The organism is Vibrio cyclitrophicus (genome assembly GCF_024347435.1).
Classification (GTDB): Bacteria; Pseudomonadota; Gammaproteobacteria; order Enterobacterales; family Vibrionaceae; genus Vibrio; species Vibrio cyclitrophicus.
Genome location: NZ_AP025481.1, coordinates 461,370 through 519,040 on the forward strand (window position 1 = coordinate 461,370; position 57,671 = coordinate 519,040).

48 protein-coding genes, 5 pseudogenes and 1 riboswitch (2 of these 54 cut by a window edge) are annotated in these 57,671 nt (G+C 43.2%); of the genes and pseudogenes, 30 read left to right on the forward strand and 23 right to left on the reverse strand.

Going from position 1 to position 57,671, the window contains the following annotated elements:
• The 4 genes from OCW38_RS17085 to OCW38_RS17100 all read left to right on the forward strand — a co-directional run.
• A protein-coding gene (locus tag OCW38_RS17085) for a microcin C ABC transporter permease YejB (RefSeq protein ID WP_261896340.1) crosses the window boundary here: on the forward strand, positions 1–645 show its 3' portion. 444 nt of this gene lie to the left of the window's left edge; only the last 645 of its 1,089 coding nucleotides appear in the window; its start codon lies off the left edge, out of view; it ends in the stop codon at positions 643–645.
• Between the two features lie 31 nt (positions 646–676).
• Positions 677–1,699, forward strand: a complete 1,023-nt coding sequence (locus OCW38_RS17090; protein WP_010429111.1) for an ABC transporter permease — start codon at positions 677–679, stop codon at positions 1,697–1,699.
• Between the two features lie 9 nt (positions 1,700–1,708).
• Positions 1,709–3,358: a microcin C ABC transporter ATP-binding protein YejF gene (gene yejF / locus OCW38_RS17095; protein ID WP_016766769.1), complete on the forward strand. Its 1,650-nt coding sequence runs from the start codon at positions 1,709–1,711 to the stop codon at positions 3,356–3,358.
• A gap of 119 nt (positions 3,359–3,477) precedes the next feature.
• Positions 3,478–4,056, forward strand: a complete 579-nt coding sequence (locus OCW38_RS17100) for an RNA-binding S4 domain-containing protein (RefSeq protein WP_016766770.1) — start codon at positions 3,478–3,480, stop codon at positions 4,054–4,056.
• Between the two features lie 157 nt (positions 4,057–4,213).
• Here the strand turns inward: OCW38_RS17100 and OCW38_RS17105 are convergent, their stop codons facing one another.
• The 8 genes and pseudogenes from OCW38_RS17105 to OCW38_RS17140 form a co-directional block, all read right to left on the reverse strand.
• Positions 4,214–4,657: a F0F1 ATP synthase subunit epsilon gene (locus OCW38_RS17105; protein WP_010429133.1), complete on the reverse strand. Its 444-nt coding sequence runs from the start codon at positions 4,655–4,657 to the stop codon at positions 4,214–4,216.
• Between the two features lie 15 nt (positions 4,658–4,672).
• Positions 4,673–6,058, reverse strand: coding sequence for a F0F1 ATP synthase subunit beta (gene atpD / locus OCW38_RS17110; RefSeq protein WP_016766771.1), 1,386 nt, complete (start codon positions 6,056–6,058; stop codon positions 4,673–4,675).
• 42 nt (positions 6,059–6,100) lie between these two features.
• Positions 6,101–6,971, reverse strand: a pseudogene (gene atpG, locus OCW38_RS17115) (F0F1 ATP synthase subunit gamma).
• Positions 6,972–7,018: 47 nt separating this feature from the next.
• Positions 7,019–8,560 carry a F0F1 ATP synthase subunit alpha gene (gene atpA, locus OCW38_RS17120; RefSeq protein ID WP_016766773.1) on the reverse strand — a complete coding sequence of 514 codons (1,542 nt, stop codon included), beginning with the start codon at positions 8,558–8,560 and terminating at the stop codon, positions 7,019–7,021.
• A 9-nt stretch (positions 8,561–8,569) separates the two neighbouring features.
• Complete coding sequence (locus OCW38_RS17125; RefSeq protein WP_009844933.1) at positions 8,570–9,121, reverse strand: F0F1 ATP synthase subunit delta; 552 nt, start codon at positions 9,119–9,121, stop codon at positions 8,570–8,572.
• A gap of 11 nt (positions 9,122–9,132) precedes the next feature.
• Positions 9,133–9,603: a F0F1 ATP synthase subunit B gene (locus OCW38_RS17130; protein WP_016766774.1), complete on the reverse strand. Its 471-nt coding sequence runs from the start codon at positions 9,601–9,603 to the stop codon at positions 9,133–9,135.
• 55 nt (positions 9,604–9,658) lie between these two features.
• The gene (gene atpE / locus OCW38_RS17135) at positions 9,659–9,895 is read right to left on the reverse strand and encodes a F0F1 ATP synthase subunit C (protein ID WP_004730405.1); all 237 of its coding nucleotides are present in this window, start codon (positions 9,893–9,895) and stop codon (positions 9,659–9,661) included.
• A gap of 46 nt (positions 9,896–9,941) precedes the next feature.
• Positions 9,942–10,103: pseudogene (locus tag OCW38_RS17140) on the reverse strand (F0F1 ATP synthase subunit A); the annotation flags it as partial.
• 154 nt (positions 10,104–10,257) lie between these two features.
• On the opposite strand from OCW38_RS17140, the pseudogene OCW38_RS17145 reads away from it, so the two are divergent.
• The 4 genes and pseudogenes from OCW38_RS17145 to OCW38_RS17160 form a co-directional block, all read left to right on the forward strand.
• A pseudogene (locus OCW38_RS17145) lies at positions 10,258–11,169 on the forward strand (ISAs1 family transposase); the annotation flags it as partial.
• Between the two features lie 291 nt (positions 11,170–11,460).
• Positions 11,461–11,661 carry a hypothetical protein gene (locus tag OCW38_RS17150; protein ID WP_261894554.1) on the forward strand — a complete coding sequence of 67 codons (201 nt, stop codon included), beginning with the start codon at positions 11,461–11,463 and terminating at the stop codon, positions 11,659–11,661.
• Between the two features lie 56 nt (positions 11,662–11,717).
• Positions 11,718–12,986 (forward strand): group II intron reverse transcriptase/maturase, encoded by a 1,269-nt coding sequence (gene ltrA / locus OCW38_RS17155; protein ID WP_261894552.1) that lies wholly within the window; start codon positions 11,718–11,720, stop codon positions 12,984–12,986.
• Positions 12,987–13,065: 79 nt separating this feature from the next.
• Positions 13,066–13,281 (forward strand): annotated as a pseudogene (locus OCW38_RS17160) (transposase); the annotation flags it as partial.
• 8 nt (positions 13,282–13,289) lie between these two features.
• Here OCW38_RS17160 and atpB read toward each other — a convergent pair.
• The 3 genes and pseudogenes from atpB to OCW38_RS17175 form a co-directional block, all read right to left on the reverse strand.
• A pseudogene (gene atpB, locus OCW38_RS17165) lies at positions 13,290–13,922 on the reverse strand (F0F1 ATP synthase subunit A); the annotation flags it as partial.
• Between the two features lies 1 nt (position 13,923).
• Positions 13,924–14,325 carry a hypothetical protein gene (locus OCW38_RS17170; RefSeq protein ID WP_010429164.1) on the reverse strand — a complete coding sequence of 134 codons (402 nt, stop codon included), beginning with the start codon at positions 14,323–14,325 and terminating at the stop codon, positions 13,924–13,926.
• Positions 14,326–15,117: 792 nt separating this feature from the next.
• A complete protein-coding gene (locus tag OCW38_RS17175) occupies positions 15,118–15,999 on the reverse strand; it encodes a LysR family transcriptional regulator (RefSeq protein ID WP_016766776.1) in 882 nt (293 codons plus the stop codon).
• Between the two features lie 157 nt (positions 16,000–16,156).
• Between OCW38_RS17175 and OCW38_RS17180 the strand changes: the two genes are divergently transcribed.
• From OCW38_RS17180 to OCW38_RS17210, 7 genes are all read left to right on the forward strand, one after another.
• The gene (locus OCW38_RS17180) at positions 16,157–16,555 is read left to right on the forward strand and encodes a RidA family protein (protein ID WP_010429168.1); all 399 of its coding nucleotides are present in this window, start codon (positions 16,157–16,159) and stop codon (positions 16,553–16,555) included.
• Between the two features lie 199 nt (positions 16,556–16,754).
• The gene (locus OCW38_RS17185; protein ID WP_016766777.1) at positions 16,755–18,215 is read left to right on the forward strand and encodes an aldehyde dehydrogenase family protein; all 1,461 of its coding nucleotides are present in this window, start codon (positions 16,755–16,757) and stop codon (positions 18,213–18,215) included.
• A gap of 210 nt (positions 18,216–18,425) precedes the next feature.
• Positions 18,426–19,421 carry a membrane dipeptidase gene (locus OCW38_RS17190; protein ID WP_016766778.1) on the forward strand — a complete coding sequence of 332 codons (996 nt, stop codon included), beginning with the start codon at positions 18,426–18,428 and terminating at the stop codon, positions 19,419–19,421.
• A gap of 228 nt (positions 19,422–19,649) precedes the next feature.
• The gene (locus tag OCW38_RS17195) at positions 19,650–21,257 is read left to right on the forward strand and encodes a BCCT family transporter (RefSeq protein WP_016766779.1); all 1,608 of its coding nucleotides are present in this window, start codon (positions 19,650–19,652) and stop codon (positions 21,255–21,257) included.
• A gap of 278 nt (positions 21,258–21,535) precedes the next feature.
• Entirely contained in the window at positions 21,536–23,377 is a 1,842-nt protein-coding gene (locus OCW38_RS17200) for a hypothetical protein (protein WP_016766780.1), read from the forward strand.
• Positions 23,374–24,111, forward strand: coding sequence for a DUF3726 domain-containing protein (locus tag OCW38_RS17205; RefSeq protein ID WP_016766781.1), 738 nt, complete (start codon positions 23,374–23,376; stop codon positions 24,109–24,111). The genes OCW38_RS17200 and OCW38_RS17205 overlap by 4 nt, the downstream gene beginning before the upstream one ends.
• A gap of 385 nt (positions 24,112–24,496) precedes the next feature.
• Positions 24,497–25,789, forward strand: a complete 1,293-nt coding sequence (locus OCW38_RS17210) for an alpha/beta fold hydrolase (protein WP_016766782.1) — start codon at positions 24,497–24,499, stop codon at positions 25,787–25,789.
• Positions 25,790–25,941: 152 nt separating this feature from the next.
• Here the strand turns inward: OCW38_RS17210 and OCW38_RS17215 are convergent, their stop codons facing one another.
• The 7 genes from OCW38_RS17215 to OCW38_RS17245 form a co-directional block, all read right to left on the reverse strand.
• Entirely contained in the window at positions 25,942–26,124 is a 183-nt protein-coding gene (locus OCW38_RS17215; RefSeq protein WP_004730424.1) for a hypothetical protein, read from the reverse strand.
• Positions 26,125–26,331: 207 nt separating this feature from the next.
• A complete protein-coding gene (locus OCW38_RS17220; RefSeq protein WP_004730426.1) occupies positions 26,332–26,559 on the reverse strand; it encodes a PAS factor family protein in 228 nt (75 codons plus the stop codon).
• 261 nt (positions 26,560–26,820) lie between these two features.
• The gene (locus tag OCW38_RS17225) at positions 26,821–28,977 is read right to left on the reverse strand and encodes a c-type cytochrome (protein ID WP_016766783.1); all 2,157 of its coding nucleotides are present in this window, start codon (positions 28,975–28,977) and stop codon (positions 26,821–26,823) included.
• Entirely contained in the window at positions 28,974–29,588 is a 615-nt protein-coding gene (locus OCW38_RS17230) for a cbb3-type cytochrome c oxidase subunit II (protein ID WP_016766784.1), read from the reverse strand. The genes OCW38_RS17225 and OCW38_RS17230 overlap by 4 nt, the downstream gene beginning before the upstream one ends.
• Positions 29,589–31,013, reverse strand: coding sequence for a cytochrome-c oxidase, cbb3-type subunit I (gene ccoN, locus OCW38_RS17235; protein WP_016766785.1), 1,425 nt, complete (start codon positions 31,011–31,013; stop codon positions 29,589–29,591).
• 65 nt (positions 31,014–31,078) lie between these two features.
• Positions 31,079–31,489, reverse strand: coding sequence for a c-type cytochrome (locus OCW38_RS17240; protein ID WP_016766786.1), 411 nt, complete (start codon positions 31,487–31,489; stop codon positions 31,079–31,081).
• Between the two features lie 476 nt (positions 31,490–31,965).
• Positions 31,966–33,219 carry a GGDEF domain-containing protein gene (locus OCW38_RS17245; protein ID WP_016766787.1) on the reverse strand — a complete coding sequence of 418 codons (1,254 nt, stop codon included), beginning with the start codon at positions 33,217–33,219 and terminating at the stop codon, positions 31,966–31,968.
• A 579-nt stretch (positions 33,220–33,798) separates the two neighbouring features.
• Here OCW38_RS17245 and OCW38_RS17250 point away from each other — a divergent pair.
• The 3 genes from OCW38_RS17250 to OCW38_RS17260 all read left to right on the forward strand — a co-directional run bounded on the left by OCW38_RS17250 (position 33,799) and on the right by OCW38_RS17260 (position 37,332).
• Positions 33,799–35,337 carry a bifunctional GNAT family N-acetyltransferase/carbon-nitrogen hydrolase family protein gene (locus OCW38_RS17250; protein ID WP_010429203.1) on the forward strand — a complete coding sequence of 513 codons (1,539 nt, stop codon included), beginning with the start codon at positions 33,799–33,801 and terminating at the stop codon, positions 35,335–35,337.
• Between the two features lie 503 nt (positions 35,338–35,840).
• The gene (locus OCW38_RS17255) at positions 35,841–36,296 is read left to right on the forward strand and encodes a hypothetical protein (RefSeq protein WP_010429206.1); all 456 of its coding nucleotides are present in this window, start codon (positions 35,841–35,843) and stop codon (positions 36,294–36,296) included.
• Between the two features lie 10 nt (positions 36,297–36,306).
• Positions 36,307–37,332 carry a diguanylate cyclase domain-containing protein gene (locus OCW38_RS17260; protein WP_010429209.1) on the forward strand — a complete coding sequence of 342 codons (1,026 nt, stop codon included), beginning with the start codon at positions 36,307–36,309 and terminating at the stop codon, positions 37,330–37,332.
• A gap of 375 nt (positions 37,333–37,707) precedes the next feature.
• Here the strand turns inward: OCW38_RS17260 and OCW38_RS17265 are convergent, their stop codons facing one another.
• A complete protein-coding gene (locus OCW38_RS17265; protein ID WP_029189267.1) occupies positions 37,708–40,140 on the reverse strand; it encodes a putative bifunctional diguanylate cyclase/phosphodiesterase in 2,433 nt (810 codons plus the stop codon).
• 3 nt (positions 40,141–40,143) lie between these two features.
• A complete protein-coding gene (locus OCW38_RS17270) occupies positions 40,144–41,175 on the reverse strand; it encodes an ABC transporter substrate-binding protein (RefSeq protein ID WP_016766789.1) in 1,032 nt (343 codons plus the stop codon).
• A gap of 646 nt (positions 41,176–41,821) precedes the next feature.
• Here OCW38_RS17270 and OCW38_RS17275 point away from each other — a divergent pair.
• The 5 genes from OCW38_RS17275 to OCW38_RS17295 all read left to right on the forward strand — a co-directional run bounded on the left by OCW38_RS17275 (position 41,822) and on the right by OCW38_RS17295 (position 44,625).
• Complete coding sequence (locus OCW38_RS17275) at positions 41,822–42,622, forward strand: PhzF family phenazine biosynthesis protein (RefSeq protein WP_016766790.1); 801 nt, start codon at positions 41,822–41,824, stop codon at positions 42,620–42,622.
• A gap of 120 nt (positions 42,623–42,742) precedes the next feature.
• On the forward strand, positions 42,743–43,246 hold the full coding sequence (locus tag OCW38_RS17280) for a YgjV family protein (RefSeq protein WP_010429221.1): 504 nt from the start codon (positions 42,743–42,745) through the stop codon (positions 43,244–43,246).
• Between the two features lie 90 nt (positions 43,247–43,336).
• On the forward strand, positions 43,337–43,651 hold the full coding sequence (locus OCW38_RS17285) for a cupin domain-containing protein (protein ID WP_016766791.1): 315 nt from the start codon (positions 43,337–43,339) through the stop codon (positions 43,649–43,651).
• Between the two features lie 91 nt (positions 43,652–43,742).
• Positions 43,743–44,222 (forward strand): GNAT family N-acetyltransferase, encoded by a 480-nt coding sequence (locus tag OCW38_RS17290; protein WP_010429227.1) that lies wholly within the window; start codon positions 43,743–43,745, stop codon positions 44,220–44,222.
• Positions 44,223–44,328: 106 nt separating this feature from the next.
• Positions 44,329–44,625, forward strand: a complete 297-nt coding sequence (locus OCW38_RS17295; protein WP_010429230.1) for a hypothetical protein — start codon at positions 44,329–44,331, stop codon at positions 44,623–44,625.
• Positions 44,626–44,726: 101 nt separating this feature from the next.
• Here OCW38_RS17295 and OCW38_RS17300 read toward each other — a convergent pair whose 3' ends face one another.
• A complete protein-coding gene (locus OCW38_RS17300; RefSeq protein WP_016786451.1) occupies positions 44,727–45,224 on the reverse strand; it encodes a fasciclin domain-containing protein in 498 nt (165 codons plus the stop codon).
• A 202-nt stretch (positions 45,225–45,426) separates the two neighbouring features.
• Here OCW38_RS17300 and OCW38_RS17305 point away from each other — a divergent pair, with 202 nt between their 5' ends.
• From OCW38_RS17305 to OCW38_RS17320, 4 genes are all read left to right on the forward strand, one after another.
• On the forward strand, positions 45,427–46,410 hold the full coding sequence (locus OCW38_RS17305; protein ID WP_261896341.1) for a DUF2860 domain-containing protein: 984 nt from the start codon (positions 45,427–45,429) through the stop codon (positions 46,408–46,410).
• Between the two features lie 162 nt (positions 46,411–46,572).
• Positions 46,573–47,067 (forward strand): GNAT family N-acetyltransferase, encoded by a 495-nt coding sequence (locus tag OCW38_RS17310; RefSeq protein ID WP_010429239.1) that lies wholly within the window; start codon positions 46,573–46,575, stop codon positions 47,065–47,067.
• A 90-nt stretch (positions 47,068–47,157) separates the two neighbouring features.
• Positions 47,158–47,257: riboswitch (purine riboswitch) on the forward strand.
• A gap of 88 nt (positions 47,258–47,345) precedes the next feature.
• Positions 47,346–48,344: an adenosine deaminase gene (locus tag OCW38_RS17315; protein WP_010429242.1), complete on the forward strand. Its 999-nt coding sequence runs from the start codon at positions 47,346–47,348 to the stop codon at positions 48,342–48,344.
• Positions 48,345–48,747: 403 nt separating this feature from the next.
• The gene (locus tag OCW38_RS17320) at positions 48,748–49,467 is read left to right on the forward strand and encodes a Crp/Fnr family transcriptional regulator (protein ID WP_010429245.1); all 720 of its coding nucleotides are present in this window, start codon (positions 48,748–48,750) and stop codon (positions 49,465–49,467) included.
• 413 nt (positions 49,468–49,880) lie between these two features.
• On the opposite strand, the gene OCW38_RS17325 is transcribed toward OCW38_RS17320, so the two are convergent.
• Positions 49,881–50,546, reverse strand: coding sequence for a DUF2057 family protein (locus OCW38_RS17325; protein WP_261896342.1), 666 nt, complete (start codon positions 50,544–50,546; stop codon positions 49,881–49,883).
• Positions 50,547–50,834: 288 nt separating this feature from the next.
• Positions 50,835–52,397 (reverse strand): arylsulfatase, encoded by a 1,563-nt coding sequence (locus OCW38_RS17330; protein ID WP_010429253.1) that lies wholly within the window; start codon positions 52,395–52,397, stop codon positions 50,835–50,837.
• Positions 52,398–52,742: 345 nt separating this feature from the next.
• Here OCW38_RS17330 and OCW38_RS17335 point away from each other — a divergent pair, with 345 nt between their 5' ends.
• The 3 genes from OCW38_RS17335 to OCW38_RS17345 form a co-directional block, all read left to right on the forward strand.
• Positions 52,743–54,290 carry an arylsulfatase gene (locus OCW38_RS17335; protein WP_261896343.1) on the forward strand — a complete coding sequence of 516 codons (1,548 nt, stop codon included), beginning with the start codon at positions 52,743–52,745 and terminating at the stop codon, positions 54,288–54,290.
• 197 nt (positions 54,291–54,487) lie between these two features.
• Complete coding sequence (locus OCW38_RS17340; RefSeq protein ID WP_016766797.1) at positions 54,488–56,884, forward strand: tetratricopeptide repeat protein; 2,397 nt, start codon at positions 54,488–54,490, stop codon at positions 56,882–56,884.
• Between the two features lie 166 nt (positions 56,885–57,050).
• Positions 57,051–57,671: the 5' portion of an AAA family ATPase gene (locus OCW38_RS17345; RefSeq protein ID WP_010429261.1), read on the forward strand. 363 nt of this gene lie beyond the right edge of the window; 621 of the gene's 984 nt are visible here — the first part of the coding sequence; the start codon lies at positions 57,051–57,053; the stop codon falls past the right edge of the window.

Below are 57,671 nucleotides of genomic sequence, written 5' to 3' on the forward strand. Positions count from 1 at the left end.
TCGATACCTTTAGGCATCATGAAGGCGATACATCACGGATCTCGCTTTGATATTTGGTCGAGTGCGGTGGTGATTGTCGGCTACGCGGTTCCGGGCTTCCTATTTGCGATCATTCTGATTATTTTGTTCGCCAGTGGTAACTACTTCAGTTGGTTCCCATTGCGAGGGTTAGTGTCGAGTAACTTCGACCAACTGAATTGGTATCAACAAATTGGCGATTACTTCTGGCATTTGGCTTTGCCTATTTTCGCTATGGTCATCGGCGGTTTCGCGACACTCAGTATGCTGACCAAAAACTCCTTCCTTGATGAAATCAACAAGCAATATGTGGTGACGGCGCGAGCAAAAGGTTTGGACGAGAGCAGTATTCTCTACAAGCACGTTTTCCGTAACGCTATGTTGATTATTATTGCGGGTTTCCCTAGTGCATTTATTAGTATTTTCTTCACGGGTTCTATGTTGATTGAAGTGATGTTTTCACTCGAAGGTATTGGCCTGCTTGGCTTTGAATCGACCATTCAGCGAGATTACCCGGTGGTGTTCAGTTCTCTCTATATCATGACCTTGCTTGGCTTGGTACTGAGCATTATCTCCGACCTGACTTATACCTGGGTTGATCCTCGAATTGATTTTGAAGCGCGTTAATGGCGAATGAATAACAAGGTATTGATAATAAATGTTTAACAACCCTTTAGCTGAAGCTCGTTGGTTACGTTTTAAAGCAAACAAGCGTGGTTTTATCTCCCTTTGGATATTTACCATTTTGTTTGGATTGAGCCTGTTCGCAGAGATCATTGCCAACGATAAACCACTTTTGGTTTCTTATGATAATCAGTGGTTTGTACCCGTTATCAATGAATATTCTGAGACTGAATTTGGTGGTGAATTCGAAACGGAAGCCGATTATAAAGACCCATATGTTATCGAACTCATTGAAGACAATGGATACATCGTGTGGCCAATTATTCCGTTTAGTTACGACACGATAAACTTCGACATTTCAGGTGCGGTGCCATCGGAACCTGATTCGGTGAACTGGTTAGGAACCGATGATAAAGGGCGGGATGTATTAGCTCGTATTATTTATGGGTTCCGTATCTCTGTTCTGTTTGGTTTTATTCTGACGATTGTATCGAGCGTGGTCGGCGTAGTCGTCGGTGCGACGCAAGGTTACTACGGTGGTTGGGTCGACTTGTTCGGGCAGCGTTTTATTGAAGTCTGGTCTGGTATGCCGACTCTGTTCTTACTGATTATCCTTTCTAGCTTTATCGAGCCTAATTTCTGGTGGCTGTTGGGTATTATGGTGCTCTTCAGTTGGATGAGTTTGGTTGGGATTGTTCGAGCCGAGTTTTTACGCTGTCGAAACTTTGATTATGTGCGTGCTGCGCAAGCCATGGGCGTTGATGATAAACGTATTATGCTTCGTCATATGTTGCCCAACGCAATGGTGGCTTCGTTAACTATGATGCCGTTCATTCTTTCAGGTTCGGTTACCACGTTAACCTCATTAGATTTCTTGGGTTTTGGTTTGCCTGCGGGCTCGCCTTCGTTGGGTGAGTTGTTAGCGCAAGGTAAAGCTAACTTACAAGCGCCTTGGCTTGGCATTTCTGCCTTTGTCGTACTTTCTTTGATGCTTACATTACTTGTCTTCGTTGGTGAAGCAGTACGTGATGCCTTCGATCCACATCAACAGAAGTAAGGATAAGTTATGACTTCAAATACAGTTCCTACTTCAGGGTCAACAATGGAGGCTGCTAATGCATCTCCAGTTCTGACCATAGATAAACTGTCTGTAGGTTTCGGGCGAAAAAACTCGATAGAACAAGTGACACAAGATGTCTCTTTAGAAATATACAAAGGTGAGACACTCGCGCTGGTGGGCGAGAGTGGTTCAGGTAAATCTGTTACAGCCAACTCGATTTTAAAACTGTTACCTAAAGGCTCATCGCACTACTTAAACGGTAAGATCAATTTCTCTGGCACCGATATTCTGAGTTGTTCTGAAAGACAATTGCGCGGGATTCGTGGTGGCCGCATTGGTATGATCTTTCAAGAACCTATGGTTTCGCTTAATCCGCTTCATAGAGTCGGTAAACAGCTGGTTGAAACTCTCTCTATTCACCGAGGAATGCGAACTAACAAAGCGCAAGCCTTGGCTATAGAGTGGCTTTCAAAGGTGGGTATTCGTTACCCCGAGCAAAAAATTTCAGCGTACCCACATGAGTTATCTGGTGGCGAACGTCAGCGTGTGATGATTGCGATGGCGCTGATTAATGAACCAGAGTTGCTTATCGCTGATGAGCCAACAACGGCATTAGATGTGTCGGTGCAAGCGCAAATTCTAGACCTTCTAAAAGACCTGCAACAAGAGCTTGGTATGGCGATGCTTTTTATCACTCATGACTTAAGTATTGTTCGTCAAATTGCCGACAGAGTCGCGGTAATGAAAGATGGTCGCTTAGTCGAAAGCAACGACTGTCATACTCTGTTTAATGCGCCAGCTCATCCTTACACCCAAAAGCTTATTAACTCTGATCCGAAAGGCTTGCCCGTTCCAGTTTCTCCGGAAAGTGAACCTCTGCTCGATGTTAATCAACTTCGTGTTTGGTTCCCGATTACGGGCGGTTTATTCAAGCGTACGATTTCACATGTTAAAGCTGTCACCGACATGGAATTCACCTTGAAAAAGGGGCACTCAATAGGCCTAGTAGGAGAGAGTGGCTCTGGCAAATCAACAACCGGTATGGCGATCCTCAAATTGGTTGAAAGTGAAGGCTCGATTACCTACGCTGACGAACAAATTCAAGGCTTAAACCGCCAGCAGATGCTACCGTTTCGAAGTCGTATGCAAGTCGTCTTTCAAGATCCGTTTTCTGCATTGAATCCTAGAATGTCGGTTGCGCAAGTGATTGGTGAAGGTCTATTGGTTCATCAACAACTGGATGACACTGAACTCGACCAACGTATCTGTGACGTAATGAAAGAGGTCGACTTAGACCCAGAAACTCGCCACCGTTACCCGAATGAGTTTTCTGGCGGGCAGAGGCAACGTATCGCCATTGCACGAGCTCTGATCCTTAAGCCAGAGTTTATCTTGCTAGATGAACCAACATCGTCATTAGACAGAACGGTACAAGCGCAAGTGTTAGATCTACTCAAGTCACTTCAAGAAAAGTACGGTCTGACCTATTTGTTTATCAGTCATGATTTGAATGTCGTGAAATCCTTGTGTCATTACACCATTGTAATGAAAGCTGGCGAGGTGATTGAGAAGGGTGACACTGAGACTTTGTTTGGTAATCCGCAACATGAATATACCAAGCAGCTTGTCAGCCTCTCCAATGTGGGTGGTTTGTAGCCAAGTCGGTGCGTAACGAGAACAAATGGGCGCTGGATGAATTCAACATGGTCATTTTGTTGTTTTACGATTACACTGCGCCCAATATTTCAGAAGTACATATTTAGGTAGAGGTCACCATGGACCAAGAACATTACGAAGACGCTGTCTACGAAGGCCAAGAGCTGGGCGAAGAAGGCGAAGAGATTGAAATTGAAGCAATTGGTATCGATGTTTCATCACAGCCAATCGAGCTCTACAAAGTGTTTAAAATAGCTAACCTAGTGAGTGGTGGCGGTGAAGCTAAACACATCATATCTGAAGGCTACGTAGCAGTAAATGGTGAGCTTGAAACTCGAAAACGCCGCAAAATGTACGATGGCGATTTCTTTGAATTCAATCAAGAATACTATGTAGTGGTGTGTGACCAGCCAGTACAGGAAGAATCAGACAAGCCGAAAAAGAAAGATGCGCCTAAAAAAGACAGCAAGGCGAAGAAAGGTCAGTCTAAAAAATCTCAGGCTAAAAAAGATCAGCCAAGCAAAGACTCAAAAAAGAAAGAGTCTAAGAAAAGCATGTCTGAAATGCTAAGTGCAAAGGCAGAACCTAAGAAAGAGAAAAAAGAAAAGAAGAAAGATAACAAAGCGAAAAAGAAAGCGGATACGCCTAAGCCACAACGTGACGACAAAAGCGGCCGTAACTCGATTGAATTCTTCTAAACTATAGCTCTAAACTACAGATCTAAAACTATTCTTTTGAAATTCGAGCAACGTTAAACTTCGGTTTTGCGTTAAGCAGATAGTAAAAGGCTCACTATTCAGTGAGCCTTTTTTGTATTTGTTTGCTAGCACAGCTAACGGCAAATAACGCTTCTTCTCAGTGACGAGTGCGAGAAGATGTCAATTCTGATGCACGAAGCTGAGCGACAGCTTTCGCCAGCTCCAGTTGAGCTTGTGCAAAGTTGATGTCGACATTGCCTTTGTTGATGTTCTCTAGGGCTGCGTATTTCGCTTCTTCCGCGCGAGCACGGTCAATGTCTTTACCATGCAAGGCCGTATCGGCTAACACGGTTACCACATCTGGTTGCACTTCGACCATACCACCAGAGATGTACAGTACTTGCTCCTCGGCTTTAAGGTCGGTAACGAACACAGACACGCCCGGTTTTATCTTACTCAGAAGAGGGGAGTGGCCTGGGCGAATCCCCAGTTCACCGTCTGCTCCAGAAATAGCTAGGGCATGTGCCGGCCCTGAAAACAGTGTACCTTCCGCACTTACGATATTAAGTTGAAATGTATTGCCTGTAACTCCAATAGCCATGATGCACCTACCTTTTTAGAGTGATTTTGCTTTGTTAAGCACTTCGTCGATAGAACCACAGTACAAGAATGCTTGTTCTGGAATATCGTCGTATTCGCCGCCTAGCAGGCCTTTAAAGCCTCTCAGTGTTTCACTTAGCGGTACAAATACACCTTTCTGACCAGTAAATACTTCTGCTACGTGGTAAGGCTGAGTTAAGAAACGTTCAATCTTACGAGCGCGAGATACGATCTGCTTATCTTCCGTTGAAAGTTCATCCATACCAAGAATCGCGATGATGTCTTTAAGCTCTTTATAACGTTGCAGCGTGGTTTGAACCGTTTGTGCAATGTCGTAGTGTTCTTGACCAACCACGAGAGGATCCAGTTGACGAGAGGTCGAATCCAACGGGTCAATCGCAGGGTATAGACCCAATGCAGCGATGTTACGAGACAGTACAACGGTCGCATCCAAGTGAGCAAAGGTTGTTGCTGGCGATGGGTCAGTCAAGTCATCCGCAGGTACGTATACCGCTTGAATAGACGTGATCGAACCTTGTCTGGTTGATGTGATACGTTCTTGAAGCACACCCATCTCTTCAGCCAGCGTTGGTTGGTAACCTACTGCTGATGGCATACGACCTAGCAGTGCTGATACTTCTGTGCCCGCAAGCGTGTAACGGTAGATGTTATCAATGAACAAGAGCACGTCACGACCTTCATCACGGAAGCGCTCAGCCATAGTCAGGCCTGTCAGTGCAACACGTAGACGGTTTCCCGGTGGCTCGTTCATCTGGCCGTAAACCATGGCAACTTTGTCTAGTACGCCAGCTTCTTTCATCTCGTAGTAGAAGTCATTACCTTCACGAGTACGTTCACCAACACCGGTAAATACAGAGAGACCTGAGTGGGCTTTAGCGATGTTGTTGATAAGCTCCATCATGTTGACGGTTTTACCTACGCCAGCGCCACCGAACAGACCAATTTTACCGCCCTTCGCGAACGGACAAATAAGGTCGATAACCTTAACGCCTGTTTCTAGAAGCTCAGTGCTGTTAGCTTGCTCTTCATAAGAGGGCGCTTCACGGTGAATTTCGTAGCTTTCTTTCTGGCCGATTTCACCACATTCATCAATAGGCTGACCAAGCACGTTCATGATACGGCCTAAGGTTTCTTCGCCCACAGGAACCGTGATCGGAGAGCCTGTGTTTTCAACAGTGAGGCCGCGGCGCAAGCCATCTGACGTACCCATTGCAATACAACGAACGATACTGCCACCCAGCTGTTGTTGAACTTCTAATACGAGCGAGCTTGCTTCTTCGCTCGTCACTTTCAATGCATCATAAACGCGTGGGCTGTTGCCGCCGCTGAACTCGACGTCTACCACCGCGCCGATAACTTTAACTATTTTTCCAACACTCATCTCTAAATCCTCAAATTCTATTCTGACCCGCTTTTCCTGCCTTTAGACAGCTTGAGCACCTGAGACTATTTCACTCAGTTCTTGGGTAATGGCAGCCTGTCGCGCTTTGTTGTAAACCAACTGCAAATCATCGATGAGTTGGCCTGCGTTATCGGTCGCCGCTTTCATGGCTACCATTCGGGCTGCTTGTTCACAGGCAATGCTCTCTACGATGCCTTGATAAACTTGTGATTCAATGTATCGATGTAACAGCTCAGAGAGGATGTCTCTTGGTGCTTGCTCATAGATATAGTCCCAACGACGCGTTTTTTTTCGTACCGCCATCGGCCTCAGAATCTGAGGGGTGGGGTAGCAACTGCAAAGTCGTTGGCTCTTGAACCATGGTGTTGATGAACTGGTTATAAACGAGATACAAACTGTCGATTTTTTCGTCGTCGTAATGCCCTAGCATCGCGTTAACCGTACCTAAGATGTCTTCTAATTTAGGTGCGTCACCAAGACCTGACGTTTGCGCGATAACATTGCCGCTGCGTTGGAAAAATGAGATAGCTTTTGAACCAATTAAGGTGGTCTCTACCTCAACACCTTTGGTACGCCACTGCTCCATTTCTTCTAGCACTTTCTTGAACAAGTTCGAGTTCAAGCCACCACATAAGCCCCGATCGGACGAAATAATGATGTAAGCAACACGTTTTGGTTCACGCTGTTGAAGATAGGGGTGCTGGTATTCCAGCGACCCTGATGCGACATGAGAGATAACTTTGCGCATGTTCTCGGCATATGGACGTGTTAGCGTCATATTGTCTTGAACTTTACGCATCTTACTTGCCGCAACCATCTCCATTGCACTGGTGATTTTCTGAGTGTTACTAACACTGCCTATCTTGGTGCGAATTTCTTTAGTATTTGCCATTATCTGCTCCTAATTTGTTTTGATTTCCAGCCAACAAACCGGAGCGTTTACCAAGCTTTCAACGCTACAAAGTCACCGAGAAGTTTTGCAAGTGCACTGTCGATCTCGTCGTTGTAGTCACCGTTGGCGTTGATGGTGTCGAACAACTCTGGGTTTTGACCTTTTGCGTAAGCAATTAACTCTTCTTCAAAACGCGCAACTTTGTGCAACTCTACGTCAGCCAAATAGCCTTTTTCTGCAGCGTAGATAACCGTTGCTTGCTCAGCGACAGACATTGGAGAGTATTGTTTTTGCTTCATCAGTTCGGTTACACGCTCACCATGATCAAGTTGCTTGCGCGTCATGTCGTCTAGGTCAGAAGAGAACTGAGCAAATGCGGCTAACTCACGGTATTGAGCTAACGATGTACGAATACCACCAGACAGTTTCTTGATGATCTTGCACTGTGCTGCACCACCCACACGAGATACCGAGATACCTGGGTCAACAGCAGGACGTAGACCTGAGTTGAATAGTTGGGTTTGTAGGAAAACCTGACCGTCGGTGATTGAGATTACGTTGGTTGGTACAAATGCAGATACGTCACCCGCTTGAGTTTCAATGATAGGAAGCGCGGTTAATGAACCTGTTTTGCCTTTCACTTCACCATTTGTGAACTTCTCTACATACTCTGCATTCACTCTTGCTGCGCGTTCTAGTAGGCGTGAGTGGAGGTAGAATACATCGCCAGGGAAGGCTTCACGACCCGGTGGGCGTTTAAGTAGCAATGAGATTTGACGGTAAGCGACGGCTTGTTTTGATAGGTCATCATAGATGATCAGTGCATCTTCACCGCGGTCACGGAAGTATTCGCCCATGGTACAACCCGCATAAGGTGCTAGGTATTGAAGCGCGGCTGATTCTGATGCTGATGCTACAACAACGATGGTGTTTTTAAGCGCATCGTGGTCTTCGAGTTTACGAACAACGTTTGCGATAGTGGATGCTTTCTGGCCAATAGCCACATACACACATTTGATGCCAGAATCTTTCTGATTGATGATCGCATCGATAGCTAACGCTGTTTTACCCGTCTGACGGTCACCGATGATCAGTTCACGTTGACCACGACCGATAGGCACCATGGTATCAACGGCTTTATAACCGGTTTGAATTGGCTGATCGACGGACTTACGCTCGATTACGCCGGGCGCAATTACTTCTACAGGGTCGAGTCGGTCACAACTCACTGGGCCTTTGCCATCGATTGGCTCACCGAGTGTGTTCACTACACGGCCAAGAAGCCCATTACCTACGGGTACTTCCAAGATACGACCTGTCCCTTTCACTTTCATACCTTCAGATAGGTCAGTGTAGGGACCCATAACCACAGCACCGACTGAGTGCGTGTCAAGGTTAAGAGCAAGAGCGTATTTGCCACCAGGAAGCTCGATCATCTCACCCTGCATGACATCCGCAAGGCCGTTAATGGTAATGATGCCGTCACGAACCGAGACGATAGTGCCTTCGTTGCGAGCTTCGGTGCTCACATTAAATTTCGAGATGCGATCTTTAATCAGGTCGCTGATTTCATTTGAATTTAATTGCATAATTGTTACCTATCTCGCGTGAAGTTGATGAGCTAATCGGTTAATTGATGTGTTCAAAGAACCATCGATGACGGTTTCACCCGCCTTGATTACGATCCCGCCAACCAGCGAGTCATCAATAACCTGTTCCATTTCAACCTGACGCTCTAATTTCTTCTCAAGTGCAGCTGTGAGTGATGTCACTTGATCTTGTGTAAGCAATTCTGAACTGGTGACAGTGACAGGGATTACACGTTCATGTTCGTCCTTTAGGTCGCTGAACAAGTTAAACAAGTCTCTGATCACTGCAAGACGGCCATTCTCAGCCAAGACTTTAATGAGATTAATGACGTGGTCATCAACGAGTCCTTGGCATACGTGAATGATGAGATTGACCAGTTCTTCAGATTGCTGTGTGTGAACACCTTCTGCTGATGAAATCTGCTTAGCGATCGTTTCTTCTTCCGCTACCGTCACAAGAATGGACAGCATTGAGTGCCACTCTTGTAACTTGTTTTCACCTAAAGCAAAGTCGAACGATGCTTTAGCGTAGGGATGAGCAATATTGGTGTAATCTGACATATTGCCTCCGTTTAGAGTTCGCTTATCATTTGATCAACTAACGCTCGGTTCGTTTCAGAATCTAGGTTCTTGCTAATCAATTTCTGTGCACTTTGAATAACAGCATCTGCCATATCCGCCTGAAGTTCACGGCGTAACTTTTGACGTTCGCCTTCTAGCTCAGCTCTACCTTGTTCTAAGATGCGTGCCTTTTCTTGCTCGGCTTCTTCGTGAGCTAAGCTGATGATTTCGTTACGGCGTTTTTTGCCTTGTTCAATCAGTTCAGTCACGTTTCTTTTTGCATCTTCGACGAGTTGTGCGCCATTCGATTTCGCTAGTTCTAGCTCTTTCGCAGCATTCTCTGAGTGGCGTAAACCATCAGCGATCTCTTTTTGGCGCTCGTCTAACATCGCGGTGAGAGGGGGCCATACATATTTCATGCACAGCCAAACAAAAATCACGAATGATATTGCTTGTCCAAACATGCTGGCATTTAAGTTCATACCTTCCTCGCTAAATCTTGATTATTTACAAATCGATCTTTTCAAAGCTATTTAATTAAGCCACGGCAAAGATGATGTATAGACCGATACCAACACCGATCATCGGTACAGCATCCACAAGGCCCATCATGATGAAGAATTGAGTACGAAGCATTGGAGTAAGATCCGGTTGACGAGCAACACCTTCAAGGTATTTACCTGCTAAGTTACCAATACCAGATGCCGCACCCGCTGCACCTAAACCGATCAGTAATGCACCTGCTACATATAAAACTGCGCTTACGATATCCATTTGTATCTCCGATAAATAATGTGTTAGTTAATTTTTTAGTTATTAATTAATGGTGTTCTTCTGTTGCCATTGCTAAATAAACAACGGTCAGTACCATAAATATAAATGCTTGTAAGAATACGATTAATATGTGGAATAACGCCCATGGAACACTCAATGCCCATTGCATCCACCATGGCATTAATGCAATAAGGATCAGGGCAAGATCATGAAAAACCCTTATGGAATAAGGGATGACTAGTAGTCATATTTTCACTAATTAGATACTGAAGTCACAATAATCTCAATACATCCAAGATCGATTTGATGATCAGATTTAGGTGTGATCATATACTGTTTTTTAACAGCAGATATTTAGCCTAATGAACGGATTAAGCCTTTTGGACCATATTTCAGTTATTCGAGACCCTCGCCAAGCTTGGAAAATAGAGCACACGCTAACCGACATTATCTTCTTAACAATTGCAGCAGTGATTGCTGGTGCTGAAGGTTGGGAGGATATTGAAGATTTTGGTGAAGATAACTTGGAATGGCTTAGACAGTATGGTGATTTCAAACAAGGCATACCAGTACACGATACCATTGCCCGAGTTATCAATCTTATTTCCGCCAAGCAACTGCAACGATGTTTTACTGCGTGGATGAAAGACTGTCATGAGGTGACTGAGGGTGAAGTGATTGCTATCGACGGCAAAACTCTCAGAGGCACATACAACAAAGACAAGCGTTGTGGTGCAATCCATATGGTTAGTGCGTTTAGTGCTGCAAATCAAGTTGTGTTAGGGCAGGTTAAAACAGCAGACAAAAGCAATGAAATCAAAGCGATCCCCGAACTGCTTGAAATGCTTTCCTTACGAGGTTGCTTAGTGACGATTGATGCTATGGGATGCCAGAAGGATATAGCTGAAAAGATAGTCGGCCAAGATGCAGATTACCTCTTAGCGGTAAAAGGTAATCAAAAACGATTGGAGCAAGCGATTAGCCAAGTCTTTAATTCTAGTATGCTTAATAGTTTTGAAGGTGATAAATACGTCACTCAAGAGAAAGGACATGGTCGTACAGAAACGCGTTTGAGTATGGTTGTTCACAATACAGATTTCTTAGGCGATATAGCGCTTGATTGGGCGGGACTCTCCACCATTGGTATGGTCGTTTCAATTCGTCAAGAAGGTGATAAGCCAGCAGAAACAATGCAAATCAAGCACTACATAAGCTCAGCAAAACTGACAGCTAAAGCTTTACTCGAGAGCACGCGAGCACATTGGAGCATTGAAAGTGTGCCGCAGGCACTGAAGTTAGCAGCATAAGGAGATGCTATGACTTAAGGCATAAGCTCAGGAAGAGATGGTGGTAGGCCCACCGAAGTCTGCTGTCGGAAGCTGGCTTCAAACCACTCCAAGTGGCTGTAGTTAAGAGCTATGGTCATGAGCGTTGGAGTCAAAGTGCGAACGAAAGTTCGGCAGGTACGATATAGAGAGACGAGTTAACCCGAACCCATGTGGACGCGTCGTAATCCAGAGACTGACATCAAAACCAAGGGCGTTTCTATCTCTTGGGATAAGTCTATGAGTAAACTCCGAATGCTGCATAGACGGTGTCCGGCGTATAGTGGGCGTGAATCTATATCAGGCTCTTTCTGGGAACTGCGGGAACCAGTCGTTGTGATGCTTAAGGAAGACATACAAGCCACTGAATTGGCGAGTATTAGAGTACCGATGCACAGCACTGGGACGGAGCTATCTGTAGTAGTGAGGAAACAGCTGTAATGGTTGTGGAGCGAAGGGGTAGCGTTAGGTCGTCGTTAAGTTCTGCCCAACTGACAATGCGTCAGGAGGAGGCAGAGGTTAAGACAAAACAATTCAACATTTCAAAATGGCAAGTAGTCAACGCATACAAGTTGGTGAAAGCAAATGCAGGCGCGGCAGGGGTTGATAATGAAACACTGGCCGACTTTGACAGGAACTTAAAAGGAAATCTCTATAAAATTTGGAACCGATTGGCATCGGGAACCTACTTCCCTCCGCCAGTACTGGCTGTAGCCATTCCAAAGAAAGCCGGAGGCGAGAGGATACTTGGTATACCAACCGTCAGTGACCGCATCGCACAGATGGTGGTCAAACTGACGTTTGAACCCCAAGTAGAACCGCACTTCTTGCCAGATTCGTATGGATACAGACCAAAGAAATCGGCTCTAGATGCTATAGGTGTAACTCGAAGACGGTGTTGGGACTATGACTGGTGCCTTGAGTTCGATATTAGGGCATTGTTTGATAAAATACCGCACGACCTACTGATGAAAGCAGTCGATAAACACTGCACAGAAAAGTGGGTAAGGTTATATATCAAACGTTGGTTAACAGCACCGATGAAAATGCCAGATGGAGAGTTGAAAGCAAGGGATATGGGAACACCTCAAGGAGGGGTAATCAGTCCTGTTCTCGCCAATCTCTTTTTACATTATGTCTTCGATAAATGGTTACACAAGCATTACCGCGGTATACCTTGGTGTCGATATGCGGATGATGGGCTGGTTCATTGCAAAAGCAAAGAAGAAGCCGAACACATGCTAGAGGTACTGAGAGAGCGCTTTGCTGAGTGTGGTCTAGAGTTGCATCCAGAAAAGACCAAAATAGTTTACTGCAAGGACGGAAGCCGAAAAGGCAACCATGAACACACAAGCTTCGACTTTCTTGGATATACATTCAGGCGTCGATTAGTGAAGAACACCAAGCGAAACAGTATGTTTGTAAGCTTCACGCCAGCGGTGAGTAAGGTTGCTTTGAAAGCGATGAGGCGGAGAATTAAAACGCTGAAGGTACGAAGCCGAACAGATCTCAACATCGCACAGATATCAGGTTGGTTAAATCCAATGATAAATGGCTGGATTGGGTACTATGGTAAGTACTATCGGTCGTCGCTATACCCAGTGTTTAGACACATCAACAAAGCTCTGATTAGGTGGGCGAGACGCAAATACAAAAATCTTCGTCGCCATAAGACTCGAGCAACGCTGTTCTTGGAAAGGATAGCTAAGCAGAATCCGTGGTTGTTTGCCCATTGGAGGCATGGAATGAGAGGATCGTTTGCCTAATGGAAGCGGTATGAACTGAGAGGTTCACGTACCGTTTTGCGAGAGGCTGCAGGGGTAGTTCCTGCGGTCTACTCACCATCAGATGCACTGGCGATTAGACGTAGGTTTTAAAGAAGATGAATGTCGGATTCGTCGAGAGCAAGCTGGTGAGAATTTAGCAGTTATAAGACATATAGCTTTAAATCTGCTGACGGAAGAAACCAGCTTCAAAGCAGGGATCAAAAGAAAGCAGAAAAAAGCAAACCGTAGCAATAGCTACCTTTCGCAAGTCCTTGCAGTACAAGGGGCTTCGTAATCTTGCCCTGCAATAAGGATGAATATCATCTCGCCTGCATACATGTTTCCGAATAATCGTAAGCCTAGTGATATTGGCTTTGAAATTAATGTTATTAATTCAAGAACTAAGTTAACAGGATATAAAAGAGGGTTATCAAATGGCTGAGTAGTGAGCTCTTTGATAAAGCCTTTCAAACCTTTATTTTTAAACGTATAAGTTAACAGTAGAATAAACACACCGAGTGCCATCGACATTGGGATATTTACATCCGCTGTCGGTAGATCTCTAAAGTGTTCTAAACCCATTACACGAGTTAACCCTGGTATTAAATCTATAGGTAAAAGGTCGACTGCATTCATTAACAACACCCAAACAAACGTGGTTAATGCCAGTGGCCCTATTAATTTATCCTCCGCTTGAAAAATTTCTTTGACGAGATTGTTAACAAAATCAAAGATAAACTCGATAAAACATTGAAAACGACCAGGTACACCGCTAGTGCCTCGCGTGACGACATATCTAAACGCGCCTATAAACAGTAAACCTGTGATCCAAGATACCAACATTGAGTCAATGTTGAATGCCCAGAAACCATCCCCTGTAGTTAAGAAGGTTAAGTGATGCTCTATATACTCATGAGCGGTAGTGACTTGATCCATACTACACGTACTCCGATCTATTAGAGGCGGTAATAAATGGTGTTAAGAAATATCCAACCATAGTTAAAATGTACGCATATAATATTACTGGGTTATCCAATTTGAAGAATTGGAACGCCAAGATAAACATTAAAAACGTATAGGTTATTTTTACGACACGACTCATTTGCATTAAGTCACGTAAACTATAATTAGGGTTCTTACGCACCTTTAGGCTTGCATATATAAATCCAAACAGCGGGGGTAGCATCGCGATGACGATCCCTAAAGCTGATGATTCCATATCTACTTTATTACCAAAAAACACTTCATATAAAACCACACCGATGGCTAATACTATTTGGCAGAGAACAACTCTTTTAGCGGCAACAAGGATGTCGCTACTTATCCCATTAAGCCTCATAATAAAACCTTATGTTAAACAGTGTAAGTAAATATAAAACACAGTTTAAATTTAACTTGTTACGACATTTCAGTTGTTGATAACACTTGACTTGCTTTAAAGAAAAACCCTTTCTGGTTTTATATCGCTTGAAGAAATTAAACGGATATAAACTAATTCGCTATCGTTTCGACAAAATATAAATTACGCCTAAAATTATGTGATCAAAACGACAAATATCGACATCAATAATTCCATTTTTGAAAGATGTATTTTTCATTTATGAAAGTAATAGTTCTATTAGTATATTCATGAAAATTTCAGATGCTTTATTTTCAATGGTAAGAGGGGGATTTTAGTAGAATTTAGAGAGTTATTTTGGCCGATTACGAGCTTATCAATTATTATTATTCAAACACTTAGCGTCATTTATGAGTTGATTATTGAGTGCCATTTTACAAGTGGATAAAGCCAGTTTTAGTCAGCGATGAAAGCCTTCGTGCATTGAGTGATTTATCTATACGGCGTTCTCTATCTAGAAGTGGTTATTTTTCAAAATAGTTTGTCACGACTTCATTCTTAACGTCTTTCAAACTATTCGAAACGGATAAATCGGCGTTTAAGATGAATATTATGGAAGAAATTCAGCTCCTCACATGGATGTAAGGAGCTGAAGATAGGGCAAAAATCTGAAGGTTAGGGCACTAAGCTCAAGATAGAAAGGTCAAAAGTCTGGAGATTCGAACTGGAATTTCTTGATGTGTTGCTCTATCAACCGATTTTTAAGCAAACAAATTCAATCATGTCCCTCTATTAGGCCTCATAACTTAGATATTGAATACATAAGTCATGAAAAGCTTGCGCTTGTGGCGAGATCGTACGATCAGACAATCTGAAAATACCGATTTGACGCTGTAAAGGCGGGTCAATCAATGGAATCCACACCAAGCGGGTTTCATTGGTCGGGAAAGCCAGTCTAGGCAGCGTGGTCACGCCTATTCCGAGCTCTAACACCGAAAACAGGGAAGTGATGTTCTCTACTGAATACAGGGCTTGTTCGCTGAGCATTCGCGCAGGTGTTGGGTCGAGCAGGGTACAAGTTCCGTTACGAATGAAGGGCTGTTTTAACAACGTTTGCCATTCGATTCCTTCCTGTTGAGAGGCAATAGGGTTGTCTTTGAGGCACACCACACCGATAGGATCGGAAAGTAAAGGCGTGAAATCGATGCTCTCTTCTTCTAAATGGGAGCTATTTCCTAAGGCAACGTCCACTTCTCCAGACAATAATCTCGCTTCCACACCTGCCGCATTATCATCAATCAAGCTGACTTCTACATTAGGGTACTGCTCACAAAAGGCCCCTAAAACGCTAGGTATTAATTTCGCCGCTACTGATGGCACGCTTGCTATTCTAACTCTTCCTTGTTGTCCTGCCGCGGCTGCGCGTAAGTCGTTGTCTAATGCTTTGTAAACATTAAGGAATTGAATGATTTTTGGCAGGCATATTTCGCCGAAAGGTGTCAGGGTTGATTTGTTGCCTGTTTCAAACAGTGGCTGACCGAGTATTTTTTCTAGCTCTTTTATCGATGTAGAAAGTGCCGCTTGCGAGCGATTTGCTCGGTGAGATGCCGCTCGAAATCCGCCTTCTTCGACCACTAAAACAAAATGTTTTAACTGTTGTAGCTTAATACTCATGGCACTGATCCTTCTCTAGCCCTTGCTATACCTTACTTTTCGCAAGGTGATAGATTTTATTTATCAAATGCACAAAATTTACCGTTAGATTTATCAGTCGTCAAGGTGCAGTATTTAACCATCTTGAAACATAGTTGTTACAAAGTTGGATGGAATCGTGAACGCACAAACTAAAAAACACCCAGTAAAAACCGAGCTTTTCGCTTCAAAAGCACCACTAGAGTGGGCAATCGTTAATAACGGCACTCTATACACAGCGCAGATTCCAATTGATGAAACTGGCGCAGTAGTAGACGGCGGTATCGAAGCGCAAACGCGTCAGACTTTTAACAACCTTGTTCATACGTTGGAGTGTGCAGGCGAATCTATGGATTCAGTGCTGCAAGTTCTGATTTACGTGACAGACCGTGAATATCTAAAAACGGTAAATAGCGTATACGGAGAATACTTCAATGCACCTTATCCAAACCGTGCTGCGGTTGTCGTAGCAGGGTTAGCAAGAGAAGAAATGTTGGTTGAATTCGTTGTTTATGCATCGGCGTCTCAACCTGAATAATCGGACTGTGAACTAAGGCTATTTGCAGGTCAAAACTCTTTTGAATTGAAGTGTTTTATTGATACAAGCGAACGGGTTCACTCTAGATACAAAATGTACGACTTATTTTAGCAATTAATTACCTGAATATTAACAGTTTATTAATTAACCAGATGGTTGCCAGACTCAACCGCAACCTAACCGTTACAAGGACAGAATGATGATTCAATTACAGAATGTTCAAGCAGAAAACGCACTTTACATTGGCGGCGAATGGCAAGCGGGTGTAAGCACCGTCGCGAACATTAACCCATCAGATATTTCTGAAAACATTGGTAACTTTGCACAAGCAAGCGCAGAGCAAGTGCAACAAGCGATTTCAGCGGCAAAACACGCTCAACCAGAGTGGGAAAAAACGCCAATTGAACGTAAACAAGCGGTACTACAAGCAATTGGTAATGAACTAATTGCGCGTTGTGATGAACTGGGTACGTTGCTTTCTCGTGAAGAGGGTAAACCTTTTGCTGAAGGTCGTGGCGAAATTTACCGTGCTGGTCAGTTCTTCCAATACTTCGCCGCAGAAGTACTTCGTCAAATTGGCGACAACGCTGAATCTGTGCGCCCTGGTGTTTCTGTTGAAGTGACTCGTGAAGCGGTAGGTGTTATCGGCATCATCTCTCCTTGGAACTTCCCGACAGCAACGGCTGCTTGGAAAATTGCTCCAGCACTGGCTTTCGGTAACAGCGTTATCTGGAAACCAGCAAACCTAACACCAGCAAGTGCGGTTGCGCTTACTGAGATCATCCACCGCCAAGGCATGCCAGCAGGCACGTTTAACCTTGTTCTAGGTAGTGGTTCGAAAGTAGGCGATGCACTGATCAACTCTAAAGAAGTGAACGGTGTGAGCTTTACTGGTTCTGTTGATACAGGTCGTAAGGTTGCGGCTGCTACAGCGCCAAACTTCGTTCGTTGCCAACTAGAAATGGGCAGTAAGAACGCACTTGTTATTGCTGACGATGCAGACATCCAAACTGCGGTTGACGCAACGATTGCAGGTTCGTTCTCGGGTGCTGGTCAAAAATGTACAGCATCTTCTCGTCTAGTGGTTATGGATAGCATTCACGACCAGTACGTTGAAGCACTGATTAAGCGTATGAGTGAGCTGAAAGTGGGTCACGCACTGGAAGAGGGCGTGTTCATGGGCCCTGTTGTGGACGGAAACCAACTTGAAGCAAACCTAGGTTGGGTTGAGAAAGCACGTCAAAGCGGCGGTGAGCTGGCATTTGGTGGCGAGCGCCTAAGCATGAAACACGAAGGTTTCTACATGTCTCCAACGCTGTTCTTGAATACTAAGAACGATTGGGAAGTGAACCAAGAAGAAGTGTTTGCACCCATGGCAAGCGTGATTCGTGTCGCCGACCTAGAAGAAGCTATCGCGACAACCAACGATACTCGCTTTGGTCTAACGGGCGGCATCATTACTCAAAGCCTACGTACTAGCGCAATGTTCAAGCAACAAGCGCAAACAGGTTGTGTGATGGTGAACCTACCAACAGCGGGCACAGATTACCACGTACCGTTTGGTGGTCGTAAAGAGTCTAGCTTCGGTCCTCGTGAGCAAGGTCAGTATGCGAAAGAGTTCTACACAGTAGTGAAGACAGCTTACCAGCGTCCTTACTAGCCAGCTTTCCATATAAGAATTGGATAGCTGAAGATATTAAGTCCCTAGCTATCCAGCTAACGAATTGGTCTGATTCACAGAGTCGGGCCAACATTCAAACCAAAGCAGCAAACGAACTTAGACAAGTGATTTAACCCATTTTTGAAAACATGTTATTTGAGTGTGTTTTCAAAACCGAGCTAGAACACTGAGCTTTCAATAGGAGTGGTTATGTACCAGCAACGGATTGTTATAGATGGATTGCAATACTGCAATTGGAACAGAGAATATTTCCAAACACTAAAGGCGAGCGGCATTACAGCAGTTCACGCTACCGCGGTTTACCACGAGACAGCTCGTGAAACCTTATCTCGCTTTGCAGAGTGGAACCTAAGATTTGAGCAGAATGCAGACATTATCATGCCGATTAACTCAATGGCTGATGTTGAGACTGCAAAAGCGACCGGCAAAGTCGGCATTTTCCTTGGTGCTCAAAACTGTTCTCCAATCGATGATGAGATTGGTCTTATCGAAGTGATGCGTAAGCAAGGCCTTCTGATCATGCAATTGACGTACAACAACCAGAGCTTATTAGCGACGGGTTGCTACGAGAAGAACGATACGGGTATTACTCGATTTGGTAAGCAAGCTATCGAAGAGATGAACCGAGTGGGCATGATCATCGATATGTCTCACAGTGCCGAGCGTTCAACGCTTGAGGCGATTGACCTATCTTCTCGTCCTATTTGTATCAGCCACGCGAACCCAACGTTTGCTCATGATGCACTACGAAACAAATCAAACGATGTGATTAAAGCCTTAACTGCACGCGGTGGTTTAATCGGATTCAGTTTATACCCATTCCACCTACCAAACGGCAGTCAATGTACTTTGGAAAACTTCTGCCAAATGGTTGCGACGACAGCTGATATGGTCGGCGTAGAGCACCTGGGAATTGGTAGTGACCTTTGTTTAAACCAACCTCAAGCTGTTCTTGAATGGATGAGAAATGGTCGTTGGTCTAAAGCAATGGACTACGGCGAAGGCTCTGCAAACAACTCAGGTTGGCCAGATGCGTTGCCTTGGTTTTGTGGTAGTGCGGGTATGGAAAATATTTATAACGGATTGATGCGTCATGGTTTCAGCGAGTCTGAAGCTGGGCAAGTCTTGGGAGAAAACTGGTTTAATTTCTTGAAAGATGGCCTAGAGCCTCAAAGCAAGGGTTAAGCGCTCTCTCAAGCCATCATCGAATTAGCAGACTTCTAATTAACGTTCATTTGGAAATGCTGTTTTAACCAATTTCACTATTTAAAAGGAACAACGGTCTATTTCGCAACGCGGTAACCCAAACATGGATTAGCCTGCCCAACACAAAAAACAATAGGGCAGGTGTTAAATACACCCTTGTAGTCATCATTCAAATGACAGCTGCAAAGAAACCTCTGGAGTCAGAGTATGTCTGATTTAACCAATAGCGTGAAACCTTCAAGCTTAAATGCGGGTCAAGTACACACAGCAAGTAGCAAAACAAGCAACACCAAACAGTCTGAATCTACGTCAGACAAATTGGGATTAACCAACCCAGCACTTTGGTACAGCGGCGGTTTTATCGCTCTGTTCGTTGCACTTGCTCTATTTGACGGCGAGCTGTTATCAAGCCTTGTAAATACGGGCTTTGCATGGTCTGTAAAAGTATTCGGGCCTTACTGGCAAATGCTTCTTCTTCTGACTTTTCTTATTGGTCTTGGTCTAGCGGCAGGGCGAACAGGCAAGGTTATCCTAGGTGGCATTGCTAAACCTGAGATGGATGGTTTCCGTTGGATGGCTATCATCTTCTGTACGTTACTTGCAGGCGGCGGTGTATTTTGGGCAGCAGCAGAACCTATCGCTCACTACGTTAGCCCCCCACCATTATATGGCGCACAAGAAAACGCACAACAAGGCGCGGTGAATGCTCTATCACAATCATTCATGCACTGGGGTTTCCTTGCATGGGCTATCGTTGGCAGTTTAACGTCTATCGTGGTTATGCACCTTCACTACGACAAAGGCTTGCCTCTTAAACCTCGTATTTTGCTTTACCCAGTTTTGGGTGAAAGAGCACTGAAAGGTCACACTGGTGCGCTGATTGATGCATGTTGTATTGTCGCTGTAGCGGCGGGTACTATCGGTCCGATCGGTTTCTTAGGCTTGCAAGTCAGCTATGCTCTGAATGAACTGTTTGGTATTCCTGATGGCTTCACGACACAGTTGATCATCATCTTGTTCGCTATCGTTCTTTACACATTGTCTGCATTAAGTGGTCTTAACCGCGGGATGCAAATGCTAAGCCGTTACAACGTAATTTTAGCAATGGCATTGATGGTCTATATCCTGATCTTCGGCCCAACAAACTTCATTTTCAATGGCTACATCCAAGGTGTAGGTAGCATGATAGATAACTTCATCCCAATGGCAACATACCGTGGTGACGAAGGTTGGTTAAGCTGGTGGACAGTATTCTTCTGGGGTTGGTTCTTAGGTTACGGCCCAATGATGGCAATCTTCATCGCACGTATTTCACGTGGTCGTAGTATTCGCCAGTTGGTATCAACCATCAGTCTTATTGCGCCGTTTGTAACATGTTTCTGGTTCACGATTGTTGGTGGCTCAGGCCTTGCGTTCGAAATCGCAGACCCAGGCAGCGTAAGTAAAGCATTCGAAGGCTTCAACTTACCCGGTGCGCTACTGGCTGTAACTCAGCAACTACCAATGCCAATGCTTATCTCGATTTTGTTCTTGATCTTAACCACGATCTTCATCGTAACAACCGGTGACTCGATGACTTACACCATCAGTGTGGTCGTTAGTGGAGAGACTGAGCCTAACGCAATTATTCGTACTTTCTGGGGGGGGATGATGGGGGTAACAGCATTAATTCTGATTTCCCTAGGTTCTGGCGGTATTTCAGCGCTGCAATCGTTCATCGTAATCACAGCGGTACCAGTGTCCATAATCTTACTGCCATCGCTCTGGAATGCGCCTCAAATCGCAATCAAGATGGCAAAAGAACAGGGTTTATAAAAAGCCTAAGTCTATAAAAGATAATGTTCAATAAAGATATGGCTCTGTAAGACAAGAGCTCTGTAAAACAAGAAACGGATTAAATAAGAACAAATCAGCCTTTGAAAGAAGGCTGATGCAAATTCCGAAAAGAACAGCAAACCCGAACTGGTGAAAATACACCGGACGGCAAAGTATTTAGGTCAATCGATCTAGTCAGGACAAATAATGAGGGGCGAGCTCGCTTGCCCTACATAACGTGAAAGCTAACCAGCATACTGTAACAACGAATGCTTCAAATGATGGCAACGATCGGTTCTGAATGGCTAGCAAAATCCTATAACTATAAGGTGGTGAGCAAAATGGATGCACATCGTTCTACCTACACTGAATCAGCACTACGTGATGCGACTGTCGTCATGGCACCGGAAAGGCTAGGTGCAATGCACCAAACACGCATCAGCTTCGTTAGAACTCTGATTCGTAAAATGGCGCAGCAAGAATGGAAAGTGACGAAACATGAGTGGCAATTAGACGCTCGAGGTTTTGGTCACGTTATCTATAAGCTATCGACGACAAACCATGTCTATCATTTGGTTGTTTTTTGCGATGAAATTGCAGACGACGAACGAAATGACCGTGTAATTGCTGAAAAGTGGGACGTAACGTTTGCGCTTGTTCTTGGTGATGTTGATGTCACCCTACTTGAAAGACTTCGTGCCAATGTACCGCTTCAAGAAGCGGGACGTAATCCTAACAATGTGCTTGTTTTAGCGCGTGCAAATAAAAGTGTGCGTGTGTTTGAACATATCGTTAGTCACTTGGCTAAAGGTGTTCAACCAACACCCAAAGAACTGGCTGAAGTGGGCTACATCCTACGAACTACTGCAGTTTACGGTAATGGCAAATTTGGCATTGCTGACTTTAAAATCTTAGAGAAAAATGAAGATTTCAATCAGTCGTTTAGCGCTCAAATGTGTGCGGTGTATATGCTGCGAGAGTTCAGCCTAGATTGGGTTCATTATCTAGCAGAGCAACAAGGTGGCGAACAAGCGATTTCTTTACATCGTGGATTACAACGCTACCTAGGCGTTGGTAATGCGACAGGTTTAGGCATGGCGCCATACCTGATTAACCACCCAAGTATTGTCGATCAGTGGATGACGACCCGTGAGCATGCATTAGCTGAAGTGTTAGCGAGTCAGACTGATACGGCGTTGATCGAGCCACTACGTACATTAGTTAAAAAAGCGATTTGTCATTTAGAACAAGTTGTTACCATCAATGAAACACAGCAAGAGCTGAACAAAGCCGCTGTTGATGATTTGAAGGAAACAGAGCAATCGCTAGAAACGTCTGTCAGCCAGTGTGATACATGGTCGCAGTTAGTCGAGCAATCTAAGCAAATGAGTATGGAAGCCCAAGAAATCCTTATCTCATGTTTGATGGAATTGTACCCAGAATTAGTGGACGCCCATCAAGAGCAAATGAATTGCAGCGAAACACTGTCGCTTCCTAGCGGCAAAAAGATTCAAGACCTTCTTGTTGTACTAGAAGAAAAGTACCGTTGGGCGATCACGACCGACTTTACTAAAGCAGAAAACAACTACTGGTTCTGGTATCGCTCTCAAGACAAAGAAGAGCCAAGACTCGGTGTTAGAGGCGAAGAGCTAGGTGAGGAGCGTGAACTGCCGTTGGATATTGGCCGTCAAGCTTATCGTTTGTACCATGCTTTATTGCAATTCGCGCCAGAGCTTTCATTGGCTGAATTCCTTGTTAAACAGCCGCAGCATCGTGCAATTGCGCGCCGTGTGTGGACGCTGGGTAACAAAGCGATGGGTGACATTCAAATGAATGTGCTTCACCAAGATTCACCCCCAATGCACTTGTTGCGCTGTAAGCTTGCGATGTTTGGTGCAACAAAATTTGATCCTCGCTCAGATCGCTGGGTACGAGTGACGTTTTTCCAAGGTGCGCCACTGCTTGATGAGATTCATCAGGACGAATGGGTGTTCCCTGTATTACCAAGTGAAGCTGAACTGTCTGTTTCTCAAAATGTTTCAATTCACAGCACATCTACTCACGGCACACTAACTCACAGTACAAATGCGAAAGGCCAACATGGAGGTAAATCGTTATGATCGTTTCTCACAATGAACTGGTAGCGGCCGTCAATAAAGCCTTTTTAGGCATGCGTCGTACATGTGGTGAAGCTGATGTGATAGCGAACATGGTGGCAGATTTACAAATGGTCGGTTTGGATGGTGTTCGTCATTTTAACAGTGCGAGCAACTTCATCGGGCTAGAGGACGACCGCCCTGTAGATATTCAACTGCGCAGTGATAATACGGTTGAAGTCGACCTGCACAAGGCTAGTTTGGCTTGTCATCTTCCTGTGATTATGGACTATTCGATTGAAAAAATGGTTGGTAAGAAGACGCTGAAAATTGAGCTAAATAACTGCCACAACCGTTGGTTAGCGTACAGCGAGCTTGTAAAACTGGCTGCGAAAGGTATCGCGTGCATGGCACGTTGGGATAACGGCTCTAGCCCTAAGAGCACTTTGTATGTGCTTAATCGTGGTTGCGTTGCTCCAGAACTGTTTTTATCAGATTTGCCACTGACATCGTACGAACATATCCACAATATGACCATCGAACTTTCCGTCCAGGATTTCGATATTGAACGTTTGTCAGATGGCTACCCCACACACATTGAATCAGAAGCGCTTTTTAAAACTCAAGAGAAAGCGTGGAACGATGGCATTGAGGTTGATGATGGGGAGTGGGCGGCACTGAAAGAGACCGCTACCGCAATCCTAGTTCAGAGCAGCGAACGCTCGACTCAAGGTGCAGGTGAACTGACGGCTTCGTAGTCGCTAGATTTATTAGGTTCATTAGAACTAACAGGTTCGATAGATTAACGGCAAATAAGCGAGTTAGTTTATCAACACAGATAAAACCAAAGAGCTTAACGAATCCTCACCTCGTTAAGCTCTTTTTATTTGCCTCACGCTTTGGGTCTGCTTTACCTCATTCTTTTGATCTCTCGCTGGATCTACCTATTCTAAATTGACTGTTTTGACATACGTTGTTACCCGTTGAGAGGTAATTGAACAATTAAACGAAGCACTTTCACATTCATGTTAAACAAACGGTTTCATTTACAAGCCACTATGCGTATCTTGCTAACTAGGGCCCCAAAGGGCACCGTTTTTATTCGTACCGATGACTTTAGAATCAGATAAAAAGGAATGAAGCGTGCAAGCTAACTTTATTGATGGAACCACCCTGTATCGTCAGCACTCTTTTGAGTTGCCACTTGACTATCAAGCTAAAGATGGACAACAGATCCAAGTCTTCGCACGTGAGCTAGTTGATCTCGCTAAAGATTCGCAAGAACTGCCGTGGCTTATCTACTTTCAGGGCGGTCCAGGCTTTCCATCTCCACGAGTGAGCGGTCAATCAGGTTGGCTAAAGCGTGCATTACAAAACTATCGTGTTCTGCTTCTGGACCAACGTGGTACAGGCAACAGCACGGTTATCAGCCATGAAACGTTGGCCCATCTGTCTCCAGAGCAACAAGTTGAGTACTTAACGCATTTCAGAGCCGACAATATCGTTCGTGACGCTGAAGCGATTCGTGAACAGTTTGGTATTAAACAATGGTCGACAATTGGTCAAAGCTTTGGTGGCTTCTGTACACTGAGCTATTTGTCGCTGTTCCCACAGAGCTTGCAGCGTTGTTATGTGACGGGCGGCATTCCTTCTATTGAACGCGAAGCTGACGATGTTTATCGTGCGACTTACAAGCGTGTAGAAGACAAAAACAGAGCCTTTTTTGCTCAGTTCCCACAAGCTCAAGCTATGTGTCGTGAAATCTCTGATTACTTGCTTAGCAATGATGTGAGGCTGCCAAACGGTCAGGTGTTTACCGTTGAACAGTTCCAGTTGATCGGTATTAATCTAGGTGGCGGCGAAGCAAACCTTCCTATGTACTTCACACTGGAGAGTGCGTTTGTTGAAGTGAACGGAAATAAGCAGCTGAGCTACAGCTTCTTAAATCAAATGCAGCAAGAGCAGGGCTACCTGACGAATCCAATCTACGCGATTTTGCATGAATCTATTTACTGCCAAGGTGCAGCGTCTAACTGGTCTGCACACCGAGTACGCGAGCAGTACCCACACTTTAACTACCAATCAGGTGGTGAGTTCTGGTTTACCGGAGAAATGGTGTACCCATGGATGTTCGACCAACTAGAAACGCTGAAACCATTACGTGAAGCGGCAAACATGTTGGCCGAGAAGTCGGACTGGGGCACTTTGTACAACGCAGAGCAGCTGAGTAAGAATACCGTTCCAATGGCATGCGCAGTTTACGCTGACGACATGTACGTGGAGCTGGATTACAGCCGTGAAACGCTTGCCAACATTCCAAACTCGAAAGCGTGGATTACCAACGAGTATGAGCACAATGGTTTGAGAGTGGATGGTGAACGAATTGTCGATAAGCTAATGATGATGGTTGAAGCATTAGAAAATTTGCCAAAATAATCAAATTATTAGCGTAGATTATCTACGTTAGAAGCTCTTACGTTAGAGACAATATACGTCAAAAACAAGAAAACGCTGCATCCGTGCAGCGTTTTTTTTATGTCATCGAACTATTCGATTTAAGGAACTAGGAGGGGTAGCCCTTGAAGCCATTAAGGTTGGATGACGATATCTTGATTTTCAGTGGTCGATAAGCTGGCGCGGTTCTGTTCGATAAGTTGAGCTGCATAAGAAGGAGTCACAGCTTGAATTTCGCCTTTTGAACGTATCGTCAATGCTTCCCACGCATGATCACGATATTTGCCTGTTTGTGTATATTCAATAAGTACTCTCATGATTCTTCTATCCGGTGTGTGGTTAACGTGCTACTAACATTAGCGACTTTGTTTTGGTTGCACACCTGTTAATTATGAAACATAAGATTAACTAAATGAGGTGAAGTGCCGCTTGAAAATAAGACTAACTTACACATATAACAAACGATGAACATAAAAAAACGCTGCACAATGGCAGCGTTAAAGTTGAGATATGTTGGAGATTGCTTAGCTGTTTTCTAAGCCAACAATCTTGCGTGCAGACATCACCGCACTATCCAAGTCTGTCAATCTACCAGCACTCGCTGGACCAAGAACTGATGAATACAAAGCCAACTGTTTCTCAAATGATAAATCTAATTGGTTATATAGATTTTGGCGGATTTGAGCGTGTTGCTGTGGCTTTGCGCTCGACAGGCCTTCCAACGTATCGTAAATGAGTGTAGTTGTGTCCATATCTGTCCTTAGTACATCTTTATAAAATTTTGTATATTATGCACTTGGTATCATCTTTGTTCTGCGAGATTGATCGCATTATGTGCAGCTCTGCTCAATTGTGTAACCAGATGGTTGCGATTGTGTTGTCTTTAAACGGTTTCGTTGTGACGGTCACATAGAAGAAAGGAGGCTCGCTCGCCTCCTTTCGATTTGGTAAACAGTGATAAAAATCACATTTGTCGCGTTGCTTTTGGGGCTAATCGACTAAGTACACAGCTTCTATTTTATGTTGATCGTATTGTCTCTACGGTCATACATATCTGGGGTGGTATGCAAGCCGCCCGCATAACCTGCTGCTTCTAGTGTTTCTCTTACCTCTCGAACGTGCTCAGCCGTGACGGGATCGTTTCTATCCCCAAGGTTAGAGCGTACAAAGGTAATTAACTCAGCCAAACGTTGATCCGACAACACATCTTCAAAACTTGCCATTGGCATGAAGTTTCGGTCTTTGTCGAGATAGGTGGGTTGTAAACCTCTCACCGTCACGGCAATGGTATTGAATGGGTCGCTGTGCATGATAATGCCGTTATTCAACAGAGTAGGGGCGATAGGGGCGCGACCTTTACCATCGTCACCATGACACGCTCCGCAGGTTTGACGATACGTGGTGTAGATTTCACTGCCATACGCGGCTTCATCAAACCCTTTAGGCTGTAACTGAACTGCGCCACTGGCAATGGTGTTGTTGATGTCACCACTGAGTAGGTAATAGGACATCGACTCGATATCTTCACGCGTCATCAAACTCAGGCTGTTTTTCACTACGTCAGCCATCCCTGCAAAAGCGGTGCCTTTGTCAGAGTGACCTGTGTGTAGGAAATCGGTGAGTGTTGCTTCATCCCAACCATCGATATAAAGCTCGTTGGCTGTGATATCTGGCGCATTCCAACCGTCAATCAAGTTACCTTGGAAAATACGTTCAGGTATCAGAGCTTGAGCAATGTTTCGTGGTGTGTGGCACTCAGAGCAGTGGCCAAGACCAGTGACCCAATATTTCCCTTGTTGCCATTTATCAACGTTGTCTACTTTGTCTTTTAACTCTTCAGGTACTTGATAATCAACGGGATCGGTATCCATGAACACAATGTTCCAACCAAGCAAACCTAAGCGAATGTTCGATGGAAACATCATGCTGTTGTCATCATTACGTCGTGGTACGGCGGTGATTGACTGCATGTATTCCCACAAATCCACCATATCTTGGTCGGTCAGATATTGATATGAGGTGTAAGGCATAGCAGGGTATAGATAGCCCTCCTTACCCTTGCCAGCGACTAACGCGGCTCGAAAGTCTTCAAAGTTGTATGTTCCAATCCCTTCTGTTGTGTGTGGGGTAATGTTGGTTGAGTACACAGTACCAAAAGGGGTAACGAATGGTAGGCCGCCAGCAAAAGGTTCGCCACCTTCCGCACTATGACAAGCCACACAGTCACCGGCGTACGCTAGGTATTCGCCGCGCTCAACAGATGAAGCTTTCAAACTCGCGAGCCTTTGTTGTTCCACCTTACCAGCGTGACGAATATAAGCCCCAAGAGCGAGTATTTCATTTTCGGTAAGCTGCTTATCAAACGCTGGCATTACGTTGTTCAAACCGTGATTTATGGTGTGCTGAATTTCTTCAATGCTTCCGCCGTGTAGCCAGATATCGTCAGAAAGATCCGGTACACCTATTAACGGGTTTGCAACTGAACCATCGGCGTGACAAGACGAGCAGTATTTCGTGAATAAGGTTTTACCGAGTTCGACTTTAATCTCGGGCACATCAGTATGACGTTGATTGAGAGACGCTAGATAGTACGACATCTTAGCCACTTCATCAGGACGTACTATTTCGCTCCAACCTGGCATTGCACCGTTTCGACCTTTGACGATGGAATGAATAATGGCTTCGTCGCTGCCGCCATATAACCATTCTTGATCTATTAGGTTAGGGAAATGCTTTTGCCCTTGAGCATTATCTCGATGGCAGGCTGCACAATGAGTTTGGAACAAGATCTGACCACTGTTAACGATCTCTGGTACTGCAGATAATCCTTCTAAAGTGGTTTCACTGGTTTGAGAGAATTGTTCATTCAGGCTGGTGGTCGGCGAGCTTAGCTTATCGTCGCTTTGTTTCCAATCGACTAACCCTTCCCATTCGCCAAGACCAGGGTAAAGTACCAAATAACCCGCAGACAATAGAAATGCCACTGCATAACTGACAAACAGTAATTTGGGTGGAGGTGCATCTTTCTCTTCTATGCCATCAAAGGTGCCAAGGGTGTGGTCGTGATCGGCTTTGTGATTGCTACGCCAATATTTAACAACAACGGACACCATAAGAGCGAAAAAAATTAAGGTTAAAATTACCGCCCATAGATTCCAAAATGTGCTCATTGTGATAACTCCTGTGACGTATCTTTACCAAGGCTTTGTAAGTAGCGAATCAAAGCTTCACCTTTGGTTTTGCCTCTTACTTGCAATCGGGCGTCACCAATTTCTTGATCGGTATAAGGCACACCTAAGGTACGTAACACTTCCATTTTGGCGCTAATATCGTCGCCAGTGAGAGTCTGCTCAAACAACCATGGGTAAGACGGCATGATAGATGTCGGTACAACTTGTCGAGGGTTGATTAGGTGAATAACATGCCATTGGTCAGAATACTTTCTGCCTAAGTTGGTTAAGTCGGGACCCGTACGTTTGGAACCCCACAAGTTAGGAAACTCATAGATATCGTCTGCTTCTTTATTCGGACGACCATTACGTTTCACTTCTGGTTCTAGAGGGCGAACCATCTGAGTGTGACATACATGACAGCCTTCACTGATATAGATGTCTCGTCCTACTAATTCGATAGGTGTCAGCGGCATCGCTAAGCTGTCTTTCGCAATATCGTCTCCACGGACAATGCTTGGCACTACCCAGACCAGTAAAGAGAAAGAAGCGACAATAACGGTAGTCAAAATTAAAATGATTATTGAATGTGTAAAGTCTTTACTCATCATTTAAGCCCCCTCATTGACGGCATGTTTAGCGTCATGTGCGACTGGCATACGAACCGTTTTAAACAAATTAAATGCCATAAGGAATAAACCCAGAACAAACAATGCACCACCAAAGAATCGTAAGAACAACCAAGGTGCTTTAAAGTCCATAGCTTCAACAAAGCTATAAATTAGCTCTCCATTTTCATTTTGAGCGAGCCACATATAGCCCTCACCGATACCCGCGACCCAAAGCGCTATGGCATAGATGGCGACACCTGCATGAGCGAGCCAGAAGTGCCATTTAATCAGTCGTCGTGACCAAAGATCGGTTTGGCCCCATAAGCGTGGGATGAAGTAGTAAAAAACCGCAATCCCTGACATTCCAACCCATCCAAGTGCAGCAGAATGTACGTGACCGATGATCCATTCGGTGTTGTGTGCCACCATGTTGAACCAGCGAATGGCAAGTAGAGGACCTTCGAACGTCGCCAAACAGTAGTAAAGAATTGCTGAGAAAAAGAATAATAGAATGTAGTCGGACTTCAACTTTTCTTTGTTTTGCAGCAGGGTCATTGCGCTATTGAAAGCACCGGCCCAAGAAGGGAGCCACAGGATCAATGACATCACGATGCCGATGTTCTGAATCCAGATGGGAACGGACGAGTAAACTAGATGGTGCGTTCCGGCCCACGTATAAAAGCCGACCAAGCCCCAGAAATGGATCACAGACAAACGGTACGAGTAGATAGGGCGTTCTGCGGCCTTGGGGATGAAGTAGTAATTCATTCCAATCACACCGGCTGTTAGCAAGAAACCGACGGCGTTATGTCCCCACCACCATTGAACTATTGCATCTTGAGCTCCTGCAAACACAGAGTAGGACTTCATGGCCGAGACTGGCATCGCGAGATTGTTCACGATGAAGATCATTGCGACAACAATAATGAAAGCGGCGAAGAACCAGTTAGCCACGAAGATATGACTCACTTTACGCTTAGCAAGGGTGCCAAAGAACAGTACCGCATAGAGCACCCAAACCAACACAATCAATAAGTCGATTGGCCATTCAAGCTCCGCATATTCTTTTGAACTGGTGTGGCCGGCAGGCAAGGAGATTACAGCGAGTAACAAAATGAATTGCCAGCCCCAAAATACCATCCATGACAGGCTTTTATTGAACAGATCGCAATGACCAGTTCGCTGGGCAATATAAAGTGATGTCCCCATTAGAATGTTGACTACAAACCCATAGATTACACCTGAGGTATGAAGAGGGCGAAGACGACCAAATTGAAAATATTGAGAGTCGAAATTTAACACTGGCCAATACAGTTGCGCGGCGAGAATTACGCCGATGATCATGCCTACAATAGCCCAGACTAAGGAGGCGATAATAAAGCATTTCACTACCTTGATACTGTATTGCGTTGTCACGTTTTCCATAACAAGGCTCCTTGCCTAAAATTTTAAATCGTCTATTTATTATTTTATTGCCGGTCCGCACATCTCTATTTAGAAGCTTGGCTTGCTTGAGAGTCGTTGCTTTGCTGGAAGCCATTATCCATCTGTGCTTCGTGACCCAATTGAGAATAGAAATAGGAAATGTCACGGATGTCCTGATCGGAAAGCGTGTCAGCTTGTTGCTGCATCAATATCGCCAGGCCGCTCGTTCTTTCTCTCGTTTGGTAATCTTTCAAAGAAGAAATGAGATATCCCACCTTTTGTCCACGAAGGTTAGGGTAGGGATCTTGTGTTGAGATACCATCAGCACCATGACAGGTCATACATACCTTGGCTTTTTTCTTACCTAATTCGAACTGCTCATCATCGATTCCTGCATAAACTGGGTACGTTACGAGCGTCATTAAAACGGTGGAAAGTGCGGCTATGGAGTTAAACTTATGTTTATTCAAACTCATTACTGATTCCCTTGATTCTAAAGTTAACAAGCGTTTCGTGATTATAGAACGGTGATATTTGGCTGCGACTACCTGACCTAAAGCGATTAAAAAATCGTAAAAACGAATTACGTTCGATTAAAGGTTATGCAGCGTTGCACATTCTCGCTACTTGTTGAGCCATATTTATTAGTAATTTCGTATCTTAATACGTACTTACCTAATCGATTGGTTTACTTATCGAGCTTAAAAAGTAGAGTTTTAATCGCCATCGTTATGAAATGATACCTATCTTAATGGTAGCAATTCAGTCAATGTGCTTTAAATTCGGATGAGGAGCAAAGAGGGATAGATAACTTGTAAGTCAGGGTGAGATCGTGAGTGTTTCTTAGACAAAATTACGGTCGATTTGACGAGCACATTTAGTTATGACCATATGCTTCCTTTTTAGGGGGCTAATCATGCACATTAACCACTTGAAAGAACACCGACCAACGTTAAGGTGCCGTTAAATTAGATACAGCGATGGTGTTCTTACCCGTGTTTTTAGCTTTATAGAGTGCCTCATCTGCATGGGAAAGTAATTGGTTTGAAAGGTCTTTGTGAAAGTGGTGTGTCGTATCAACACCTGTTAGGCCAAAGGAGCAAGTCGCGTGAAATTGATAAGGCGGTAGTCCAAAAGTGTATCTGGATACTTGTTCTTTGATTGATTTTAGTCTTTGTACTACTTGTTCTTCCTCCTGCCCCGAAAACAGTATAACGAATTCATCCCCACCGAACCGGGCAAAGCAATCCTCAGAGCCAATAAAACGTTGAGTTATAGTCGACACTGTCTTTAAAAGCTCATCACCACTCGAATGTCCATATTGGTCGTTAACGGACTTGAAGTCGTCAATATCGAACATACATAAATGAAGTCGAGGCGCTCTATTAGCCGAAAAGGCTTCAAGGGCATCAGAATACCGAACTTCAAAGTAACTGCGTGAAAACGCCTTCGTCAAATAGTCATACATCAAATGGCTATTTAACTGATTTCTTTCCTGATACAGCTCGTCGATATGAAGTACTAAAATCCATGCAATGCAAAAAGTGACGAGGAAAGATCCAATCCATGTCAGTGGTGGAAGGTCGATAACCTGAATTCCGGTTAGGGCATCCAAAACCCCGGTTACTGCCCAAAAGATGGTTGTAAGTAAAAGCAGTAGCACTATGCCAACACGTTGATTTATCTTGCACTGATGTTGGTAAATTCGAGCCAGAATGAGAACGCAATATCCTAATAATAATATTGCCCCAGCTCCCCATAATTGAAAGAGTGGTCCAAAAGACAGCCCGGTATAGTAAGTGGACGTCGGGTAAAGCTCTTTAGCTAAGAAGTACTCGTTAGGAAATAAAGCGATCACTGCGAACAGAGTACAAATGGTGTAACAGCGCTTTAAGTAAACAGGAGCGTCATACTCAAAGAATGAAACGTAGAAATGTAAACCCAATACAACAGTGAACATTGCAGTAATAACCGTCACACGATTAGCAATATCAAGATAATCGAGGTTATCGCTACTGTTAATGAGAATAAAAAAGGCGGCCAGAAACACGCCGCTAACGAAAGCGAATAAAGAAAAAATTAGATAGTACTGTATTTTTTCTTCATGGCGAGAATGTAAATGGTGGTAAAGCACGTTAAAGAACAGACCCGCTATGAGGCTGATACTAGAAGCAACGATCAGGGGAACCGAGTACAGTGATACCATTATTTTCCTGTAATATTGACAGCGATGTTTGAGAGGTAATAAGAATCGTTATCTGGCTAATCATGGCCTCGTCGTGGAGACGTTTATTTATTACGTGAATAGATGCGATCTATATAATGGAAATTATCAACTATTTCTTTTAAAAACAAGTTTCCAGTGCTTCATTAGAGTTAAAATCACTACCAACAAAAACCTAGAACTAGGTTAGCTATCGAATGGTGTAGAGTTCATTGTTGCAAAGCTCGCGGTTACAGACAAATAGTGTTTAACATCAAGTGAGTGGATACCGCTTACTCAAGCCGAGTGTAGTTCGCTTTACCTCATTCAGCGATAATGATGCCTAATTGGGCCTGTGACAGTTTACCGCTCATACGACATGTTGTTGCCCATCATAAAACCGATCAATGATACTAAGTCGGCTTGATATGACAGTTTCTAAACCCCAGCAAATTATCAGTTAAAGGGGGAGACGACTTCCCTCGGCTTGTCACCCCTAACGGCTGCCTTTGGGTGTATGTATGGCTCAAAATATGGCATCCTCAAGCCTATCATTTAAAAAGGACACACGGACCGTCGGATATGGATACCAACTCGCATCAACTCTCTTTACGCACTATTGAGCCATCGGATTACACCGAATTGGCGGCATTAATGAATCTCGTGTTCCCCGATGTGGGAGGTGCATGGCCCCGCTTGACTATCTTGGATCTAATCCATCAGTTTCCTGATGGTCAAATTTGTATTGAAGATAACGGCAAGATCATCGGCGCGGCTTTGACGATAAAAGTGAACTACAACCGCTTCTCACTGCCTCACCTTTACACGGACATCATCACGGAAAATAACGTGATTCAGAATCAAGTGACAGGCGATGCCATGTATGGCTTGGATGTTTTTGTACACCCTGATTATAGAGGCCTCCGTTTAGGTCGCCGTTTGTATAATGCCCGCAAAGAACTGTGCCGGAGCAAAAACTTCAAAGCGATATTGGCAGGGGGGCGCATCCCTCTTTACCACGAGCATGCAGATGACCTGAGTGTTGCGGAATACATCGACAAGGTAAAACGTCGCGAACTGCATGATCCTATTTTGTCGTTTCAGTTGGCCAACGACTTCGATGTCAAACGAATCATGCGCGGTTACCTGCCTGAAGACGATGCGTCTAAAGGGTATGCAACGCTTCTGGAGTGGGACAACTTTTTTTATGAGGAAGACATTCAATCGGTGCACGATGTCGAGAAAAACCTGATCCGTATTGGCGTAGTGCAATGGCAAATGCGTGCCATGAACGATTTAGAAGATCTGCTCGATCAAGCGGAGTTCTTTATTTCCTCTCTGGCCAACTATCAAGCTGACTTTGCACTTTTCCCTGAGTTTTTTAACGCGCCGCTGATGGGGCTAAAAAAGGAACAAAACTCTGTTGAGGCGATCCGTTTTCTTGCTAGTTTCACTGAAGAGATTAAATCACGCTTTTCCCAATTGGCCGTTACTTACAACATCAATATCATCGCCGGTAGCATGCCGATTATTGAAGAGGATGGGAAACTGTATAACGTCGCTTACCTATTGCAGCGTGACGGGAGCATTAACGCTCAGTACAAAATACACATCACGCCTCATGAGCAAAAGGATTGGGTGATTGATGGGGGCGACAAGGTACAAGTATTTGATACGGACGCAGGTAAAGTGGGAATACTCATTTGTTACGACAGTGAGTTTCCGGAGTTGGGTCGAATGATGGCAGAGCAAGGAGCACAAATTGTGTTTGTGCCATTTTGGACCGATACCAAAAATGGCTATCAGCGCGTTCGTATTTGCTCTCAAGCGCGAGCTATTGAGAATGAGTGTTACGTGGCGATTGGTGGCAGTGTGGGCAATCTCCCACGTGTCGATAATGTCGATATTCAATATGCGCAGTCAGCGGTGTTCTCACCCTCAGATATTTATTTCCCGCACGATGCCACGTTGACGGAAGCCAGTGCCAATACCGAAATGATCATTTTTGCGGATGTCGATTTAACCAAGCTTAAGCAGCTCAATATGGAAGGTTCGGTCACCAACTTACGACACCGTAGACTTGACTTGTACGGAGGCTTTACCAAAAACAACAAGTCTTAATAAGGCGGAGAATGTTGATATTGGGTGTTGCGAGTGACTGAGGGGAGGCTACATTGCGTTGACTGTACTATCGATAATTCACTTGAGTTGTTCATTTCACCTATCGTCTATTTGCTACCTTATTAGAGGGGGTTGTTACGCTTTGAAGTGGCACCGTCAATGTGTAGATTGATGCGCAACATACGGCAATGATGTACGCCGTGATAACCTAGGTATCAATTTATAAACCTATCTAGAGTGTCGCTATTACATTAGATCTAAAGTGCTAAGCGCAGAGCAAAAGCGCTGCATGATGAATATAGCCATGCTAGAGGCTGTATTGAGTGCTTTTACTTAGGTGGTAAAAAATAGGCATTCATACGGTCTCCCTGACTTATAAATTAGGTGGCAGTGAGGTGATTAAGTCGAAAGCTATATGATTGAAAATTAGACAATCACTAGTTAAGTCAAATGGTCAATTTGGTCTAGACTCAATTTAGTGACTTTTTAAAATGGAGTTTAAAATGAGAACTGTATTTCTGTTTATAATTTTTCTTTTTTCGTTTTCTAATCTTGCCGCCTCTGAACTCACTGTGTTTGATCACTTAGGGCAAAAGCATAAGTTAAGTACGGAGCAGCTTTTATCTTTGCCTCAAAAAGAAATCGAGACTTCGCTTCCTTGGGTTGATGGACTGTCGGTATACAGTGGAGTGACGTTGCAGACTGTTCTTGAAACGCTAGATAAGCCAATCCCCTCTCAAGTAACATTTGTGGCGTTAAATGACTACAAGATTGCCGTGCCCAAAGAAGATTTCTTGGACTATCAACCAATTATCGCGATCAAGCAAAATGGAAAGCTTATGTCGGTAAGAGATAAAGGCCCTTACTGGTTGGTTTATCCATTATCTTCGAACCCAGAGATCGATAGTACGGATTTCCATGCAAAGATGATTTGGCAGATAAGAGATATTCACCTTTAGAGGAGCGATTATGAAAAAGCTGTTGTCTTTGGCTGTCGTGAAAGTCGTTGTGTTGTCTTTAGCGGTAGCCGTTCTTACTATCAATATCTATAGTGTTACTCGGATAAATGATATCAACAAGAGTTTTTCTAATCGGCAAAATGAAGCTACATGGTTTGTTTTTCAATTAGTAAAGGAATACGCCAACTTTTTGATGATCAGCCAATCTGATAAAATTGATTACGAAAAGTTGTGGCTCGCTTATGATATCACTTGGAGCCGGTTTGATATTTTAATCAACAGTACAGAATCTTCGAATTTCATTAAATCCGCTAACTTTAAGCCATACTTTACGACAGAGTTTGATAAATTTAAGGCGTTGGAGCCATCAATTAAATTAGTGAACGAAGGCATCCTAGCTCAAGAGTCTTTACAAAAAAAGATTGATATTTGTTACCATACATTAGTTGGTTTTATTAACGAAAAATTCCGGTTACAAAGTCCCGTTATCGAAGAAAATACTTTCATGGTCGATAAATTAGTCATGACTCATCAAATAAGTAGTATATTTCTTACCCTGATATTGATGCTTACAGGTATTATTTTCTATGTCGACTTTACCACTAAGCGAAGACTACTCTCGACTGATGTCACCACTGGCTTTCGTAATCGAGCTTCGTTAATGAAGTTTGTTAAAAATAATTACCTAAAGGATAATAATTTCGATCTGTACTTCGTGCGAATCCGAAATCTTAGTGAGATTAATCAAAAATATGGACTCGAATATGGTGATTTAGTTGTTAGCTCGGCAGCTAAGTCTCTGATAGCAAAGATTCCTGAAAATACCATGTCGTTTCGTAGCAGCGGTAGTCAGTTTTTGTTCTTCATTCCAGACCATGAGTGCACGAGTGATGAAATATTGGAGAAATTTAACGATGTGCTCAGTGATTATATAGCGGCAGGTAACTTAGAGTTGATGATTGATGCGGTCGTGAGGCATAAAAAGAACATCAGTTTTCAAGATATGATGGAGCTATTAACTAATATGCAAGGTTAATACTCTTTTATCTGAGCGAATACTGACCTCTATTATTTAACTCATCTTTCTCCCTATCCCTACACTCAATCAAATCGGCGGCTGTCAGTTTGGCAATCGTAACTGTAATTTCCCACGTTTACCTTCTAGCCGAATCATATTTTTTTCGTCCTGATTCATCTGTTTATCTGTTCATCTGTTTGATGTGAAGTCGCAAAAGTCGATAAAGTTGGTTTGCATAGATCTAATCTAGATAAGGTTAATAGCTAGGGCAGATTAAGACAGATAGGATGATTTGAAAATAGAAAGGGGCAGTAGTCGTTATAGATTAGGACCTTGCTACTTCATAGTGGTCGCCGTAAGCATTCAAAAAACAACAACAGATGAATATCTACGTTATTTTTTCTGAGTTAATGAGACTATTCGTTCACTAGAACTAGATTTGAGATGGCGTTGAGCGTCTAAAATAGCTTGGGGGTCGTGGTCTCTGACAAACTCGATGAATTGCAGGTAGGTTAGCGGTTGACTAAATAGGTAGCCTTGTATCAAATCACAGTTTGCCTCTTTGAGGTATTGATACTGCTCTATTGATTCTACCCCTTCACCGACAACTAACGTGTCACAAGAGTGGCCTAAGTTAACCATTGATTCAACCATTTTACGGCCTGCTTTGTCGTTGACTATATTGTCGATAAAGCTCTTATCAACTTTTAGTTCATCTACTGGGTAATGAAGAAGTTGGTTAAATGCAGTATAACCGGTACCAAAATCATCGAGGGATACTTTTAACCCCAAGCTTCTGAGGCTCTCAATGGTTTGAACGGTAAGTTTGGTGCTTTTTACATAACTGGTTTCTGTGATTTCTATAATTATGTTACCTGGAGTGACCTGATATCGTTCAAGAACTTTACGTATATTATCGGCAAAGTTACGATTATAGAGCTCCATAGCTGAAATGTTGATCGATAAGGTGCCTTGATAATTGTGAACTTCTGCGAGTTCGTTATAGCACTTGATTGCTGTTTTAATTACCCACATGTCAAGTTTGGAGATTAGATTACTCTTTTCCGCGACAGGAATGAACTCGTCGGGCCCAGCGTTAATATCAAACAACGCAGGGCAGCGTATGAGGCATTCAGCACCATCGATGTGAAGTGTTTGAGCGTTGAATATGGGCATAAAGCGAAGTTCGAAATTGTCGCTCTCACAACATTCTAATAGCCTTTTCTCGAGCGTGTCATGTCGCTCTAGTGTATGCAGCAACTCTTCACCGTACATGATGCGACTTTCTCCATCACTGTGAGACTTAGCATTGATCAGCATTTCATCAACACATCTATGCCATATCTCTTCGAATTTTGGAGTGTCCACAGGCAAGACAGCTGTAGCGATTGAGAGCCTAAATCCATAATAATCAAGGAATGTAGTTCCGGTCAGGGTGTTATTGATGTTCTCAATTTCTTCGTTTATCGATTTGCGTTCATCCATCTCTAGTATGGCAATAAATTGGTTCCCGCCAAGTCTTGCCAAAGAATAATCACTGCAGCTAAACCCTAAAGAGGACTGTTGGTGTTGCAGCGTTTCTCTCAATGCCTTAGCTAAGCTCACCAATACATTGTCACCGACTTTTGCTCCATATAAGTCGTTGATCTTTCTGAAATCAATAATGTCCCAACAAACCAAATAACAATGTGGGCTCATTGAGCTTTTTAGGCGGACATCTAAGTGGCGAATGAATGAGCGTCGGTTGGCTAATTTAGTGAGTTGGTCGAATTCGGCTTCGAACTTCAATTCCGTCAAGGAGTCAATGTACGCATTCTTCAAACCATCGATTTCGCTTTGCCCAGATGAGCGTTTGAAATATCGCAGCTTTAATCCACCAATAGAGATCTCGTGAAGTAAGTCTTTGAGTGGGCGAACGAGCTGGTAACGTACCACCATATGTATGATTAGCATGATTGCAAAAAGGGTCGTAAAGCAACCAACCAGAGTCTGTCTGACGATGATTGTCTTTTCCTCGTTGAACTTTTGCTCGCGAATATTCACTTGAGCTATAAAGTGTCGGCTTGTCATCTGTACATTGATGCTTTCTTTCGTTTGTTCAATGGACTTAATCACAAACTGTGTATTTTCAATGTTAGCAACGTCTGATGATGGCTCTATTAAGAGCTGCATATTTTCGTCATCATTATACTTAATCAGTAATCTAGAGAGCTGTTTTAAAGAGCCGTCTGCGATTAATATGTATCGATTTAAACTGTTACCCGAACGCTTATCTTGAGGCAGTAAGTACGGGTCAATTGCAGCGACATAAGCATATCTGAGCTCACCACTGACCGATATATAAGAGAAGCCTTTTGGAGATAGCTCTTTTTTGTTGACCAGTGACGTGTATAAATCGAAAACCTTTTCATAAATATTATCAGGAATTTTTAGCCTTTCAAATGGGTCGGCTCTTAACGTCGATAGCGTTAGATTGAACTTGGGATCTACTATATAGACATTACGCTGTCCAAATTGATTGACGTGATTCTGATTGAGGACACGAAGAACCCGTTTCTCTAGTAGAGATAAGGTAGTGTAGTCATCGGGAGTTTGGATGTAACGGAGAAACTGTAATGAAGAACCAATATCTTTAACGAGCAACGACAAACCGAGTTGTTCGTATTCTGCTGCAACTAGAGCCGTATTCACGTCAGATTGAACTTTGTCTAAGTACATACGCTTAGCATGGTGTGATGCAAAATTATATGTCACCACCCCTGCTATTGTAGCGACAAGGAGCAAGGTTGGTATGAGTACTAAATACAACTTTCTTAATATTGGCATTAACTATCTCAAACTGTCGACAATTCGGTTTCGAATTTGAAGGCTACTGGGTTCTAATTGTTGATAAAGGTAACTACGATCTAATACTTCATTACTTGGGAACAGCTCCGGATCATTTTGATATTCTTGAGATGTCAGCTCTTTTGCTTTTGTACTTGGGGTAGCAAACCATGCATCCATCGCATTTTGAGCGGCAATATTGGGTTGAGACAGGAATGATATGGCAGTAACTGACTGAGTAGATAGTTCTCCATTATTAATTGCAGCAATGCATTCTAACCATAAGGTTGTTCCTTCTTGAGGGACAATGTAAGCCCATGTGCTTTCAGGTTCTAAATCGTTGAGTACGTATGTGTCGCCTGAATATCCATATGCGAGATTGATGTTGGATAGGCGCTCTGGATGGTTGAGATAATCAAGGATGTACTCGTTACTTTCAAGGTGTGGTTTTTGTTCTTTTAGAGTTTTGTACGCTACTCGCAGTTCTTGTTCATTATTCGTAAAAGGGGCAAATTGATTCATTAGCAAGGCAGCACCAACAAGGTCTGTGGGATCGTAATACATGCTGATTTTGCCGCTGTTTTCTGGTTCCGGGGCAAGCAAGGCTTTCCAAGACTGAGGTTCGGCAACTTTGTCGCTTCGATATAGAATTCCTGATGTTCCCCAAGCATAGGGGATGCCATATTCACCACACCCTTCAACCCATCTTTGATCAAGGTGACCGGCAATGGAATCTTGCAAGTCGCGAAGATTATGGAACAGCTTTTGTTTTGCTAAGGCTTTAAGTTTTACGCTTTCTACAATTACGAGTTCAAACGCACTTCGACGCTCGCTCAACAATACTTCATCTCTTATTGATTCATCAGAGAAGTACTGTTGTTTTAGGGATATATCGTAAGTATCTAGGAGTTGTTCAACAACGCGTTCAGACAGAAATGCATCCCAATTATAGATATAAATATCATGGTGTTGGCCAAAAGCAGAGCCAGTTATAAAGGATGTTGATGCAAGTAATGATATATAAAATATTTTCACCGACGGATTCCTTTCGTACTGTGATTAATTAAATCGTAGCCCAAAATTTGGGACATGTTTCAAATTTAGGTATCTAATTATAATTAAACTCGTTGCACAGTATTAAAATGCTCTGTTAGTCCTTGTTAATTCCATATGACTGATCTGGGTCTGATGTAATGCCTTGAATTAATTAAAGGTTCTTTGTGCCCACTCGTTAGTGAAAAAATTATTTTTGATCTTTTACCTTAAGTGGGGTTTTGGGTCAGATTTAACCTGATGTTATAGATTAATATTCAACATAGTGGGGGTCAATGCAACTATTTATGCAATTTTAATGCATTTAATGACGGCTTGGTTTGTGTTTAGACTAACGGGAAGTTATGTGTTCGGATAAACATCATGGTTTTGGTTCAGGACTTTGCAATTATTTACTCTTGTAGCACGGTGTGTTTGTGCTTATTGTAGGCCGCAATAGCTTAAGTTAAACGAGTCTTGCTTTGGTTTGTGGGTAACACTTAAACGTGCGAGTAATACGTCGGTGTAGCATTAATACTTAGGCTAGTGGTTGATATTAAAACTTAGACTTGTGGTTTATGTTTAACGCATTTGAGCGTTGCTTAGCTTTTTCGAACAGTAGAAAACCTACGTCAGCCAAGGAGTTGTTATGGAATTAGAGGTATACCAAGTAGATTCTTTCTCAACCCAGACCTTTAGGGGAAATCCTGCTGGGGTTTGTATTTCTCAAGAGCCTTTGAATGAAGCATTAATGTTTTCAATAGCGGAAGAGATGGCGGTATCAGAAACGGCTTTTCTTGTGCTTAACACTATGACGCTTAAATGGTTCACGCCAGAAGTAGAAGTGAAACTATGTGGACATGGTACCTTGGCAACCGTCCACGTATTGAAAGAGCAAGGGTTAGTGAAAACGGGTGATAAGGTAGTATTTGATACTTTGTCTGGTGAGTTATCTGCCACGGTTCGTGAATCGTCTATCGAGCTGGATTTTCCTAGCACTCATTTATCGCCGAGTCTGGAACCCGATCAAGAATTGCTCGAACACCTTGGCTTGGAGTTCAACCAAGTTGTTTCATTTAGAGAGTTTGATTCAAAGCAGTTAATCGAAGTCGTTGATGAGCGCGTTCTATTGGATTTGTCTCCAAACTTTGACTCCTTGAAACGCATGGATGGTAGAGGTGTTGTGGTAACGGCAGTTCCATCAAATCCTGAACTTGATTTTGTTTCTCGCTACTTTGCGCCATGGGTGGGTGTTAATGAAGACCCCGTCACTGGTTCGGCACATTGTGCATTGACGCAGCACTGGGCAGAAAAGCTCAACAAACGGAGCTTTAACGCTTATCAAGCATCCCGTCGTGGTGGGTCTATGTCGACAGAGTTATTAGCGAACGGAAGAATAAAAATCATTGGTACGGCTACAACAGTGATTTGTGGTGTATTGAAGGTTTAACGTTGATTACTGGCTTAATGTTAGACCAAAGCGGTTGTCTTATATGCTTGAATTAAATAGCGGCTTCGTTCATTTCTGGTTGAACGAAGTCGATGTAGTGTCATTTTTGAAGGAATTACCGTGTCAGCATTTTATCTGTCTCAAGTATTAGTTGCGATTGCCATCTGTTTCGATCTGCTGTCATTCCAGTTTAAGGAAAGGAAGAAAATCGTCACTTGTCTATTTTTTGCAGGAACGCTTATTTCGAGTCACTTCATTTTGTTAGAGCAATGGACCGCCGCGTGTTTGATGATCATTGCCACTACTCGTTATTTAACAAGCGTGTTCTCAACATCTTCCAAGTTTAAGTACCTGTTTTGTTCTATGTCTGTCGTTGCGACAGCCGTTACCTACTCGGGGCTAACGAGTGTTTTAAGTTGTTTTGCTTCTGTGTTTCAAACCTTTGCCGCTTTTAATAAAGACGATCGTCGATTACGTGAATTGATGATCATCGGAACCAGTTTTTGGTTGGTGCATAACTATTTGATTGGTTCTCCTACTGCTGTAGTGATGGAAGCGCTGTTTATATGCAGTAACTTAGTGGGCTATTACCGTTTTTACTTCAAAAAGAGTGTCGCTGCTTAGGTTTCGGCTTTCTACGGTTTATTAAGTTAAAGAACCACAAGATTCAAAGCGCAGCACCAGATTACAGTTAACAAGGATTAGGACAGTTCGATGTCTAATATTTACGCTGATGTTCCTTCGTCGATGCCCAATGAAATATTCAATGACCTGCTTGCGAACGACAGTGTTCGAATCGAAAGAAGATTGTCTCATGGTCACAGTTCCCCAGAAGAGGGTTGGTATGACCAAGATGAAAATGAGTGGGTAATGGTGATCGAAGGTCAAGGTGTGATTGAGTTTGAAGATGGACGCGTTGTGACTTTATCAAAAGGGGATTATATCAACATTGCAGCAAGAGAAAAGCACAAGGTTGTTGGTACGGATAAAGACATGGTGACGATCTGGTTGGCTGTGTTTTATCGTTGATACTCTTTGTTCTAAGGTCGACTCATTCAGAGAGAACCTAGGGACAATACGTCACCTGTCCAATACGCTAAATACATGAAAGGACTATGTCGTGGTTAGAATCCGAAATTACCAAACCAGTGATGCTAAGGCGTTGTGGGAGATTTACTTTCATACTGTTCGTAACATTAATGTTCGAGATTATTCTCAGCAGCAAGTAGAGGCTTGGGCTCCAAACGGTTTTGATTCTGAGCTTTGGCAAAAGCGCATGAACGAGTTACTACCTTTTGTGGCTGAGCTAGATGGTTGCGTTGTTGGTTATACTGACCTGCAACCCAATGGCTTGATTGATCATTTCTTCTGTCATCATGAATGCCAGGGTAAAGGCGTTGGAAGAGCGCTAATGGAACATGTTCTTGCTGTTGGTCGTGTTCGTGGTGTATCGCGGTATTTCTCTGAAGTAAGTATTACCGCAAGGCCTTTCTATGAACACCTTGGTTTTAAAGTCGTTAATGAGCAGGAAGTTGAAATGCGTGGCGTAAAACTCACCAATTACGTGATGGAGAAGGTAGTGCCTTCAGACGAACGGTAATCTCATTTTTGTTACAGTTTTCACCTGTTTTTGGTTCTCTTCTTAAAGAAAAATCATCACTTTAGCGATAATATTCACTGCAACTAATTTGAGTGAAAGAAGTAACGTGGGAATTGAAGCTTTAGCGTTTGTGATGGATGCATTAATGACAACATGTTGTATGTATATTGCGTCAAAGATGTCTTTTGTCGTGGCTGACTTTAAATCTCTTCTTGTTATTGCCGTTATCGTTGCTTTGGTATCACTGATTCCGACTGTTGGCTGGGTTTTGGGGGTGATTCTGTTTGTCTTCCTGCTTGGGAAGGCGACGCATGCGAGTATTGGTGACTGCATTTGGGTGGTGGTATTTACAAAAGTAGTGTCTATGGCGGCATTTCTAATATTCGGTCGACTGTTTGTGTAACGAAGACCTAATTTGATTTGATACAGGCAAATAAAAGGGTGTGAACTTGTCACACCCTAAACAAAATTCAATTTGAATTTGTTAAAAGAATTTCAACTGCACTATTTAGGAAGTAATACAGTATCAATTACATGGATAACACCGTTGCTTGCCTTGACGTCGGCTGTAATTACTTTAGCGTTGTTAATCATAACGGTGCCATCACTGACACTGACCATAACAGCTTGTCCTTGAACCGTATCAGCACTGTCTATTTTTGTCACATCGGCAGCCATCACTTTCCCCGCGACTACGTGATAAGTCAGTACTGCAACCAACTTATCTTTATTTTCTGGCATCAGGAGCATATCAACTGTTCCTTCAGGAAGTGCCGCGAACGCCTCATCTGTGGGTGCAAATACAGTAAAGGGGCCATCACCTTTCAAAGTTTCCACTAAACCTGCTGCTTTTACTGCCGCCACTAAAGTGTTGAATGAACCGTTTTCAGCCGCTACGTCCACGATGTCTTTCTTCATTCCGTGGTGATTAGCGTGAGCAAATGTGGTGAAAAGGAGTGTTGCAACTAGTACTGACAGAGTCTTGCTTAATTTTTTAAACATATTTTAGTCCTTTGAGTTTATCTGTTATTTCCGAGATGTATTACGAGAGCTCAAAAGCGATAGATCAACTTATTGCACGTTTAAGTGGCTTCTTTAGCTTGGTTGTGCCATCAAACACATAATTTCGCTGGCTAAATAATTGTTATAATTCCATTTTGTTACTTATAGTTAATTGGTGATTATTCAATTAACGGATGTGAATATGAGGTTTTTTTTACCAGTCGTGTTTACGGCATTTGCTTCGATGCCTGCATATAGTGGACTTGCTCCAAGCGATGGTTTCAGCGGAAACTTTAGTATTTTGGCTGGTTCTTATTCAGATAGCAGTAACTTGAGTACCGAGCAAGATTCTATTCAAGCAAACAACACGAAAGAAGGGAGTAGTGAAAACCAGGGGCTTCTCGGCTTTCTCGGAACGGTTCAATACACCTTTGGGGAATCGTTGAACCACCAAGTTTATACGGGAACTACTCGAGAGGATATTGCGACAGGTACAATAGCGTTTGAGATTGGTTATCGACATCAGTTCTCTGGTGGCACCATTATCGACTTCTCGGTGCTCCCTACGTTTATCTCGGGTAAAGCTTGGGCTGATCCGTACGTGGTTGGCGTTAATCGAAACGAAACGGACGTAAAAGGTAATGTGGGACGACTGCAATTGACGAGCGTTGGAGGCACCGGTTTTCAAGCGGATTTTGCAATTGGTGAATCTGATGTTGACGATGAACTGTCGGGAACTCAAAACTTATCTGCCCAAGACGCAGCCTTGTTAGATAGGGAAAGAACCTATTTGTACGCAAAGGCCGGATACCGCTTTATATTGCCGGACCAAGTTGGGTTACTGGTCCCTTCTATGGTTTACTTTAGTTCAGATGCGAAAGGAGACGCGATCAGTTTTGATAGCTACGGCGTAGAACTTAATTACGCAAAAAGAATGGGTCGTCATGGTTTCGTCGTCACGTTAGACGCACATGATCGTCAGTACGATGAAGTAAACCCTCTTTATGGAAAAATGCGTAAAGAGAATGAATACGGTGCTTTTTTAGCTTACGAGTTGAGTGGTTTTATGGGATATGATGGTTGGTCGTTTATTACGTTACTTGGCCTAAGAACCATTGACTCTAACATCGACTTTTACAATTCTGAACAAGTGTTAGCGAGTGTTGGTATCGACTACAAATTTTAACGGTCATACCTAACCAAAAGTCAGCCAAACTAGCGTTAAGATTTAACTTTATTATTTGTTCAGTTATTTCTGGCACTTATCATATTTAAGGTTGTAGGTGCTTATCGCTATCCGTAATATAAAAATCAGCGAGAATATAGGATCAGATAACAAGGAAGCGCTTTGGAAATACAAATTAGACACCTCGAACTAACAGATTACCAAGATATTTTTGATATTTATCGTCACCCTTCAGTCTCTGAGAATACATCACAGAAGCCTTTTCTTAGTTCTGATCAAGTTGAGAGATTGTTTGGGCATTCTGACCATTTTACTTTGGTTGCTGAAGTGTCCGGAAAAGTCGTGGGCCACATCACTTTATTCATGACCACCAAAGTGAGAGACAGACATTGTGCAGGCCTTGCGATAGCGGTCAATCCGGATATGCAAGGCAAAGGGGTCGGCAAGGTCTTAATGCAAGAAGCGATCAATCAGGCCGATAATTGGCTTAACCTCGTTCGACTTGAATTAGAAGTTCATGCCGATAATCACGGTGCGACTACTTTATATGAAAGCGTTGGTTTTCAATTAGAAGGAACCAAAAAGCTTAGTACATTCAAAGGTGGGAAATACGTTGATATGCTTTTGATGTCGAGAATTAGGCATGATTATCGTTGATAGTGAGCTGTTGATTGTTGATTGGTTTTGTTCAAAGCGGTTTCATTCGGTTCGTCACTCGTTAAACCTTTTCATCGCAGCTTAATTTGGTATAGTAGCAATCGTTTGCTTCGTATAACCCCAATGATATGGTTTGGGGGTCTCTACCAGCTCCCGAAAAGTGCTGATTACGAAGGGTTTAGATCACAATTGTGTTCTTACTCTTTGTAATGGCGTTCAAAAATATCCTGTCTATTACTCAGAGTAAGTGCACACCTAAAATCCATAGTAGGTGGAATATGAACGCATTTATTCAAGGGCTTCCAAAAGTAGAGTTGCATTTACACATTGAAGGTTCACTCGAACCTGAATTACTGTTTAAACTCGCTCAACGTAATGGCATAGATTTGCCTTATTCATCTCCAGAGCAGTTAAGACTCGCATACGAATTTGATGATTTGCAGTCGTTTCTCGATATTTACTATCAAGGTGCTGATGCACTGCGCACAGAACAGGATTTCTACGATTTAACATGGGCTTACCTAGAACGCTCTATAGCTGACAATGTTATTCATACTGAAATTTTCTTTGATCCTCAAACTCATACCGATCGTGGAATTGCTTTTGATACTGTGATTAATGGTATTTATCGTGCGCTCAAACGTGGTCAGAAAGAATTAGGGATTACTTCTCAAATCATAGCTTGTTTCTTACGACATTTATCTGAAGAGAGCGCTATTCAAACGTTTGCTGATATTCTCAAGCACCAAGACAAAATTATTGGGGTTGGATTAGACTCCTCAGAACTCGGGCATCCGCCAGAGAAATTCAAACGCGTATTCGAACAAGCCAAACAAGCGGGCTTTCTAACAGTGGCTCATGCTGGTGAAGAAGGCCCCGCACAGAACATTGTCGACGCTATTGAAATGCTCAGTGTTAGCCGAGTAGACCATGGCGTGCAGTGCATGACAGACGAAGCGTTAATATCGGAATTGATTAAGACTAAAATGCCGCTGACCGTGTGTCCATTGTCTAACATTAAACTACGAGTGTTTGATGTAATGGAAGACCACAATATTGTTGATCTACTAAGAAAGGGCGTTTCCGTTACGATTAATTCGGATGATCCTGCGTACTTTGGTGGTTATATGTCGGATAACTTTAACGCAGTAAACAATGCTCATACGCTTACACATAAAGAGTTGGCCCAGTTTAGCTTGAATGCAATTGACGCGAGCTTTATTGAAGAGTCGTTGAAACAGCAATATCGCGATGTCGTATTAGCCTATATTGCCTAGAATGATGTTAGCTAGTATCCAACGTTTCACTATTTGAATTGCCCAACGACTGGCAATGACTGGTCGTTTTATTTGGGCTGGCTTTGATGTTTCCAGAAACCACCAAATTGGTTCTTTAAAGGGGGGAGGATTAGTCAAACCGAGTACCTAGCAAATGGGCTGTTTAATCAAAGAAGTTCAATGGTCTGAGCATTATGACTCCATGATTGGAAATTCAGTCGCCTCTTAACGAGACAAATGGTTCACTTACAGCTTGTAAGCTACGCTATTATCTTAAAGTACTAAAAAATATAACTTTTTTGATAAATAATTGTTGGGTGTTAGCAGTATTAGACTACATTTAGAAAAGGTTCAGTGAGATGCGTTGCACTCATGCAGATATTGTTAGACAAGGAGTTAATCGTTGTTAGACCCTAAAATAGGCGAACAAATACAATGGCCATGTGATTTGTCACAAGATTTGATCCACAGCTTGCTCGAGATTGCGCTCTTCAAAACGGGTGTTCATAGCTTAGAGATTACGAAAAAATTCCAAAATTTACCGGGGGTCTTTTATATTCTTAAAGGCTCAGCGGGTATCTGCTTTTCAACTGAAAACATGAAAAGCTTGTCGGGTGGTGTGATAGGTAAAGGCGATTGGATCGGCGCTTTGACCATTCATGCGAACTACAATTTATTTGCTGTCGCAGAAGAAGTTGAGCCGATTACCATGGTATTTTTCCCCGCAGACAAGGTATTGGAGCTCGCTGAAAAGAAATGCATGGTCTTCAAATGGCTACTCCATTGTGGAGTTAAATCGCAATCTATCTGGATGCAGGCTTTCTTATCTTCCATCCATGAAAAAGAGCAAAAAACGATTTATGTCCTTTTAGAGCTCGCTGCTCGCCAGACAAATGTTACAGGGGCAAAGGTGAGTATCAATATTTCGCAAACCCAATTGAGTACCATTACTGGTATATCAAGGCCGAGGTTAAATGAGGTGTTAAAAAGTATCGAACAACAAGGTCTAGTGACGATACAAAGAGGTAAGGTGTCCATCTCAGATTTTGAAGGTTTGTACGAACGTATTTCACCAATGAATTTAATGATCCGCGACCCTATATCGACGATGAACGCATTATAATTAAAATACTTATTTCTCGAGAAAAGACTCAAATAGGCGGCTATTTGTGGCTAAATCCTCAACTTTTGTTCCTTTAGGAACATACATGAATCACGGAAATCGGTAACGTTAACTCAAGATTTATAAATTTAAAATTGAGTGAGTAGTACTGTTATGAAAATGGCTGTTTTGGAATACAAAGTGTATGGGGTCGGTGACTGGATTAGAACAACGATTTCGAGTCGTTGTGCCTATTTGTTGGCTGCTGAGTATAAAGGTTTGGGTTGGCCAGCTAAGGTGGATGGGAAATCGCAATAGATGAGGCTTAACCTATGAATTCGGAATAACCTTTCCCTTTCTTATGAAATAATCCTAGAGATAGAAAAGAAGCTGACTTGATGTCAGCTTCTTGCTTTAAAGTGAGCAGAATAAATCTATTTGTTCACGTAATCTTTGAATTTCTGCTTGGTTTCAGCATCGGCTTTCTCGTACCAGAAATACAGCATTTCTTCCGCAGTATTCGCCGCGTTCGCATCAATCTTTGCTGGTAGAGTGACAGGTTGTACAACCGCTGCTGTTGCAACTGCTGATGTACCCATAGTTAATGCAGCAATACCGCCTTTCTGGTTGTATTCTTTCGCTTCTTGAGGATATTTACGACCAATCTGCATTCCATCTTTGATTAGCTTATCTTGATTAACACTGATTACATTTTGGTTCTCATCAATCAGTTTCCAATCAAGGTTATTAAAGCCTTTTTTCGCTTCCGATACATTACGGAATTTAGGCATTTCAAACGTCAATGTAGTGTCTGCTGCATCAAAAGTTGCAATTATGACGTCGCTATCGACAAACTCACGATCGTTACCTTGACTAAAAGCAAGCTGATAATGGAAAACGATTTGGTTTACACCGTCTGGAACGGTTATTGTTTTGCTTGAAGAGAAAAAACCACCCTCAAGGTCAGGCTTAGCCTCGTTAACTGCTACGACGTCAACTAAGGCATCTGCGCTAGAAGGGATTTTAATGGTTACATCAGCCAATGCTGCGGGTGCAGCAACGATAGCTGAAAGTAGGGCTATACTTTGGATTGTCTTCATAATCATACAGTTGTTGTTATGGTTAGATGAATTACAATCGCATGCAAATGTATGTATTTCAAGTCATGTCATAGTGTTTTAAAAAAATTTGCGAAATCTTAACGCAACGGTCATATATCGAGATAACTAAAGACCAATGTGGGTAATTATCATCCAACAAACACGCTGAATCTCGATAAAGTCATTCGTCATATTATGGCAGATATATGCTTTATTTTTGAAACAAGAAAGCCGTAATAAATGTGATTTATCACGGCTTTGTTTACTTTCGTAGCGTTAGCTAATTGGTTACTTAGCTTGCGATGCAGCCGCTTCTAGTTGTTGAAGCTTACCCTGAAGCATGTAAACGTTCTGGTTGAAGTTACCAGGGTTCAATACTTGGCTTTGTTGCATTGGGTAGTCAGGTAGCGTGTTCATGAACTCTTGTACTTTGCCGCCTACTGGTACGAATAGCCACATGTTGTCTGCCATCCAGCGTAAGTACATGCCAGATTCGTGTGGTGCTTTCTCGAATGGGTCTGCACGTAGGTGAACAACTTGAGGCCAGTTCGTTTGGAAACGTACTGCATCAACAATGTTACCTTCTAGTACCGCAAATGAAATCTTGAAGTCATTCCAACGTACAGCGTTTAGCTCAGCGTTAGCAGAGAAGTAAAGCATGCTGTCGCGAGGGCCTTTCTCTTCTTTACCTTGGAAGTAAGGTAGGAAGTTGTACCCATCTAGGTGTACACGCCAGTTCTTACCGTTGTAAGTTGCACCTTTGTCAGACGCTAGCTTTTCAACCACTTTATCATCACCAGCTGCTGCTAGTAGAGTAGGAATCCAGTCTTGGTGACCCATGATGTCGTTGATCTTAGATCCCGGTTTGATTGTACCAGGCCAGCGAACGAGCTGAGGAACACGCATACCACCTTCGTAAGTTGTACCTTTCTCACCGTGGAAGTAAGTCGCACCACCATCAGGCCAAGATACAGTTTCTGCACCGTTATCTGTTGAGTAGATTACGATCGTATTGTCTGCGATCTTCAATTCATCAAGCTTATCTAGTAGCACGCCCACTTGGTCATCGTGCTCTAACATGCCATCAGCGTAAATGCTGATACCCGATGCGCCTTGGTATTTTTCTTGTAGACGAGTCCACACGTGCATACGTGTTGTGTTGTGCCAGATGAAAAATGGTTTGTCAGCTTTCACTGCCTTTTCCATGAACGCTAGAGATTCCTCTAGGAACTCTTCATCCGCATGCTCCATACGCTTACGCGTCATAGGACCAGTATCTTCAATTTTACCATCGGCAGTAGATTTGATTACACCACGAGGGCCAAAGTTTTTACGGAACTCAGGGTCTTTAGGGTAGTAGTATGTCTCTGGCTCTTCTTCCGCATTCAGGTGGTACAGGTTACCGAAGAACTGGTCAAAACCGTGGTTCGTTGGAAGGTGTTTGTCTTGGTCACCCATGTGGTTTTTGCCGAACTGAGCTGTCATGTAGCCTTGTTCTTTGAGGAGGTCTGCGATCGTTGGAGCCCAATCTGGGATACCGTGGTCTGAACCTGGCATACCGATAGTCAATAGACCAGTACGGAAAGGTTCTTGGCCTGTTAGGAATGCAGCACGACCAGCAGTACACGATTGTTGACCGTAGTGGTCAGTAAATAGTGCGCCTTCGTTAGCAATACGGTCAATGTTAGGGGTTTCGTACCCCATCATTCCGTTGTTGTATGCACTGATGTTGAACACACCAATGTCATCTCCCCAGATAGCAAGAATGTTAGGCTTTTCTGCTGCGGTTGCTGCTGAAGAAGCTGCTAATAAGCCAACACCTAATGCCAGTTTATTAATTTTAGTACCCATAAGGACTCCGATTCACTTTTAAGATTAATGCGTTAGAGCAACACATCGTTGGGCAAACATTAATCTCAAAAACTGATGGTGTCTTTTTATAGTGGTTATAACCAATTGTTATGAAGCAGATCTAACTTTATGATTCAATTTGGTTTTATATGCTTACCTCGATTTATCTTCGAATATTATGCGTGATCTTCGTCATGTTTTTCTACGTCATTTTATCACGTGTTTACGCATACTGTTCGTTATGAAAATGATAAAAATATTAATAGTTTAACCAAGGTCGCGAGAGTTAAAAAAATGGACTATATGTTGTAAGGCAGGATGCAAATAACTAACGAAGAGGTTTCTATGACAGCGAAATATGGCGTTAAACGTCGTTTAGCGATTTTGGGTACGGCGATGATGGCGGCTTCCACCACCACATTCGCAGCAGAAAAACCGAATATTCTCGTGATTTGGGGGGACGATATTGGGCAATCTAATGTCAGCGCATATACCTTTGGTTTAATGGGTTACAAAACTCCGAATATCGATAGTATCGCTAAAGAAGGCATGATGTTCACAGATTACTATGCCGAGCAATCTTGTACAGCTGGTCGCTCTACGTTCATTACTGGTCAAAGTGTATTAAGAACAGGTTTGAGTAAAGTAGGCTTACCAGGTGCAGACATTGGCCTTCAAGCAGAAGACGCGACAATCGCAGAAATGTTGAAACCTATGGGTTACATGACGGGTCAATTTGGTAAAAACCACCTTGGCGATAAAGATGAATTCCTTCCAACAGCACACGGTTTTGATGAATTTTTTGGTAACCTTTATCACCTAAATGCTGAAGAAGAGCCAGAAAATGAAGATTACCCAACCGATCCAGAATTTCGTAAGAAGTTTGGCCCTCGTGGTGTAATCAAATCTTTCGCTGACGGTAAGATTGAAGACACCGGCCCACTAATGCGTAAGCGTATGGAGACTGTCGATGAAGAAACGCTCGATGCAGCGCTTGATTTTATGGACCGTGCGGTGAAAGCCGATAAACCATTCTTCGTTTGGTGGAATGCAACGCGTATGCACTTTAGAACACACGTCAAAGCTGATAGCAAAGGTGTGGCAGGGGTAGGTAACTATGCTGACGGCATGGTAGAGCACGATAGACATGTAGGTCAGTTATTGAAACAAGTGGATGATCTGGGTATCAAAGACAACACCATTGTTTTTTATTCAACGGATAACGGCCCACACATGAACTCTTGGCCTGATGCGGGTACAACACCGTTCCGTGGTGAGAAAAACACCAACTGGGAAGGTGCATATCGTGTACCTGCAATGGTTCGTTGGCCAGGTAAGATTGAACCAGGTACGGTTTCTAATGAAATTATGCATCACATGGACTGGATGCCGACCTTTGTTGCAGCTGCCGGCGATGATCAAATCAAAGAGAAACTTCTGAAAGGTCACACTGCGGGTGATAAAACATTTAAGGTTCATTTAGATGGTTACAACTTCCTTCCTTACCTAACAGGTGAAGAAGAAAAAGGTCGCCGTTCTGAAGTTTTCTACTTTACTGATGATGGTGATTTGGCCGCGCTTCGTTATAACCAATGGAAAGCGGTGTTCATGGAGCAGCGTGCAACGGGCACTATGCAGATTTGGTCAGAACCGTTTGTGACGTTACGTTTACCTAAGTTATTTAACCTACGCATGGACCCATATGAAAATGCAGATATCACATCGAATACCTATTATGACTGGTTGTTAGACCATGCATATATGTTCGTTCCTGCACAAGCGTATGTTGGTGAGTTCTTAGAAACGTTTGCCGAGTACCCACCACGCCAAAAAGCGGCAAGCTTTAGCTTGGATCAGGTAATGGAGAAACTGCAAGAGAACCATAACAAGTAACTCTTATTACAAAAGTAAATATTCACAAGCGAAAATTTATGATTGAAAGAGCTCTCCGGAGCTCTTTTTTTATAGGCACTTAACCGATGTAAATACAAATCACAAGTATTCGATACCCGAGACACTAATTAATTGTATTTTAGGTGTTTTTACGTCTATCTTATTAAGCATAAGGATGTATAAAAACAAGGAATGTTATGTCTGCATGGTTGTGCTCACTAGTGAACGGATTGAAACACCAGAGAGTTGCAGTATTATCCGGAATGTTGTCGTTATTTATGTTGTTGATAGTCAGTCTTAATGTCTATGCCAGTGAGCTAATTTCGTCAGTTGGCTCAGCAGCTACAGGTTCAGAAGCAGCGCCTTTCAGTTCTCAGGCTACATATATAGGCTCTGATGCTTGTGTTGATTGCCACAGCGCAGAAGTGGAAGCATGGCAAGGTTCTCATCATGATATGGCAATGAAGCACGCTACTGACGAGTCGGTATTGGGCGACTTCAATAATCAAACCGTTACCCACAAAGGGAAACCCAATCGCTTTTTTCGCAAAGGTGGTGAGTTCTGGGTAAATATCGAAGGGCTAGACGGCCAATTCAAAGATTACAAAATCAGCTATACCTTTGCCTTTGAACCTCTACAACAGTACATGGTTGAATTTGAGGATGGTCGCGTGCAATTGATTCCTTTTGCTTGGGACTCAAGAGAAAAGGCACAAGGCGGTCAGCGTTGGTTTCACCTCTACCCAGATACCACCAACACTGATGAATTCTACTGGACCAATAGTGGTCAGAACTGGAACTTCATGTGTGCTGACTGCCATTCAACAAACCTAGAAAAGAACTACGACAGCGCAAGTAATACTTACAACACCACTTGGTCTGAGATTAATGTCGGTTGTGAAGCGTGTCATGGGCCAGCGAGTGAGCATGTTGAACAAGCTCAGCGAACAAATAACAAGCAAGCCACAACCAAAGGTGGAAAAGATGCCCAGATTTCGGCGCATTATGGTTTTGATCGTGACTTGTCGAGGTCGGTGAAAGAGTGGATCTATCAAGAGGGCAACTCAACCCTGCAACCAAAAGACATCATCCATACCAATCAAGTTCAAACCTGTGCTCAGTGCCACAGCCGACGCACTCAGTTGAATGAAACAGGCGACCATGTTAACGGTTCATTTTTTGATAAGTATCGTCTGAGCTTGATTACCCCTGAGCTTTACCATAACGATGGTCAAATCTACGATGAAGATTACGTTTACGGATCTTTTTTACAATCAGTGATGGCAGAGAAAGGCGTCACTTGTACTAACTGCCACGATCCCCATACTGCAGAACTGAAAATTGCCGAAGAAGCCGTATGTGGTCAATGTCACATTGCATCTGAATACGCGCCTGAAAAGCACACATTCCACGAAGCCAATACCGAAGCTTCACAATGTACGACTTGTCACATGCCAGAGACGACTTACATGGAGGTCGATCCAAGGCGTGACCACAGTTGGCATATCCCGCGTCCTGATATTAGCCAACACATTAAAACACCAAACGTGTGTACCAGTTGTCATGAAGATCAAACTGACCAGTGGGCCGATAAGCAAATTGGTGAGTGGTTCCCAGATTCTAAGTATCGTAATCAGCAGCATTTTGCTGTTGCCTTTTATGCTGACTCAATTGGACATAGTGGGGCTGAAGATGCCTTGGCGTATTCGGCTCAGGATTCCAGCTTAAGCAATATTATTAGAGCATCGAGCCTAGAGCGTTTGGGTGGTAACACGGGCAAAAATACACTTATCTCATTGGCAAGAGCGGTGAAACATGACGATGAAATGATTCGATTGGGTGTTGTTCAAGGCTCATCTGGTTTTCCATTTACTGACCGTTGGCAGATTCTAGAGCCGCTATTGAAAGACCCTGTATTGTCGATTCGTTCAGAAACCGCAGGTGCATTAGTGCGTTACTGGGGAGAAATGAATCCTCTGCAGAAAGATCAAATCAAGCCAGCATTAGAAGAGTACATCGAGATACAACGCTTCAATGCTGACAGAGGTTTTGGTCGTACTAATTTAGGTAACGTTTATCGAGATCTAGGGCAGTATCAAAAAGCGATGGAGCTCTATCAAGGCGCTATCGAAATTGAACCTTACTTCGAAAACAGCTACGCCAACTTGGCCGACTTGTATCGTGCACTTGGTGACGAACCAAAGGCATTAGCGATATTGAAACAAGGTATTCAAGCGCAACCAAAATCGAGTGTGTTGCCATACAGCGCAGGCTTATCTTTGCTTCGTGTGAAAGGTTACGACAAAGCAACCGACTACCTAAAACAAGCGGCAGAAACAGCAAAAACCGACCCACAATATTGGTATGTGTACGGCTTGGCTTTAGAGAAGTCTGATGTACTTGCTGCGAGTAAGTCATTGAATAAGGCTTACCAATTTAGCCGTAACCCACAACATTTGTACGCACAGTGTGAGATTTTGGCTCGAAATTACCAGAAACCAGGCGTAGTAAAAGCGTTTGAACAATGTATTTCGTCATTGAGTAAGGTGGCACCACCGGAAGCCATTAACCAATTGAGAGCACTTAGTAAGTAAATAGCGATGAGCCAGTAGAAAGCTTAGCTGAAATAAAGGGTTAGCAAAAACTTGTCTATGGCACGCATAAATTATGGTGCTTATAACTAATTATCACGTTTATAACTAATAGTTATAGGGCTTGTGAGTAGGATGTTCACAGCCAGATTGAATTAAGGGAAGATCTATGAACCATGCGCAACAAGCAATAAACCAACTGATTGAACAGACAGAAAAAAGTGTCATCGGTCAGAGTCACGTCATACGTGCTCTAGTGATCGGGTTATTGACCAATGGCCATGTGCTTCTAGAGGGCCTTCCCGGTACCGCGAAAACTCGTTCAGTGAAGTCGTTGGCGAACTTACTGAATACAAGCTTTGGTCGAATTCAGTTTACGCCTGATCTGCTGCCATCAGACGTAACGGGTACGGAAGTGTACCAAGAGCTAGAGGGTAAACCTCAACTGCATTTCCAGCCGGGACCTATATTCAATAGCATTGTTTTAGCCGATGAAGTTAACCGTGCGCCGGCTAAGGTACAAGCGGCTCTACTTGAAGCGATGGCGGAGGGGACGATTACTATAGGTGGTCAAACTCATATTCTGCCAGATTTATTCATGGTTCTAGCGACTCAAAACCCAGTTGAGCAAGAAGGTACGTATCCGCTTCCAGAAGCGCAAATGGACCGTTTCATTATGAAGGTGACGGTCGACTACCCAGAAGACGAAGCGGAGCGTGACATCATCCGACTTGTTCGCAGCGAAGAGTTAGGCAGTGAGACGAGTTCAGAATTAGTCACACCACAGCAT

Excerpts from the sequence above, each read along its gene's own strand:
- OCW38_RS17220 (WP_004730426.1), bottom strand. The coding sequence starts at position 26,559 with ATGGACACAACTACACTCATTTACGATACGTTGGAAGGCCTGTCGAGC.
- OCW38_RS17090 (WP_010429111.1), top strand. The coding sequence starts at position 677 with ATGTTTAACAACCCTTTAGCTGAAGCTCGTTGGTTACGTTTTAAAGCA.
- OCW38_RS17250 (WP_010429203.1), top strand. The coding sequence starts at position 33,799 with ATGGATACCAACTCGCATCAACTCTCTTTACGCACTATTGAGCCATCG.
- OCW38_RS17325 (WP_261896342.1), bottom strand. The coding sequence starts at position 50,546 with ATGAAGACAATCCAAAGTATAGCCCTACTTTCAGCTATCGTTGCTGCA.
- OCW38_RS17265 (WP_029189267.1), bottom strand. The coding sequence starts at position 40,140 with ATGCCAATATTAAGAAAGTTGTATTTAGTACTCATACCAACCTTGCTC.
- OCW38_RS17225 (WP_016766783.1), bottom strand. The coding sequence starts at position 28,977 with ATGAGCACATTTTGGAATCTATGGGCGGTAATTTTAACCTTAATTTTT.
- OCW38_RS17330 (WP_010429253.1), bottom strand. The coding sequence starts at position 52,397 with ATGGGTACTAAAATTAATAAACTGGCATTAGGTGTTGGCTTATTAGCA.
- OCW38_RS17245 (WP_016766787.1), bottom strand. The coding sequence starts at position 33,219 with ATGGTATCACTGTACTCGGTTCCCCTGATCGTTGCTTCTAGTATCAGC.
- atpD (WP_016766771.1), bottom strand. The coding sequence starts at position 6,058 with ATGAGTGTTGGAAAAATAGTTAAAGTTATCGGCGCGGTGGTAGACGTC.
- OCW38_RS17335 (WP_261896343.1), top strand. The coding sequence starts at position 52,743 with ATGACAGCGAAATATGGCGTTAAACGTCGTTTAGCGATTTTGGGTACG.
- ltrA (WP_261894552.1), top strand. The coding sequence starts at position 11,718 with ATGCGTCAGGAGGAGGCAGAGGTTAAGACAAAACAATTCAACATTTCA.
- OCW38_RS17215 (WP_004730424.1), bottom strand. The coding sequence starts at position 26,124 with ATGAGAGTACTTATTGAATATACACAAACAGGCAAATATCGTGATCAT.
- OCW38_RS17205 (WP_016766781.1), top strand. The coding sequence starts at position 23,374 with ATGATCGTTTCTCACAATGAACTGGTAGCGGCCGTCAATAAAGCCTTT.
- OCW38_RS17230 (WP_016766784.1), bottom strand. The coding sequence starts at position 29,588 with ATGATGAGTAAAGACTTTACACATTCAATAATCATTTTAATTTTGACT.
- OCW38_RS17275 (WP_016766790.1), top strand. The coding sequence starts at position 41,822 with ATGGAATTAGAGGTATACCAAGTAGATTCTTTCTCAACCCAGACCTTT.
- OCW38_RS17255 (WP_010429206.1), top strand. The coding sequence starts at position 35,841 with ATGAGAACTGTATTTCTGTTTATAATTTTTCTTTTTTCGTTTTCTAAT.
- OCW38_RS17195 (WP_016766779.1), top strand. The coding sequence starts at position 19,650 with ATGTCTGATTTAACCAATAGCGTGAAACCTTCAAGCTTAAATGCGGGT.
- OCW38_RS17185 (WP_016766777.1), top strand. The coding sequence starts at position 16,755 with ATGATTCAATTACAGAATGTTCAAGCAGAAAACGCACTTTACATTGGC.
- OCW38_RS17170 (WP_010429164.1), bottom strand. The coding sequence starts at position 14,325 with ATGAGGCTTAATGGGATAAGTAGCGACATCCTTGTTGCCGCTAAAAGA.
- OCW38_RS17200 (WP_016766780.1), top strand. The coding sequence starts at position 21,536 with ATGATGGCAACGATCGGTTCTGAATGGCTAGCAAAATCCTATAACTAT.
- OCW38_RS17340 (WP_016766797.1), top strand. The coding sequence starts at position 54,488 with ATGTCTGCATGGTTGTGCTCACTAGTGAACGGATTGAAACACCAGAGA.
- OCW38_RS17300 (WP_016786451.1), bottom strand. The coding sequence starts at position 45,224 with ATGTTTAAAAAATTAAGCAAGACTCTGTCAGTACTAGTTGCAACACTC.
- OCW38_RS17305 (WP_261896341.1), top strand. The coding sequence starts at position 45,427 with ATGAGGTTTTTTTTACCAGTCGTGTTTACGGCATTTGCTTCGATGCCT.
- OCW38_RS17315 (WP_010429242.1), top strand. The coding sequence starts at position 47,346 with ATGAACGCATTTATTCAAGGGCTTCCAAAAGTAGAGTTGCATTTACAC.
- OCW38_RS17105 (WP_010429133.1), bottom strand. The coding sequence starts at position 4,657 with ATGGCTATTGGAGTTACAGGCAATACATTTCAACTTAATATCGTAAGT.
- atpE (WP_004730405.1), bottom strand. The coding sequence starts at position 9,895 with ATGGATATCGTAAGCGCAGTTTTATATGTAGCAGGTGCATTACTGATC.
- OCW38_RS17260 (WP_010429209.1), top strand. The coding sequence starts at position 36,307 with ATGAAAAAGCTGTTGTCTTTGGCTGTCGTGAAAGTCGTTGTGTTGTCT.
- OCW38_RS17240 (WP_016766786.1), bottom strand. The coding sequence starts at position 31,489 with ATGAGTTTGAATAAACATAAGTTTAACTCCATAGCCGCACTTTCCACC.
- OCW38_RS17190 (WP_016766778.1), top strand. The coding sequence starts at position 18,426 with ATGTACCAGCAACGGATTGTTATAGATGGATTGCAATACTGCAATTGG.
- OCW38_RS17150 (WP_261894554.1), top strand. The coding sequence starts at position 11,461 with ATGAGTAAACTCCGAATGCTGCATAGACGGTGTCCGGCGTATAGTGGG.
- OCW38_RS17175 (WP_016766776.1), bottom strand. The coding sequence starts at position 15,999 with ATGAGTATTAAGCTACAACAGTTAAAACATTTTGTTTTAGTGGTCGAA.
- OCW38_RS17130 (WP_016766774.1), bottom strand. The coding sequence starts at position 9,603 with ATGAACTTAAATGCCAGCATGTTTGGACAAGCAATATCATTCGTGATT.
- OCW38_RS17285 (WP_016766791.1), top strand. The coding sequence starts at position 43,337 with ATGTCTAATATTTACGCTGATGTTCCTTCGTCGATGCCCAATGAAATA.
- OCW38_RS17100 (WP_016766770.1), top strand. The coding sequence starts at position 3,478 with ATGGACCAAGAACATTACGAAGACGCTGTCTACGAAGGCCAAGAGCTG.
- yejF (WP_016766769.1), top strand. The coding sequence starts at position 1,709 with ATGACTTCAAATACAGTTCCTACTTCAGGGTCAACAATGGAGGCTGCT.
- atpA (WP_016766773.1), bottom strand. The coding sequence starts at position 8,560 with ATGCAATTAAATTCAAATGAAATCAGCGACCTGATTAAAGATCGCATC.
- ccoN (WP_016766785.1), bottom strand. The coding sequence starts at position 31,013 with ATGGAAAACGTGACAACGCAATACAGTATCAAGGTAGTGAAATGCTTT.
- OCW38_RS17125 (WP_009844933.1), bottom strand. The coding sequence starts at position 9,121 with ATGTCAGATTACACCAATATTGCTCATCCCTACGCTAAAGCATCGTTC.